Here is a 55992-nt window from a genome sequence, read left to right on the forward strand (position 1 = left end):
AAGAAGCACGCCGCCGCGCACCGCAAGCCGCTGAGTTGACGACCGCCGACGAGGAGGAAGGGGCCAAGCCGAAGCGGGCGACCGCCGGTGCACCGGTGCGCCGCCTGGTCACGCCCGAAGTGGCACGCCCGGCCAAACCCACCAAGAGCGAGGAAGACCGCCGCCGTGGCAAGCTGACACTGAATTCCGCGTTGTCCGACGAGGATGCGCGGGCCCGTTCGCTGTCGTCGATGCGTCGCCGCCAGGAGAAATTCAAGCGCGCGATGCACAATGAACCGCGCGAGAAGGTCATGCGCGAAGTGATCCTGCCCGAAACCATCACCATCCAGGAATTGGCGCAGCGCATGTCCGAGCGTGCTGTCGACCTGGTCAAGTACTTCATGAAGCAGGGCCAGATTCTGAAGCCGGGCGACGTCATCGACGCCGATACGGCCGAGCTGGTGGCCACCGAATTCGGCCACACGGTCCGCCGCGTCGCCGAGTCCGATATCGAGGAAGGCCTGTTCAACATCGCCGACCGTCCGGAAGACCTCGTGTCGCGTCCGCCGGTCGTCACCATCATGGGCCACGTCGACCACGGCAAGACGTCGCTGCTCGATGCGATCCGCAATGCCAATGTCGTTTCCGGCGAGGCCGGCGGTATCACCCAGCATATCGGCGCCTATCAGGTCGAGAAGAACGGTCAGAAGATCACCTTCATCGACACGCCCGGCCACGCCGCCTTCACGGCGATGCGCGCCCGTGGTGCCCAGGCCACCGACATCGCCATCCTGGTGGTGGCGGCCGACGACAGCGTGATGCCGCAGACGATCGAATCGATCAGCCATGCCAAGGCGGCCGGCGTTCCGATCATCGTGGCGATCAACAAGATCGACAAGCATGACGCCGATCCGCAGAAAGTGCGCTCGGAACTCTTGCGTCATGAAGTCTTCGTCGAATCGATGGGCGGTGAAGTGCTGGACGTCGAAGTGTCGGCGACCAAGGGCACCAATCTCGACAAGTTGCTCGAAGCGATCCTGCTGCAGGCCGAAATCCTCGACCTCAAGGCCAACCCCGACCGCACCGCCGAGGGTGTCGTCATCGAAGCGCAGCTCGACAAGGGCCGTGGTCCCGTCGCCACCGTGCTGGTGCAGACCGGTACCTTGATGCCGGGCGACATCCTTGTCGCCGGCAACGAATGGGGTCGCGTGCGCGCGCTGGTCAACGATCGCGGCGATCAGATCAAGGAAGCGCCGCCGGCAATGCCGGTCGAGGTGCTCGGCCTTCAGGGAACCCCGCAGGCCGGCGACCGCTTCGCCGTGGTCAACAACGAAGCCCGTGCCCGCGAGATCACCGAATATCGCCAGCGTCTGGCGCGCGAGAAGGCGGTGGCCAGGCATGCCGGCCAGCGCGGCTCGCTCGAACAGATGATGTCGCAGCTGCAGACGAGCGGGTTGAAGGAATTCCCGCTGGTCATCAAGGGCGACGTGCAGGGTTCGATCGAGGCGATCAATGCTGCCCTGGACAAACTCGGCACCGATGAAGTGCGTGCGCGCATCGTCCATTCCGGCGCCGGCGCCATCACCGAAAGCGACGTCTCGCTGGCGGAAACATCGGGCGCGGCGATCATCGGCTTCAACGTGCGCGCCAATGTGCAGGCGCGTGCCGCGGCCGCGGCCGCGGGCATCGAGATCCGCTACTACTCGATCATCTACAACCTGGTGGATGATGTGAAAGCGGCTCTGTCGGGCCTGCTGTCACCGGAGCGTCGCGAGACCTTCATCGGCAATGCCGAGATCCTCGAGATCTTCGACATCACCAAGGTCGGCAAGATCGCCGGCTGCCGTGTCACCGAAGGCAAGGTCGAACGTGGCGCGGGCGTACGCCTGATCCGCGACAACGTCGTCATCCACGAAGGCACGCTAAAGACCCTGAAGCGCTTCAAGGACGAGGTTTCGGAAGTCCCTGGCGGCCAGGAGTGCGGTATGGCCTTCCAGAACTACGAGGACATGCGCGTCGGCGATATCATCGAGTGCTTCCGCGTCGAGATGGTGACCCGCACACTCTGAGTTCGAGTGGCTCGTCGATACCGGGCGGTGGTCGAAAGACCGCCGCCTCAGTGCTATTGAGAATGACCGTTTGAGACATGCGGCCCGGTCCCATCCCGCGCCTCACGCTTTCAGGATTGAGAAAAATGCCCCGTTCCACGACATCAAGTCCATCCCAGCGCATGCTGCGTGTCGGCGAGCAGGTGCGCCATGCGCTCTCCGAAACCTTGCAGCGTGGCGAGATTATAGACCCGTTGATTGAAAACTCGGTTGTTTCGGTCTCCGAAGTGCGCATGTCGCCCGATCTCAAGATCGCCACCGCCTTTGTTTCTCCGCTCGGCGCCAAGGACGCCGACGCGGTGATCGAGGCGCTGAACAAGCATGCCAAGTTCGTGCGCGGCCGCGTCTCCGGCGCGCTCAGGCAGATGAAGTACATGCCGGAATTCCGCTTCCGGCTGGATACGTCCTTCGACAACTTCGCCAGGATCAACGATCTGCTGAAATCGCCTGAAGTGGCGCGCGATCTGGATAGCGACGACAATAAGGAAGAAGAATAATGGCGCGTCGCGGCAAGAAAAAGGGCCGGCCGGTCTCCGGCTGGGTGGTCCTGGACAAGCCGGTCGGCATGGGCTCGACCGAGGCCGTGTCCAAGATCAAATGGCTGTTCCAGGCCGAAAAGGCCGGCCATGCCGGTACGCTCGACCCTCTTGCCTCCGGCATGCTGCCGATCGCGCTCGGCGAAGCCACCAAGACCGTGCCCTACGTGCAGGACGGCGCCAAGGTCTATCGTTTCACCGTTGCCTGGGGCGATGAGCGTTCCACCGACGATCTTGAAGGGCCGGTGACGAAGAGCTCCGAGCTGCGTCCGGCGGAAGCCGAGGTGCGGGCGCTGCTGCCGAAATACACCGGCGTCATCATGCAGACGCCGCCGCAATTCTCGGCCATCAAGATTGCGGGCGAGCGCGCCTACGACCTCGCCCGCGAAGGCGGGACGGTCGACATACCCGCGCGCGAGATCGAGATCGGCCGGCTCGATATTGTCGAGCACAAGCCGGACCAGACGATTTTCGAAGTCGAATGCGGCAAGGGCACGTATGTGCGTTCGCTGGCCCGCGACATGGGCCGCGACCTCGGTTGCTTCGGCCATATCAGCGAACTGCGCCGGGTCGAGGTCGAGCCGTTCACGCCGGAGGATTTCGTCACCATCGCCGAACTCGAGGCCGCCCGCTTCGGCGCGCAAGGCGAGGACAAATCGGACCCAGAAGCAGATCCTGCTGACGCGGTGGAAGTGCCGATCGATTTTGACGCCATCGACGGGCTTCTCGTCGACACGTCAGCGGCGCTCGACTGTCTGCCGCAGATCGCCATCAGCGATGACGCGGCGACAAAGATCCGCCTCGGCAATCCGGTCATCATCCGTGGCCGTGACGCACCGGTGGAGGCGGAAGAGGCCTGCGCGACGTCACGCGGCAAGCTGGTCGCCATCGGCGCCATTGAGCAAGGCATGTTCAAGCCCAAGCGGGTCTTTGCCGGGTGATGCCACTCATCTAATGTCGGTATGACATTGCGGCAGGGGCTTCCATGGCAAAGGCTGACACGGTTAAAAAGCGCGCGCCGGTGAAGACGAGGCGGCCGCCTGTCGGCGCCTCGCCCGGCACGCTGATCGCCGATCCGGCCGCGCGGCGCTCCGAATTGCGGCTGACCCTGATCTCGCCGCAGAAGTTCAAGACGATCGACAATGCCAGCATCGACGATATCGAGGTCAATTGCCGGAAATGGCCCGTCATCTGGCTCGATTGCACCGGCCTCGCCAACATCCAGTTGATCGAGGACATCGGCCGCATCTTCAGCCTGCATCCGCTGGCGCTGGAGGATGTGGTCAATACCGGTCAGCGGCCGAAAGTCGACTTCTTCGAGGATCACGCCTTCGTCGTCATGCGCATGATCGACGATGTCACGTCGCATCGCTACGAACAGATAGCTCTCTTCCTCGGCGAGAACTTCGTCGTCACCTTCCAGGAACGCGAGGGCGATCCGTTTAATCCGGTGCGCAAGCGCATCGAGAGTTCGGCGCCCAACCGGTTGCGCACTCGCGGCGCCGACTATCTCGCCTACGCGCTGATCGACGCCATCGTCGACAGCTATTTTCCGCCGATCGAGGCTGCCGGCGATCTGGTCGACAGCATCGAGGACCAGATGTTGCATTCGACGCACAAGCACCAGATGCGGCAGCTGCACGAATTGCGGCGCGATGCCAACGTCCTGAAAGGCGTGCTGTGGCCCATGCGCGATGCGCTGGCGACGCTGATCCGTAACGACGTGGCCTATGTCGGAGCCGAGACCAAGGTTTTCCTCAACGACACGCTCGACCATTCGCTCAGGCTGATCGAACTGGTCGAGACCCAGCGCGACATGCTGACCGGCTTGATCGAAATGCACCTGTCGCTGAGCCAGGCCCGCACCAACGACGTCATCTCCTATCTCACCATTGTATCGGTCATCTTCATGCCACTCACCTTCCTGGTCGGCATCTGGGGCATGAATTTCGACCCCGCGAGCTCGCCATGGAACATGCCGGAGCTGAAGGCGTACTACGGGTATCCGTTGTCGCTGCTGTTCATGGCTGCCGTCGCTGTCGGGCTGATTGCATTCTTCAAATGGAAGAAATGGCTTTGACTGGGATTAAACCTGCCATTTGAGCGTCAAAAGCCGGCTTGTGAATTGGGCTGGTGTTTTTCGGGAAATTGCACTATATGCGCCGCAGCATAGCGCCTTGACGCTTTGCATGCACGGCCCCTGCTGGACGACATCCCGGCTGTGGGCGACCCGTTTCCTCAAACAGATAAGGAAAAACACGATGTCGATTACTGCCGAGCGCAAACAGGAATTGATGGGTGAATTCGCAACCGCCAAGGGCGATACCGGGTCTCCGGAAGTCCAGGTAGCCATCCTTTCCGAGCGCATCAAGAACCTGACCGACCATTTCAAGGACCACAAGAAGGATAACCATTCCCGCCGTGGTCTGCTCGCTCTCGTGTCCCAGCGCCGCAGCCTGCTTGATTATCTCAAGCGCAAGGACGACACCCGCTATCAGACACTGATCGAGAAGCTCGGTCTGCGCCGTTGACGAATTGACCGGCGGACTTTCCCAGGGAAGTCCGCCGGTCACGCATTCTGCCAGTCGTATCGGCTGGCCAGACCCGGTTTCGAGCGTGCAGAGGGCCACTCGAAACCGCCCATGGACGGTCATGGGGCAGGATTGCAGGACGCTCGTGCGCGCTCGTCGCGCTTAAATCATCCGAGCTTCCCGTTGTCTTGCCCGTGGCTGCCCGAGAAAGGAAGCCAGGGAAAGGGCATCCGCGCACCGTGAAACGGCGCGCCCCTTTCCGCTTATTAAGGACAAGACATGTTCAATCACCACAAAGTGGAAATCGAATGGGGCGGCCGTCCGCTCATCCTGGAAACCGGCAAGATCGCGCGCCAGGCCGACGGCGCGGTGCTCGCCACCTACGGCGAGACCAAGGTTCTCGCCACCGTCGTTTCGATGAAGGAGCCGAAGCCCGGCCTCGACTTCTTTCCGCTGACCGTCAACTACCAGGAAAAGACCTATGCCGCCGGCAAGATCCCGGGCGGCTATTTCAAGCGCGAAGGCCGTCCGAGCGAAAAGGAAACGCTGGTTTCCCGCCTCATCGACCGACCGATTCGCCCGCTCTTCGCCGCCGGTTACAAGAACGACACCCAGATCGTCGTCACCGTCGTCCAGCATGACCTCGAAAATGACCCGGACATCCTGTCGATCGTTGCCACCTCGGCCGCTCTGACGCTCTCCGGCGTTCCGTTCATGGGCCCGGTCGGCGGCGCCCGCGTCGGTTACATCAACGGCGAATATGTGCTGAACCCGCATGTCGACGAGATGCAGGAATCCAAGCTCGACCTCGTTGTCGCCGGCACCGCCGACGCCGTGCTGATGGTCGAGTCGGAAGCCAGGGAACTTGGCGAAGAGCTGATGCTCGGCGCCGTCATGTTCGGCCACAAGGGTTTCCAGCCGGTCATCGACGCCATCATCAAGCTGGCCGAAATTGCCGCCAAGGAGCCGCGCGACTTCACCGCGCCGGATTATTCCGCGCTTGAGGCCGCGATGCTGAAGATCGTCGGCGACGAGCTCAGCGATGCCTACAAGAACATCGACAAGCAGAAGCGTTATGCCGCCGTCGACGCTGTCAAGGCGAAGGTCAAGGCAGCGTTTGCCCCCGCCGAAGGCGAAGACGCCAAGTACACCTCCGAACAGATCGGCTCGGTGTTCAAGGAGCTCCAGGCCAAGGTCGTGCGCTGGAACATTCTCGACACCGGCTCGCGCATCGATGGCCGCGACCTCAAGACCGTGCGCAAGATCGTCTCCGAAGTCGGCGTCCTGCCGCGCACCCACGGCTCGGCGCTGTTCACCCGCGGCGAGACCCAGGCGCTGGTCGTTGCCACGCTCGGCACCGGCGAGGACGAGCAGTATGTCGATTCCTTGACCGGCATGTACAAGGAGAAATTCCTCCTTCACTACAACTTCCCTCCCTACTCAGTCGGTGAGACCGGCCGCATGGGGTCGCCCGGCCGCCGCGAAATCGGTCACGGCAAGCTCGCCTGGCGCGCCATCCGTCCGATGCTGCCGAGCGCTGACCAGTTCCCCTACACGCTGCGCGTCGTCTCGGAGATCACCGAGTCCAACGGTTCGTCGTCGATGGCTACCGTCTGCGGTACCTCGCTGGCGCTGATGGATGCCGGCGTGCCGCTGGCCAAGCCGGTCGCCGGCATCGCCATGGGCCTGATCAAGGAAGGCGAGCGCTTCGCCGTGCTCTCCGACATCCTTGGCGACGAGGATCACCTCGGCGACATGGACTTCAAGGTTGCCGGCACCGAAGGCGGCATCACCTCGCTGCAGATGGACATCAAGATCGATGGCATCACCGAAGAGATCATGAAGATCGCCCTCGGCCAGGCCAAGGACGGCCGCCTGCATATCCTCGGCGAAATGGCTCATGCTCTGACCGGCGCCCGCCCCGAACTCGGCGAGTTCGCGCCGCGCATCGAGGTCATGCACATCCCGACCGACAAGATCCGCGACGTTATCGGTTCGGGCGGCAAGGTCATCCGCGAGATCGTCGAGAAGACCGGCGCCAAGATCAACATCGAGGACGACGGCACGGTGAAGATCGCTTCCTCGAACGCCAAGGAGATCGAGGCGGCGAAGAAGTGGATTCACACCATCGTTGCCGAGCCGGAAGTCGGCGAAATCTACGAAGGCACGGTCGTCAAGACCGCCGACTTCGGCGCCTTCGTCAACTTCTTCGGTCCGCGTGACGGCCTCGTCCACATCTCGCAGCTTGCCAACGACCGGGTCGCCAAGACCTCGGACGTCGTGAAGGAAGGCGACAAGGTCTGGGTCAAGCTGATGGGCTTCGACGAGCGCGGCAAGGTCCGCCTGTCGATGAAAGTCGTCGACCAGGCCACCGGCAAGGAAATCGCGCGCGAGAAGAAGACAGAAGGCGAAGAAGACGCCGCCTGAGCGATCTGACGGCAAATGAGGCGGGCGCGGCTTGGGTCGCGCCCGTTTTTGTTTATGGAGCACGGCTATGTCCGCTGAAGCGCTGAAGACGCTTTTTCATCCGTTCGATGCCGAGGCTCTTTCCCCACCGCGCAAGGGCGAGCACATCCTCTTCATTGGCGCCGAACGCGGCCTGCGCTTGCCGCCGGCTTTCGAGGCCACGCTCAATCTCGTACAGGGCTTCCGTCCGTATTTCCGTGCGTTGCAGGCGGCGGGCTTCACGGTCACGCCGCAATCGACCGGCGACCGTTTTGATGCCTCGCTCGTGCTCGCCGGCCGCCATCGCGGTCAGAACGAACTGCGCATCGCCGAGGCTTTCGAGCGCGTGGCCGAGGGTGGGTTGATCGTCATTGCCGGTGGCAAGGAGGATGGCATCGCCAGCCTGCGCAAACGCGTCGGCGATCTTGCGCCGCTTGATGGCCACATGCCGAAATATCACGGCATCGCCTTCTGGCTGCGCCGCCCGGCCGACACGCAAGCTGCCGCCGCGCTTCGCGCCGCCAATCCCGCCTTGCTGGTTGGGGAGCGGTTCCACACCGCACCCGGCATGTTCTCCTTCGATCGTGTCGATGCCGGTTCAAAACTGCTGGTCGAGAACTTGCCCGGTGATCTGCGTGGCAGTGCCGCCGATTTCTGCGCCGGCTGGGGCTATGTGGCGGCGGAGATGGCTGCCCGCTCGCCGGGCTTGTCAGCCCTCGATCTTTACGAGGCCGATTTCGATGCGCTGGAGGCGGCCAGGGGCAATCTCGGCAATACCGTGGCGCAGGGCTTCTTCTGGATGGATCTGCTCGCCGAGCCTGTCGAGCGCCGTTACGACGTCATCGCCATGAACCCGCCCTTCCATCGCAGCCGTGCGGCGGAGCCGGAGATCGGTGCCGGCATGATCCGCGCGGCAGCCAAGGCCCTGAAGCCCGGTGGACGCCTGTTCATGGTCGCCAACCGGCAGCTTCCTTACGAGCCGGTGCTGTCGGCCGCCTTTGCCAGTCATGCGGAGCTTGCCCGCGACGGCATGTTCAAGGTGTTTGCCGCGCGCAGGTAATGCGGAGCTGCGGGTTATCAATGCAGGTTGGGGACGCGCCTCATGTCGTCGGCGACATGCCCGTCGCCAACGCTGATCTTGAGCGGTGCTGGCCGGCCGAACAGGTAGCCCTGCACCACCTCGCAGCCGGCGGCCCGCAGCAGCGTCGCCTGGCTTTCGGTCTCGACGCCTTCGGCGATGATGCTGACGCCGAGCGCCCGCGACAGCCCGACAATGGTCGACACGACCGCGCCGGAGCTGGCATCCGTATCGATGCGGCTGACGAAGGAACGGTCGATCTTCAGCTTGCCGAACGAGAAGTCGATCAGATAGCTGAGATTGGAATAGCCGGTGCCGAAATCATCGACGGCGACCGAAATGCCCATCTCGGCAAGTTCTTTCAAGATGATGGCCGCGCGGTCGCGGTCCTGCATCATCGCCGTCTCGGTGACTTCCAGTTCCAGCCGTGACGGCTTGATGCCGGTGGCCCGCATCGTGTCGCGCACAATGCCGACGAAGTCCTTGGTCATGAACTGGACCGGCGAGATGTTGACGGCGACGAAACAGTCGTCAGGCAGATGGCGGGCATCGCTGCAGGCCTTGCGCAGCACCCATTCGCCGATCGGGTTGATCATGCCGGTCTCCTCGGCGATCTGGATGAACTCCATCGGCGGGATCATGCCGCGTTCGGGGTGCTTCCAGCGGATCAACGCCTCGTAGCCGACGATGCGGCCGGTCGGGAGGTCGAGCTGCGGCTGATAGTGCAGGTCGAAATCGCCGCGTTCAAAGGCGCTATGCAGCTCGGATTCGACCCATTGGCGATGGTCGGCCACGCGTCCCATCTCGCTGTCGAAGACCGACCAGTTGCCAACCCCTCTGGCACGCGCATTCTGCAGCGCCAAGTTGGAGCGCCGCAGGATAAGGACCGGATCGATACCGTCCTTGGGCATCGCCACGATGCCGACCGACAGGCTCACCGATTGCTGGTGGCTGCCGAGTTCATACGGCTCCATCATCTCGTCGATGAGCCTCTCGACCATGCTTTCCAGGGTTCCCTGGATCAGATGGTCCGGGAGCAGCACCGCGAACTCGCCGGCCCCGATGCGGCCGATCAGGGCGCGCGCGGGCACGCAGTCGTGCAGCCGCCTGGTGAAGGCGCGGATCAGTTCATCGCCCTGGGTATAGCCGATAGCGTCGTTGATCTGCTTGAACCGGTCAATGTCGATGTCGATCAGGAACACCGGTTCCCCGGTGCGGCTTGTCGCGCATGCCGCCTCGGCGATCTTGCCGACCATGGCCGGGCGCGCCAGCAGTCCGGTCAGCTTGTCGAAATGGGTTTCGTTGAAGACGAAATCGGCCGATTCATCGATGCCGGCGAAGAAGGACATTGCCGCCACCGATGCCGCCAGCGCGCAAAGCGCGGCCATGACCGACACCATCATATCAGCCGATATGCCGGCAAACCCGTCGCCGAGACCGTGCTTCAGGCCCCAGATGCCGAGGACGAAACTGCCAATGCCCGAACTTGCTATCGTGAGCAGTCGGAACACGGGTGTTCGCTTCGGGTTGCTGATGCCAGGCATGAAAAGGTCCCCAGATGGGGAGCTCTATAGCGGAATCCTCTTAAAATGAGTTTCCGCGAATGAATCCAATTTTACTGGAGAGGATTATTTTCTTTACTGGCAAAGGACCCCACTTGGGGGACGCTTCAGTCGCGCCCGCCATCCGTCTGCTTCAACTCATCGAGTGTCGGCATTGAGACGATATGATAGCCGGAATCGACATAGTGGATTTCGCCGGTGACACCGGAAGCAAGGTCGGACAGGAGATAGAGCGAGGAGCCGCCGACCTCGTCGATCGTTACGGTCCGGCGCAATGGCGAGTTGCGCTGCTGGTAGGAGAACATGTGGCGCGCGTCAGAAATGCCGGCGCCGGCCAGTGTGCGCACCGGACCGGCCGAGATGCCGTTGACCCGGATGCCGCGTGGGCCGTAGTCGTTGGCGAGGTAGCGCACGCTGGCCTCGAGCCCAGCCTTGGCGACCCCCATGACATTGTAGTTCGGCATGACGCGGACCGAGCCGGCATAAGTCAGCGTGATCATCGAGCCGCCGGCAGTCATCAGCGGCGCGGCGTTGCGCGCCACTTCGGTGAAGGAATAGCAGGAGATCACCATGGTGCGGACGAAATTGTCCCGGCTGGTGTCGGCATAGAGGCCTTTCAATTCGTTCTTGTCTGAAAAGCCGATGGCATGGACGACGAAGTCCAGTCCGCCCCACGCGTTGCCGAGCGTCTCGAACGTGGCGGCGACCGAAGCGCTGTCCTCGACGTCGCAGGGAACGACCAGCGAAGCGCCGAGCTTGTCGGCGAGCGGCTTGACGCGGCGGCCGAAAGCCTCGCCCTGATAGGTGAAGGCGAGTTCCGCCCCATGTTCGGACAATTTCCGGGCGATGCCCCAAGCAATCGAATGATCGTTGGCGACACCCATGACAAGCCCACGCTTGCCCTTCATCAATCCGTCCATGGCCGGCAATCCTAATATAAAAAACTTGGCCTTATGCGGAATAGCGCTGGAAAACGAGCGTTGCGTTGGTGCCGCCGAAACCGAAGGAATTCGACAGAACGGTGTCGATCCCTGCGTTGTCTATGCGCTTGCGCACGATCGGCATGCCCTCGAATTCCGGATCGAGCGTCTCGATATGGGCGCTTTCGCCGATGAAGCCGCCTTGCATCATCAGGATCGAATAGATGGATTCCTGCACGCCTGCCGCGCCCAGCGAATGGCCGGTCAGCGACTTCGTCGACGTGATGAACGGCATCTTCTCGCCGAACACTTCACGGATCGCGCCCATTTCCTTGGAATCCCCGACCGGCGTCGAGGTGCCGTGAGTGTTGATGTAGTCGACCGGCGTGGAAACCGTCGCCAGCGCCTGGCGCATGCAGCGGACCGCGCCTTCGCCCGAGGGCGCGACCATGTCGAAACCGTCCGAGGTCGCGCCATAACCGACGATCTCTGCGTAGATCTTGGCGCCGCGCGCCTTGGCATGTTCCAGCTCTTCCAGCACCAGCACGCCGGCGCCGCCGGCAATGACGAAGCCGTCGCGATTGGCGTCATAGGCGCGCGATGCGGTCGAGGCCCTGTCGTTGAACTTCGACGACATGGCGCCCATGGCGTCGAACAGGTCCGACATCGTCCAGTCGAGATCCTCGTGGCCGCCGGCAAAGACCATGTCCTGCTTGCCCCACTGGATCAGCTCGTAACCATTGCCGATGCAATGCGCCGAGGTCGAGCAGGCCGAGGAGATCGAATAGTTGACGCCATGGATCTTGAACCACGTGGCCAGCGTCGCCGACGCGGTCGACGACATCGCCTTCGGCACCGCGAAGGGACCGATGCGCTTGGGGCTGCCGTTCTTGAGCGTGGTTTCGGCCGCCTCGACGATGGTGCGGGTGGAGGGGCCGCCCGAACCCATGACGATGCCGGTGCGCTCATTGGTGATGTCGCTCTCGCCGAGACCGGCATCCGCGATCGCCTGGTCCATGGCGACGTGATTCCAGGCCGCGCCCTGGCTCAGGAAGCGCATCGCGCGGCGGTCGATCATGGCGGAAGGGTCGAGCGTCGGCGCGCCCCAGACCTGGCAGCGGAAGCCATGCTCGGCAAAGGAATCGGAAAAGCTGATGCCGGATCTGGCGTCATGCAGCGAGGTCTGCACCTCGTTGGCATTGTTGCCGATCGACGACACGATGCCGAGGCCTGTGACTACGACACGTCTCATTCGCAACTCCTTCCAGGGATGCTGGCCAATGGGCGGGCCAGGGCTGCGGTCAAGCGACCGCCGACTGCTTTGACAGGCCGACCTTCAGGTCCGTCGCCGCATATATGGGCTCGCCATCCGCCTTCATCCAGCCATCAGCGATGCCGAGCACCAGCCGGCCGCGCATCACACGCTTGAAATCCACGCCATACTCGACCTTCTTGACCGACGGCGTGACCATGCCCTTGAACTTGACCTCTCCGGTCGACAGCGCCATTCCCCTGCCGGGTTCGCCAAGCCAGCCGAGATAAAAACCCGTCAATTGCCACAGGGCGTCCAGGCCGAGACACCCAGGCATGATCGGATTGCCGATGAAATGACAGGCAAAGAACCACAGGTCGGGCTTGATATCGAATTCCGCGCGGATGAAACCCTTATCGAAGGCGCCGCCGGTCTCGCTGACCTCGGTGATACGATCGAACATCAGCATCGGCGGGTAGGGCAGCTGGGCATTGCCCTCTCCGAACAGCTCGCCGCGGGCGCAGGCCAGCAATTCTTCGTAGTCGTAGCTGGATTTCGAACCCGCCATCAATTTCATCCCCATATCGTCCGGGCGGTAGCGCCCTTGTCGTTGGTGTCCTAACACAATCTGTTTCAGGCCGGAAACCGGCGTTTGCGCTTAACCCGCCAGTCAGCCCGGGTCAATGCGCGCTATTGATCGCATTCGGGCGACAGAATATATGTCAACAGGGGTCCGGTTTCGGCAGACATTCATCTTTTTGCCATTCTGGGCATGTCTTGAAGCGGGACTGTGAGTTTGGACGACCAGATGGACCGGGGCCGCCGGAAGGAAAATGTCGCTGTGGACAAGCGGGTACGTGAAGCCGGCCTGAGGCCGACGCGTCAGCGCATTGCGCTGGCCGACCTGCTTTTCGCCAAGGGCGATCGCCATCTGTCGGCTGAGGAACTGCACGAGGAGGCGCAGGCCGCCGGTGTGCCGGTATCGCTGGCGACCGTTTACAACGCGCTTCACCAGTTTACCCAGGCGGGGCTGCTGCGCATCCTCGCCGTCGAGGGTTCCAAGACCTACTTCGACACCAATACCTCCGACCACCACCATTTCTATATCGAAGGCGAAAACAGGATATTCGACATCGCCAACGGCCCGGTCACGGTCACCAACCTGCCGGACCCGCCCGAAGGCATGGAAATCGCCAATGTCGATATCGTGGTGAGGCTGCGTCCCAAGCGTCCGGAATGACCGGCGTGGCAGGAATAATCGGTCTGGCCAGGGTAATCAGCCAGGCCCAAATAATCGGTCTGGCCCGAATAATCGGTCTGGCCCGAATAATCGGTCTGGCCCGAATAATCGGTCTGGCCCGAATAATCGGTCTGGCCCGAATAATCGGTCTGGGATGAAGCCCCTCGATTGGATAGTCCGGCTCGAATGGGCTGTCGTGGCGGCGGTTGCGGTCGTCTTCTATGGTGCGACAGGCGTCTCCTGGTGGCTCTTAGCGTTGCTCATCCTGGCGCCGGACCTCTCGATGCTGGGTTATCTCGGTGGCCCGCGCATCGGCGCCATCGCCTACAACGCCTTGCACACCCTGATCGTACCGGTGCTTCTGCTGCTTGCCGGGCATCTCGCCGGCAGTGCGGTCGGCAGCGCCGTCGCACTGATCTGGATCGCCCATATCGCGATCGACCGTGCACTGGGTTACGGCTTGAAGCTGTCGACAGGATTTCAGGACACCCATCTTGGCCCCATCGGGCGCAAACGCGAGACGTTCAGTCCTTGACCCGCTCGCCCGGATAAGCGCCCCAGACGACCGACTGGGCAAGCCAGCCGGTGTGGCCGTCGAGCGTCATTTCGCACCACTGGCCGTCGCAGGACTTGATCATGCCCATCACGCCGGGTTCGACGATCGCCACCACCCTGGCATCCTTGTCGGGACCTTTCAGAAGATTGATCTGGCCGCCCTTGCCGCGCTGCCAGGGCGCGATGATCGCTGTGCGCCGGCCCGAAAGCAGCGACTGGTTGATCCATCCTTCCGAGCCGTCGGCGTCGCGCACCCGCCGCCACGTATCGAACTCCTGGATGATCTCCATCGGCAGGCCAGCCTTCATATACATCCAGTCGACGGAATAGTTGGCGCCGGGGCCGACGCGCGAGTTGACGCGGCCGGATTTCAGGCTGACGAATCGCGGCAGCGGCAGCCCGCTCGGTCCGAGCGTGATGGCGCTCTGGGCTGGGGCGGCCGCGCTCTGCGCGCCGGCAAGCGGAGAATAGAGGAGAGCGCCGAGAAATGCTGCGCTGAGGGCCAGGCGAAGCGACGCGAAACCAGACACTTTCGTTCCTTTCGGCGCCGGCCCGACGGCTGCGGCACCCCTTTTTCTTTGTCTTCGGCGGCACCGCTTGTTACATGGGTAAATCGGCTGCCGCGACCAGCTTTCAGTTTCGCCGGTCTTGGTTAAAGAGGTCTCAACGAGGGAAACAATGCCAGGCAAAAAGAAGCCTCTCGTGGTCATCACGCGAAAGCTGCCCGATCCGGTCGAGACCCGCATGCGCGAACTGTTCGACGCAAGGCTGAATGTCGAGGACAGGCCGATGACGCAGCCGGAACTGGTCGCCGCGGTCAAGGAAGCCGACGTGCTGGTACCGACCGTGACCGACCAGATCGATGCCGCACTGATCGCCCAGGCCGGCGACAACCTCAAGCTGATCGCCAATTTCGGCAATGGCGTCGACAAGATCGACGTGGCGGCGGCGGCCAAGAAAGGCATCACCGTCACCAACACGCCCAATGTGCTCACCGAAGATACCGCCGACATGACGATGGCGCTGATGCTGGCCGTACCGCGCCGGCTGGCGGAAGGCGCCAGCGTGCTTACCGGCGACAAGAAATGGGCCGGCTGGTCGCCGACCTGGATGCTTGGCCGGCGCATCTGGGGGAAACGGCTCGGCATTGTCGGCATGGGCCGCATTGGCACCGCCGTTGCCAAGCGGGCCAAGGCTTTCGGCTTGTCCATCCACTATCACAACCGGCATCGCGTGCTGCCGGCGGTCGAAGATGGACTGGAGGCGACCTATTGGGAGAGTCTCGACCAGATGCTCGCCCGCATGGACATCATCTCGGTCAATTGTCCGTCGACGCCGGCGACCTTCCATCTTCTGTCAGCACGGCGGCTGGCGTTGCTGCAGCCCACCGCCTACATCGTCAACACCGCCCGCGGCGACATCATCGACGAAGAAGCTCTGGTCAAGCTGATCCAGGACGGCAAGATCGCCGGCGCCGGCCTCGACGTTTACGAGCACGAGCCGGCCCTGAACGGCAAGCTCTTGAAGCTCGCCGCCAGGAACAAGGTCGTGCTTCTGCCGCATATGGGCTCGGCCACGCTCGAGGGCCGTATCGACATGGGCGAGAAGGTCATCATCAATATCCGCGCCTTCGTCGATGGCCATCGCCCGCCGGACCGCGTGCTGCCGCTCAGAACCTGAAAACCGTCCAGGCGTCGGCTCGCCGTTTATGAGATCGTTTTGCGCATGGTGATGGACGTCGGCCTGTCATAACCCTCATGCGCCGTTCGTTCGGTCTCGCGAAAGCCGAGCCGGGCAAAGGCGGCATGATTTGCGGTGAGCTCGATCCTCGTCTCGAGCTCGATGGCGGCTTTGCCGCGGCTGCGGGCCAGATCTTCGGCCGCTTGCATCAGCCGCCGGCCAATGCCTTGCCCTTGCCGGTCCGGGGCGACGGCGAGCTTGCCGATATAAAAACCGTCAACCCTTTCAAGAGCAAAAACGCAGCCCACGATTCTGTCGTCGCCGTCGAGCGCCAGAAAGCCCGTCTCCCGCAGGGCCTTGGCGCGTAGCGCATCGACTGTGAGCAGGTGAGCCGACGACGGCGGGTCGATGATGCCGTCCATGAAGGCGAAGGCACGCATGATGAGGGCAAGCACATCACCCCAGCGGCAGAAATCGGCCGGGATCTGCGTGATCGAAATACGGGATTGTTCCAAGATCAGCGTCTCTTGTAGCGGATCGTCTCGAAACGCGCGGCCAGCGCATCATAGAGCAGCAGCCGGCCGATCAGCGGCTCGCCTATGCCGGTCACCAGCTTGATCGCCTCCATCGCCTGCAGCGTGCCGATGATCCCCGTCAGTGCGCCGAGCACCCCGGCCTCCGCACAGGACGGCACCAGGCCCGGCGGCGGGGCTTCGGGAAACAGATCCCGATAGCTCGGGTTTGGCTTGCCGTCGCTGCCGTTTTCGAAAGGCTTCAGCACGGTCACCGAGCCGTCGAAACGTCCGACGGCTGCATGCACCAGCGGCTTCCCTTCGGCCGCGCAGGCATCGGCCACCACATAACGCGTCTCGAAATTATCGGACCCATCGACGACGATATCGTACTTGGCGACGAGGGCAGGGGCGTTCTCCGCGGTCAGCCGGAATGTGTGCGTTTCGACTGATATGTTGGGATTGATACGGGCGATTGCCGCCTCGGCGCTCTGGGTTTTCAGCATGCCGATCGTGTCGGTGCCATGGATGACCTGGCGTTGCAGGTTGGAGAGCGAAACTGTGTCGTCGTCGATCACGCCGAGCGTGCCGACGCCGGCCGCGGCGAGATATTCAAGCACCGGCGCACCGAGCCCGCCGGCGCCGATCACCAGGACCCGCGCCTGCTTGAGCTTCTGCTGGCCCGCGCCGCCGACCTCCGGCAGCACGATGTGACGGGCATAACGTTCGATCTCGTCGGCGGTGAGCGCAGTGGTCATATCAGGACCATATAGCGGCCGAAAAACCTTGTCAGGGGTCTTCGGTTGGCCCAACCGTGCCATGGTCGACCGTCAGGAACTGCGCGCGGCCATGCAGGCTGGAAAACAGCGCCGCATCGGTTCCCGTCATGAAAGCCTGGCAGTTCAGTTCCTCCAGGATCGAGAACAGTGCCGCGCGCCGTCCGGCATCGAGGTGCGCCGCGATCTCGTCGAGCAGCAGGATCGGCGTCAGGCCGGACATTTCGCCGGTCAGCCGGGCATGCGACAGCACGATACCGACCAGCAGTGCCTTCTGTTCGCCGGTCGAGCAAAGTTCGGCCGGCATGGCCTTGGGCCGGTGCCGGACCACGAGGTCCGAGCGGTGCGGGCCCTCGAGGGTGCGTCCGGCGGCACGGTCACGGTCTCGGCCATCGGCAAGCGCCCGTCGGAACCGCTCCTCGACATCGACCGCCGGTGCATTGGCAATCTCGGCCTCCAGGTCACCCGAAAGGCCGATATCGGCCTGCGGAAATGGCCCCGTGTCGGGCAACCTGCCGATCATGGCGGCCAGCAGCCGCACCATTTCGGCGCGCGCCGCGGCGATCGCCACGCCGGTCTCCGCCATCTGCGTCTCTATCGCTTCGAACCAGCCGGCATCGCGTGAGCCTTCCGTCAGCAAACGGTTACGGCCCCGCATCGCCTTCTCGTAGTCGAGCGCACGCTGGCCGTGTCCGGGATCGATCGCCAGCACCAGCCGGTCGAGAAAGCGCCGGCGATCCGCGGCCGGTCCGGTGAACAACGAATCCATCGCCGGCGTCAGCCACACGACCCGCAGCCACTCCAGCATGTCCTCGGCCCGGGCGGCGGCTCCGTTTATACGCACCCGCCTGCCGCTCTCCGCCGTGTCGCCTCCGGAAATGCCGGTGCCGATCTCGACCTCGCCGTAAGGTCCGTCGAGCCGCGCATGCAGGGCAAAGCCGCCATCGCCACCCTCACGGGCCACATCTGCGTAAGGCGCGCGGCGCAAGCCGCGCCCCGGGGTCAAAAAGGAGATCGCTTCGAGGAGATTGGTCTTGCCGGCACCATTGTCGCCGGAAAAGACCACGGCGCCCGGAGCAAAATCTATCGCCAGGCTCGCGTAGTTGCGAAAATTGGTAAGCGTAAGCTTACTTATGTGGGTTTGTGCCGGCAACCGCTATCCGCCTTGGAAGTCACCGCAACCAATATCCGCCGCCGGTCGTATCGTCAGGCGACGCCGGTCCGGCTATACTCGCATCGGCATCAGCACGTAAAGCGCGGTCTCGTCGGCCATGTCGTGGATCAGTGTCGGCGAACCGGCATCGGCCAGCATGAATTTGGCTTCCGTGCCGGTCAGCTGCGCGGCGACATCGAGCAGATATTTCGCGTTGAAGCCGATCTCGATCGGGTCGGACGAATAGTCTGCAGCCAGTTCTTCCGTGGCGCTGCCTGAATCCGGATTGTTGACGGCAAGCGTCACCTGGCCTTCGCTGATCGAGAGCTTCACCGCGCGGCCGCGTTCGGAGGAGATGGTCGAGACGCGGTCGACCGCGGCAGCGAAGCTCTGGCGGTCGAGGATCAGCTTCTTGTCGTTGCCGGTCGGAATGACGCGCTGATAGTCCGGGAAGGTGCCGTCGATCAGCTTCGAGGTCAGGACGACGCTGCCGATGGTGAAGCGGATCTTGGTGTCGGACAGTTCGGTGGTCACGGCGACATCCGGATCGTCGACCAGCTTCTGCAACTCACTCACCGTCTTGCGTGGAATGATGATGCCCGGCATGCCCTCCGAACCCGCCGGGGCGTCGATCTCGGCGCGCGCCAGGCGATGGCCGTCGGTTGCCACCGAGCGCAGCTTCAGCTTGCCACCGACTTCATGCGTGTGCAGGTAGATACCATTGAGATAGTAGCGCGTCTCCTCGGTGGAGATGGCGAACTGCGTCTTCTCGATCAGGCCCTTCAACGCCACCGCATCGAGACGGAAAATATGCGAGAAGGATCCCGCCGAAAGCTCGGGGAAGTCGGATTGCGGCAGGCACTGCAGGCGGAAGCTGGAGCGGCCCGACGTAACCGTCATGGCGTTGCCGTCCTCATCCGTCTTCAGCATCACCTCGGCGCCGTCTGAAAGCTTGCGCACGATGTCATAGAGCAAGTGCGCGGGGACGGTCGTCGCGCCGCCGCGCTCGACCTTGGCGGGCGTCGCTTCCGTCACCTCCAGGTCGAGGTCGGTGGCCTTCATTTCGAGGCTGGCGCCTTCGGCGCTGAGCAGCACGTTGGACAGGATCGGTATGGTGTTGCGCCGTTCGACCACGCGGTGGACGTGGTTAAGCGACTTCAGGAGATTTGACCGTTCCAGGATAACACGCATGACGAAACAGGCTCGCTTGAATGAATGAACGGGTCTCCGGCTACCGGCGCCCCGCAAAAGGTCTGAACAGGCTTCAGAATCTACGCAAACTGACAGGAAAAAACCAGTGAGCGCAAGCCCGCGCCACCGGTTCGGGCCGGTTACGCGGGCTTTCTGGGGATAAAGCTGGCCAACCCTGCAAGCGGGCCGTTCTGGCCGGTCAGGCCTGGTCGTTGATCAGCCTTCTCAGCAATTCCAGTTCCTGCGCCAGCGTGTTGTCATTGCCGGACAGGTCCTCGATCTTGCGCACGGCGTGCAGCACCGTCGTGTGGTCGCGGCCGCCGAAACGCCGCCCGATCTCCGGCAGCGAGCGCGGCGTCATCACCTTCGACAGGTACATGGCGACCTGCCGCGGCTTGACGATGGTGCGCGTGCGCCGGTTGGACAGCAATTCCGTCTTCGAGACGTTGTAGTGGCGCGCGACGATGCGCTGGATGTCCTCGATGCGGACCCGCTTCGGCTCGCCCGTGCGATAGATATGGCCGAGGATCTCGTCGATGCGGTCGATGGTGATCTGCGGCTCGAACGACTGGCGAAACAAGAGCTGGTTGAAGGCGCCTTCCAGTTCACGTCCGCTACCGGTCACGGTGCGGGCAACGTGGTTGAGGATCTCTTCGGAAATGTCGAGCGATGCATCGTCGATCCTGGCTGTGGCCAGGCGCAGTTTGAGCATGCCGAGCCGCATGGCGAAATCGGGTGCCGACATTTCGAGCGCGACGCCGCCATTGAGGCGCGAACGGACCCGCGGCTCGAGCGATTCCAGCTCCGACGGTGGCCGGTCGGCCGCGACGACGACCTGCTTGGCGCTGTCGAGCAGCATATTGATCAGATGGCAGAATTCATGCTGGATCGACTTGCCCTGCAGGAACTGCATGTCGTCGATGATCAGGAGGTCGATGTCGCGCAGCTGCTCCTTGAGCGTCAATGCGTTGTTGTCGCGGATCGCCGTGGCGAAGCGCCACATGAAATACTCGGCGGTGAGATAGACGACGCGCGACTTCGGGTTCTGCTTCAGCGATTCCGCGGCGATGGCTTGCAAGAGGTGCGTCTTGCCGAGCCCGACGGTGGCATGCAGGAAAAGCGGATTGAAGCGCACCGCGCTCGACTGAGATTCCGCCACGGCCTTGGCGGCGGCGAAGGCGACGCGGTTCGAGGGCCCTTCGATGAAGGAGCCGAACGTGTAACGCGGATCAAGCGGTGATCCCAGCACATTGTGGCGGAACTCGCTCTCGACCGGCACACCCGGACGCGGCACGGGAGACCGCTCCACCCTGCCTGGGCTGACCGTGCCGGCGGCCAGCGCCGTCTGCGTCTGCCGCGTCATCTTGCGCGCCGGCGCCAATTCCGGTTCAGGCTGGCTGCGCCCCTGACGGGTCGCGGTGCGCACGATGATCTCGATCTTGAGAAGCTCGGGATCCTCGTGCTTCCACAGCTCGGAAATGAGATCGTGATAGTGGCCGTTGATCCACGAGCGCAGGAACGCGGTGGGCACGGAGATGCGGACAATGCCCTTGGAAACTTCCGCGACCTTCATGCGGCCGAACCAGCTGGAATAGACTTCGGTTCCCAGGCGCGCCTTCAACTGGGCCTTGACCCGGTCGAACTTCTGTTCCGCGTCGCTGGAGACCGCCATCTCGTTTGCTCCGATCAAAGTTCCAGGAAATGGGAGGTCGCCCGTAAGCTCCCTTTCGATGCCGCTCTGCATGATCGAGTTCCTTGCCTTTCTGTACCTGTTTTTCGCTGGGGATGCGCCTCCTGCATCCTTTTCCAGCGACCGTGTCTTCGCTACGATGCCCGTTGCCGCCGCCGGCAATGAACGTCGCCCACCATCCAAGGGAACCGGTGCCGGCTCATGGAAGCCAGCCCGCGTTTGGGTATGTCAGGGCAATACAACACCGTCCGGCGAAAGAGCGCCGGCGCGCCGTCCTACCTGCCATGTCTAGTTACGCCAGTCCCCTACCGTATCGAAAAAGAGCAAACCATCCCCATCCGCGGACTTGATCCGCGTCGCAAATCCCGCCAATTTAAGCTGGCCCGCGTCAGACTGGTTAAGGGCCAGAGGCCCGTCCCTTTCGATAGATCGACATTACCGAAATCGCTGTGGATAGGGCAAGGCCACGTCTAACGGATTTTTAAGGAATCTGGTTACCTCGGGCGGGTTGGAGCGCCATGCCGCAGTGCTGTATTTTGACAAAGCCATTGTGATTCAAACCCTTTTCCGACGAATATGAAAAAGCCGGACCGGCGCGAAATTTTCTGAAATAATTCACTTGACAGCCAGTTGTCCTCCCGTCCCTTCGGCGCGTTGTGGACAAGCTGTGGATGACCGCCGCTAACTATTGGAAAAGTATCAATTATTTCTGGCGAACATGGTTTTTTAAGTCGACGCTTTTCAAGCGTTCCGATCATCAGTGGGCATGAATGTGCCGGCAAACCATTTCAAACTGTGGACTCTGCATTTGCAGTTGTTTCCGGCTATTCTTTTTAAGTACTTGCCGGCAAACGAAAAAACCCGGCGCGATCGGCCGGGTTCGAAGAAGATCGTCCTGAGAAGGCGATGTCAGGCCGACAGCACCTTGAGGCGCTGGGCGAGGCGCGACACCTTGCGGGACGCCGTGTTCTTGTGGATCACGCCCTTGGTCGCGGCGCGCATCAATTCCGGCTCGGCAGCCTTGAAGGCGGCCTGTGCGGCGGCCTTGTCGCCCGAGGCGAGTGCCTCCTCGACCTGGCGGACGTAGGTGCGGACGCGCGAGCGGCGGTTCTTGTTGATCGCCGCGCGGCGGGCGATCTTGCGCGTTGCCTTTTTGGCCGAGGATGTGTTGGCCATGATGCCTCTCTTCTGATCTGGTCGGCGCACGCGGCGTGCCGCAGGGCGCAAAAAACAAGCGGGCAGCCACGGGGCCACCTCGGTTGGTGCGGCTTATAGTTCAGCTTTTCCGGCGCGTCAACGCCGCCTGGCGTTCTTTTTGGCCGATGCCACGGGTTTCGGTCGCTGACCCCCGACGCCCTACCGGTTGGTGAAATTCGGCTTCCGCTTTTCGGTGAATGCCGCCATGCCTTCCTTCTGGTCTTCGAGCGCGAAAAGCGAATGGAACAGGCGGCGTTCGAAGCGCAATCCTTCGGCAAGCGTCGTCTCATAAGCCCGGTTGACGGCTTCCTTGGCCATCATCACCGACGGCAGCGAGAAATCGGCGATTTTGGCCGCCGCCTTGACGGCCTCCTCGACCAGCTCGCCGGCCGGAACGACCCGCGACACAAGGCCCGAACGTTCGGCCTCTGCGGCATCCATCATCCGTCCGGTCAGGCACATGTCCATCGCTTTCGATTTACCGACGAACCGGGTCAGGCGTTGCGACCCGCCCATGCCGGGAATGACACCGAGCGTGATCTCCGGCTGGCCGAATTTCGCCGTGTCGGCGGCAATGATGAAATCGCACATCATCGCCAGTTCGCACCCGCCACCGAGCGCATAGCCGGCCACCGCCGCTATGATCGGCTTTCGCGCCCGCGTGAACTCTTCCCAGCCGACGAAGAAGTCCTGGCTGTAGGCATCCACATAGGAGATTGCCTGCATCTCCTTGATGTCGGCACCCGCGGCAAAGGCCTTGTCGGAGCCGGTAACAACCATGGCGCCGATGCCAGGATCGGCACAGAAAACGTTCACGGCTGCGACGAGTTCGGCGAGGATCTGGGAATTCAACGCGTTGAGCGCCTTTGGCCGGTTCAGCGTGATCAGTCCGACCTTACCGCGCCTCTCGGTGATGATCGTCTCATAAGCCATTGGCTGTTCCTCCTTGCTCGACACCGGTCTAGCTCACGTCTGACAGGTCCGGCAATAGAAGGTCGAGCGACCGCTCTGCACGATACGTTCGACATGGCCGCCGCAGCCGGGCTTGGGGCAAGGCTCACCCTCGCGGTCGTAGACGGCGAAGGAATGCTGGAAATAACCCAGCGATCCATCGGTGTGCATATAGTCGCGCAGTGAAGACCCGCCGGCCGCGATGGCATCTGATATGACCGAGCGGATCGCCTCGGCGAGGCGTTCGGTTTGTTCCCTGGCCTTCTTGCCTGGCCTGGCGATGGTGCCCGCCTCACGTAGCGGTGACAGGCCGGCGCGCCAGAGCGCCTCGGAGACATATATATTGCCTAAGCCGGCGATCAGCCTTTGGTCGAGAAGCGCTGCCTTGAGCGGCGATCTGCGGCCTTTCAGCAACGAGGCAAGCAGAACGCCGTCCAGCGCATTGCCGGTGGGTTCGACGCCCAGTCCGGCGAGCATCGGATGCGTCTCCGGCGGCTCTTGCGCAAACAGCATGAAACCGAAGCGGCGCGGATCGTTGAAGATCACACGTGACCGCCCGCCGGCGGCGGAAACGACATGGAACACGACATGATCGTGTGCCGCGCTCTTCGAGCGCTCATGGTGGAACACGCCAGGTGTCTCGTCGTCGTCGCCGGTCTCGATGCGAAAGGAGCCGGACATGCCGAGATGGCAGATCAGCACCGGACCGCCCAGCATATGCATGGTCAGATATTTGGCCCGCCGTCCAAGCGCCGTGATCGTCCTGCCGGTCAGCCGCTCCGAAAACCGTTCGGGGAAGGGGAACCGCAGGTCGGGCCGTCTCATCTCGACCTCGGCCAGGTGGGCACCTTCCAGGACCGGCCGCAGACCGCGCCGGACCGTTTCGACTTCGGGTAATTCAGGCATGGCCGCCAATCGAGGCATAAAAGGATATGCCGTTGCGGCCGCGCGTCAGCGCGAGATGTTCGGCAACGGTCTCGCCGATATCGGCAAATGTCGCCCTAAGGCCTATGTCGCCGCCTTTGAGGCCGGGTCCAGTGCCGATGACCGGAATGCGCTCACGCGTATGATCGGTGCCGCGCCAGGTCGGATCGTTGCCGTGATCGGCGGTCAGGATGAGAAGGTCGCCCTGCTTCAGCTTCGCGAAGGCCTCCGGCAGTCTCCGGTCGAAGGCCTCGAGCGCGGCGGCATAACCGGCGACGTCGCGGCGATGGCCGAATTCGGTATCGAAATCGACGAAATTGGCGAAGACGAGGTCGCCGTCGGTGGCCTCGTCCATCGCGACCAGCGCCTGGTCGAACATGGCCATGTTGCCCGCGGCCTTGCGGACTTGCGAGATCCCGCGATGGGCGAAGATGTCGCCGATCTTGCCGACGGCGATGACGCGGCTGCCGCGCGCCGTCAGCCGGTCGAGCAATGTCGGCTCGGGTGGCGGCACGGCGTAGTCGTGGCGATTATAGGTTCGCTCGAACGTGGCTGATGTCTCGCCGACGAAGGGGCGCGCGATCACCCGTCCGATCCTCAGCGGGTCGACCAGCCGGCGCACCACCTGACACAATTCATAGAGCCGCTCCAGGCCGAAATGGACCTCATGCGCGGCGATCTGCAGGACGGAATCGACAGACGTGTAGCAAATCGGCTTGCCGGTGCGGATATGTTCCTCGCCGAACCGCTCGATGATCTCGGTCCCTGGCGCATGGCAATTGCCGAGAATGCCGGGCACCTTGCCCTCGCGGATGATCGCCTCGGTCAGGTCGGCCGGGAAGGCGGGAACCGTGTCGGGGAAATAACCCCAGTCGAAGCGCACCGGCAGGCCTGCGATCTCCCAGTGGCCGGAAGGTGTGTCCTTGCCGCTCGAAATCTCTTGCGCCGCGCCATGGAAGGCATTGGCGAGCAGGTCCGTCCCGAAATGCGTAAACCCCAGTCCTGTCGCGGTCTCGGCCGCCTCGCCAAGTCCCAGCGATGCCATATTGGGGACGAACAGCGGTCCCTGACGAAGCCCTTCGCGATCCGCGCGCCCTTCGGCGCAGGCTTCGGCGATGTGCGCCAGCGTGTTGGCGCCGGCATCTCCATAGCTTTCAGCGTCGGCCGCGCCGCCGATGCCGAAGGAATCCAGGACGAAGAGGAAAGCACGCGCCATCGGGTCATTTGTTGCCAGTGTGGACACCCAGACATAGGGTTCCGCAGCGGCCTTGGCAATTCCGAAACCAAACGGCAACGGCTTGGCGCGATAGTCATGTCGCCCAAAAGTGCGCAGCGGTTTTGGGGATAACGACATGGATAAGCTAGGAATCCATGTCGCCCAAAAGTGCGCAGCGGTTTTGGGGATAACGACATGACAGGCTAGGGATCCATGTCGCCCCAATGTGCCTGGCGGTCTTGGCAACGAGATTCACACAACGATCAGGTGTTGTGACGAGGGATCCATGGACGGAACAAGACGCGGGACGGTCCTGTCGACTGCGCTCAAGGCATCGACCGCCTTCATGGCGGTGAACGCGTTCTGGTGCGGACCGGCGTGGGCAGACTGGCGCGATGATATCGGCACATTTCGCATCGGCATCGTTGCCGAGCCCGGCGCCGGCAACACCGTTCCGGGGCTGGCGGTGTTGACGCAAGCCTTTACCAATGCGCTCGGCATGAAGGTCGAGTTCGTCGTTGCCCGCGATTATGCGGCACTGATCGAGGGACAGGCCAATGCCCGGATCGAATACGCCATCTATTCGGCGACCGCCTACGCCACGGCGCTGCAACGCTGCGGATGCATCGAGCCGCTCGTGGCTCCGGTCGATTCCGACGGTGTGGCCGGCATCCGCTCGGTACTGCTGACCAGGGATGGCAAACTGCGCGGCTTGGCCGATATGGGGGCCCACCGGGTCGCCATGCCGCCGCTGGACACCGTCGGCGGTTCGCTTTTGCCCTTGGCGGGGTTGGCTGCCGAACACGTCGAGATCGCCGAAGATGCACGGTTTCTTGTCCATGCCCCTTCGGCGTCGGCGGCCGAAACCATGCTCGTCGACGGCGAGGCCGACGCCATGTTCGGCTGGGTGAGGGCAGCGGCCGACGGCCAGCCGCGGCTGTCAGGGGGCACGCAGGCAAGGCTCGAGGCATCAGGCCTTTCGGCGTCGGCCCTTCAGGTTGTGTGGACGTCGGGTCTGCTGAGATACGGTCCCCATGCGGTGCGCAGCGATCTCGATCCGGAAGCCAAGCGTCGGCTGACCGTGTTCCTCACCAACCTCAAATCAACGACGCCGGATGTCTACGATCTTCTGGAATCGAAGCATGCCGGCGGCTTCATGCCCGTGGTTTCAAAAGATTATGCCACGGCGGAGGCCATCGTGCGCCTGGTGTCGGTCGATGGTGGGCGGCGATAAGGTCTTCAGCAGTCGCCGCAAGGAATCGTGACGCTCCTGCGGGGGCGCAGATAATAGGTTTCGCCCATCGGGATCGCCGTTGTGAGAGATTGGGTCATTCCAAGCTTCTGCTGGCTGTCCGTCGTCCAGCCGATGATCGGCAAATAGTTGAGATTGCTCTCGACGCGGATGAGGAAGGTGCCGGCGACCTTGAGCGTTGCCGGAACCGTGGTCGCGGTGCCGGCGGTGGCTCCGACGCCGTTCACACCGTTGACCACCTTGCGCGACCACACCACCAGCACCCTCGGCGTGGCATCGGTGGTGACCTGTATGGCCGTGATGGTGATGTCCGGCGTCGAGCGATTGTAGGGTTGAAGGGTTACGCTGCCGATCTTCATGATGGCATCGAGCTCCGCCTTGACGATACTCGGCTGTTGCGTCACGAGATCGGCGACCATGCTGCCGACACGGCTGACCTTCTTGCTTGTCTCTATGGCCTGCGAAGCCTCCAAGGTCATGAAATACATGACCAGCAGGATAGGCGCGATAAGCGCGAACTCGACCGCCGCGACGCCGCGGCGATCGGACCAGAACCGGACCGATTTGGCCCAGAGCCCTGCAATTCCCAGATGTGCCCCCGCACGCATCATACTCGTTGCCTTTTTTCTTGTTGGTGCTTGCGTGATAGTCTCAATTGTCGAACGGCTCGTTCTGCCAGGTCACTGAAGCGAAATGCAGGGTTTTGTTACCCCCCATCGACTGCGCCATCAGGTCGGTCATGATCGGCCATTTGTAAAAGACCCGCAGCATGTTCTTTGATTCCGCCGCACCCGCCGTGACGGTAAAGGGCACATCGGCGCCGCTGTTCGTCAGCTTGATGTCACCGCCCTGAATCCTGAAGCCGGCCAAAGCCGCGTCGGCGAACGCCGTATACTGGCGAAGATCGACGCTCAACTGATTGGGACAATCCTGGGAAACGATGATTTCCAGCTTGTCGCAGATCATGTTCTTCAAACTATCTCCGGCGATGTCGGCGGCCCTTAACTGGCCGGTGCGCAGCCGGCGTGCGACATCGTCCGTGATGTTGGCCATCACCTCCTGGCTGGCAAACGAGATGCAGCTTTCGAGGATGGCGAACACCAGGAGTGCGAACGGCATTGCAAGCAGCGCGAACTCCAGCGCCGTGCTGCCGCGCCGGTCGCGCACGAAGCGCCTGAAAGATCTGGTGCGCTCCATCTTGTGCTGACCTGTCGAGCTGAATTCCATGCTCATGCGATGTTCCTGCCATCCCTGGACGGTGCTGACAGGTCTACTAGCGCAAACCAATTGAGGTCCGGTTTGAATGATCGTTAAAGTCGGCGCGGGCGTTTTAACCAGGCGGTAACCTGGGCCATGGCGCACTCCGTGCAGCCTATTTGCTGAGGTTCATCTCGGCTTCGGACGATTTCTCCGCCTCGCTCTTGTAGGAGCTTTCGCAATAGGGTGTGCACGACATGGTCTGGACATCCGCGCGCCGGTAAATGCGAACCGACGAGGCTGCCTGGCGGACCACGGTAACCTGTGCGTCGACGATTGGGCTGCCGTCCGGGTCGAGAACGACGAGATTGGTGACACCGAAACCCTTGCCGGTGAGCACGATCGTCGAGGCATCCTGGACGGAAGCGTCGGCAATTGCCGGGTTGCCCACGACGATCGTATCGGCGGGGCGCGACAGTTTCACGATCTTGGCCTGATTCATGGTGACCTCGATGTCGGCGCCAGCCCTGGCGGGCGTAATCAAGCTGGCGGCGACAAGAAGCGCGGCAATCAGGATTGAGGATTTCGGCACGGCCATCAAGGCGCTCCACGCAAGCGGACTGTTCAACGGAACATGAACGAGATTGGTGAACCAACGGTTAAGTCGCTTGCCGCCGCCGGATGTAGCGGTCGGCATGGCTACCCGCATGGCCCGATGCGCGCAGGGCTCGCAAGCTTCCCCAAGCCCTTGCCTTTTACGGCGTTGACCCGCGAAACGGAATATTGGCCAGCGCTTAGTGTGGAGTTAACCACGCACTCGGTTCGAGCCGGGAAAGGAATCGGTAAGGCTGTTTATTAAGCCGATTGAAAGAGCTTCTCCCTAGATTGCCAGCATCCGATCAACCATCACAGAAGTTGACGGAAGTGCTGTAACACGTGGAGTAGGAGCTCTCGAATGTCTAATCTCATCGCACGTTTCGTGAAGGACGAATCCGGCGCGACCGCTATCGAATATGGTCTGATCGCCGCTCTCATCGCGCTTGCCATCATCACCGGCGCCGGCGCCCTCGGCAATGCAATCAATGCCAAGTTTACCACTATCGGTACCGCGATGAACACCGCAGGCAGCGGCAGCTAATCTGTCGTATTGCTGAACACCCAGACTGCATTCTGAACAAGGGCCGCCGCGTTGCGGCCCTTGTTCTATGCCGCTGCCAATACCAGTCGTCTTTTCGTTCCGGGCCTCATCAATCGTTAATCGAACATGCCTAGATTGAGCCCCGTGGAATCCGACAATAGGCATAGCCTCGATGCTTGAAGCCCTGATCTTCGTCGTCTTTCCGTTCTGCATGCTGTTTGCAGCGATCTCCGACATGCTGTCGATGACGATCGCCAATCGCGTGCCGGTGCTGCTTGTCGCCGTCTTCGCGCTGGTGGCGCCGCTGACGGGCATGGAATGGGCGGTTTACGGCTGGCATTTCGCCGCCGGCGCCATTGTCCTGGCCGTGACATTCGGTCTGTTCGCCTTGGGTGGCATGGGCGGTGGCGACGCCAAGCTGCTGGCCGCCACGGCCGTGTGGATGGGGCTCAACGTCCATCTCGTCGAATATCTTGTCGCTTCGACAATCATCGGCGGCCTTCTGACAATCGCGATCCTGTTTTACCGGAAATCGTCTCTGGCGATGTTCACCGGACGCAATCCATTCCTGCGTCATTTTGCGGAAGAATCAGCCGGTGTTCCCTACGGGATCGCGCTCGGCCTGGGAGGCCTGCTGACCTATCCCGATTCCCCCTTGATGGTGTGGGCGCTGGCAAGGCTGGCGAGCCGAATTCCTTAAATTTTCGTCGGCCGACATGCCTTGCACGTCGGCTTTGCGGAGCGGCCGCCCAGCATTTCCGCGCCTCACGGCGCGATCCATTCTAATTTATATAAACCTTAAATTAATCACGATCGTAAGCATTGCATTAACCTTGTTTTGACGATTGCCGCTGCAAAGTCCGGCTTGGCTAGGTTGGTTTGCCAGGGGCGAGGGTTCGGACAGATGCCAGCATCCCGATTGATTATTCTGAGCGTGGCGGTGGCCGCGGCGGGCGGTGCTGGCTATGTTGCGAAAAACATGGTCGCTCCGCCGCCTCAGGTCGTCGTCGATTCTGGCCCCCAGGCCCCCGCGGTGGCCCTGCAGGACGTGCTTGTGCTCTCGGGCGATGTCGCAATGGGCAACGCGCTCGAGAACAACATAAGCTGGCAATCCTGGCCTGCTGACGGCATCAACGCGAATTTCATCACCAAGGCCACAGCTCCCGATGCCCTGGAGAAGCTGAAAGGGTCGATTGCCCGTGTGCCGATGTATGCCGGCGAGCCCGTGCGGCGCTCCAAGCTGATCGGCGAGGGACAAAGCTTCATGTCGTCCATCCTGCCGTCCGGCATGCGGGCGGTCGCAACGACGATATCGGCGGACACTTCTGCCGGCGGCTTCATCCTTCCCAACGATTTCGTCGACGTCATCATGACCCGCAGGGCCGATGCCAACACCGGGGCCGGATTCAGCACCGAGACCATCCTGAAGAATATCCGCGTCCTGGCAATCGACCAGACCATCCAGGAAGACGAGGAAGGCAAGAAGACCAGGGTGGGCCAGACCGCCACGCTGGAGCTGACACCCAAACAGGCGGAGATCATCACCGTCGCCCAACAGATGGCGGATCGCCTGACGCTGGCGCTGCGGGCGATCACGGACACCCAGGAAAAGAATGTGGACGAGGCCGACTATCTCGTTTCCGGCAATGGCCGCCGGGGAACGGTGAGGCTGATCAAGTCGGGCGAAGTCTCCGAAGTAGGGGCAAGGAAATGAGGCTAAGCGCTAAACTGCCGGCAATCGTGGCCATGGCACTCGGCCTTTTGCTCGTCGGAGCGAATGTGCAGGGCGTCGAGGCGAAGAGCACGAAAGTGTCGGCCACGACAGCCACCCAGCGCGTCAAGCTTGGCCTCAACAAGTCGGTGGTCATAGACCTGCCGAGCGATGCCTACGACATTCTTGTCGCCAATCCCTCCGTTGCCGATGCGGTGACCCGCACCGCAAGGCGTATCTACCTCTTCGGCAAGGCGGTCGGCGAAACCAATATCTTCGTCTTTGGGCCGAACGGCGAACAGATCGCCAGCCTGGACCTGGCCGTCGAGCGCGACGTCGCCGGCCTGGAGGACTATATCAGGCGCTTCATTCCGACCTCGGCCGTCAAGGTGGAACTGCTCAACGACAACGTGGTTCTGACCGGCACCGTGGATACCCCCCTGGATGCTAAGCGCGCCGAACAGCTGGCAAATATGTTTGTGTCCGGCGGTGAAGCGACGACGGGACAATATTCGCAGACCGCCGCCGGCGGCTCGGCCCAGAGCGGTGTCGACATCAACAACCCGGACCAGGAGCGCCGCGTCAGCCAAATCGTCAATCTGCTGCAGATCATCGGAGACGATCAGGTCACGCTGAAGGTGACGGTCGCCGAAGTCAGCCGCTCCGTGATGAAGCAGCTCGGTGTCAACATGGTCGGCAGCGGCGGCAGCAACGGCATCAGCTATGGCGCGCTCAGTGACCCTTTCACTGGTCTCGGAAAGCCGTTGTCGAACGCGGGCCTAAGCATCGGCTCCTCCGCACTCCAGGCATATATAAACGCCATGGAGCAGTCGGGGGTCATGAAGACGTTGGCCGAACCGACCCTGACCGCCGTATCTGGTGAGAAGGCGACGTTCAGGGTCGGTGGCGAATACAACATGGTGACCAACGTCTCCGCGAATGTATCGCAAGACAACCAGACCGGCTTGAAGACCTATTCCGTCGATAAGATCGAGTACGGAATCGGATTGGAATTTCAGCCGGTGGTTTTATCGCCCGGCCGGATAAGCCTGAAAGTCAGGACCTCGGTTTCCGAGCCGACAACCGAGGGGTCCGTCTCGGCATCCACGGACAATCAAAGTATCGGCATGAATGCCCTGTCACTGCGCAAGCGCCTTGCCGATACGACCGTCGAACTGCCCTCGGGCGGCTCCATGATGATCGCCGGCCTGGTTCGCGACGATGTCAGGCAAGCCGTCAACGGCTTGCCTGGACTGACAAAGATTCCTGTGCTCGGCGCGCTCTTCCGCAGCAGGGATTTCGTGCGCAACGAGACCGAACTCGTCATCATCATCACGCCCTATCTGGTGAAACCCGTGGCACGCAACGATCTCGCCAAGCCGGACGACAATTTCAACCCTCCGAGCGACGGGGCGGGCATGTTCCTTGGGCGTGTCAATCGCGTCTACGGCACCATGCAGACCGACAGGCCCAATGGCCGCTATCACGGCGTTGTCGGCTTCATCTACAAGTGAACGGGAAAGCAGACATGTCTCAGTCAGCATTGAAGGCAAGGACCATGGCGATGCGCTCCGGCCGTTCTCGGATAAGCCTGCGGGTCCTTCCGATCATGGCGGTGGCGGTATCGGCTCTGCTGGCCGGTTGTGCTCACCGCGACAGCATTACCGTCGGCGCCATCCCCGACGACTATCGCACCAATCATCCAATCGTCATCGCGGAGAAGAACCAGAAGATCGATCTTCCTGTCGGCGCTGGCGACCGCGGCATGACCGGCTCGCAGCGCGACACGCTCCTGGGTTTCCTTGACGGCTATGACAAGAGTGCCGCTCCGGCATTGACGATCCAGATTCCAAGCGGATCGGCCAACGAGGTCGCCGCGACGGCGGCCGGCCGCGATTTCGCCCGGCTCGCGGTCGCCGCCGGCATCAAACGCGACCGGGTCGTCGTCGTCTCCTATCAGGCTGGATCGAGCGAGGCATCAGCCCCGGTTCGCGTCTCCTACATCGCGGTGAGGGCACAGACCGACAAATGCGGACGTTGGCCCGCCGACCTGGTGGAAACGTCGGAGAACAAGCACTACGCCGATTTCGGCTGCTCCTATCAGAACAATCTTGCCGCCCAGATGGCCAATCCAGGCGATCTTCTCGGGCCGCGCAAGTCTACCACTATTGATGCGGCAAATCGCAGCAAAGCCATCGGTGTCTACCAAGACAGGGGCATTTCGGATGAATTCCTCGGCAACTCGGAAGTGACTTACTAAGCCGCCCTCGGAAAGAAGCGACGCCACGATCAGGCAACGGAAAGAGCATGACCATGAGCAACCTTGCCTATGACGCCACCTTGGAGGGCGGTGATACCTCGCCGCAGGACGTCGCCGCGATGCAGGCGTTGCGGCCGGTTCCGCGTATTTCGATCCAGGCATTCTGCGAGACGGAGGGCGTTGCCAATCCGGTCCAGCGCGCCGGCGAGGACCGCCGCATGACCAAGGCGCACCTCAAGGTCCATATGGGCGGCGTTCCCACCGCCATCGAGTTCTACCAGTCGGCGCCGACACCGAACCTGATCCTGCTGGAATCGCGCAGCGAACCCAAGCAACTGCTGGAGCAACTCGCCCAGCTGTCGGAATACTGCGATCCATCCTCGAAAGTGGTGGTGATCGGTCACTACAATGATGTTGGCCTCTATCGCGAACTCATCCGCTCCGGCATCTCCGAATACGTCATCGCGCCGGTGTCGATGGCCGACGTCGTCAGCGTCGTGTCGTCGATCTTCGTCGATCCGGAAGCTGAACCGCTTGGCCGCTCGGTCGCCTTCGTCGGCGCCAAGGGCGGCGTCGGCTCTTCCACGATCGCCCACAATGTTGCCTGGGCAATGTCCTCCCTGTTCAAATCCGAGGTCGTTGTGGCCGACCTCGATCTCGCCTTCGGCACCGCCAACATCAATTTCGATCAGGACCCGGCCCAGGGCATCGCCGAGGCCGTGTTCTCGCCCGAGCGCGTCGACGAAGTCTATCTCGACCGGCTGCTGACCCAATGCGCCGAGCATCTGTCGCTGCTCGCGGCGCCCTCGACGCTGGAACGCGTCTACGACTTCGAGCCCGATGCCTTCGCGCAGCTTGTCGATACCGCGCAGCGCAGCGTGCCGATCCTTGTGCTCGACGTTCCCCATGTCTGGACGGGATGGGCCAAGAACACGCTGGTCAAGGCCGACGAGGTCGTCATCACGGCAACGCCGGAACTGGCCAATCTGCGCAACACCAAGAACCTGGTCGACATGTTGAAGCGGCTTCGCCCGAACGATCCGCCGCCGAAATTGATCATCAACCAGGCCGGCGTGCCCAAGCGGCCGGAGATATCACCATCCGATTTCGCCGAGCCGCTCGGCCTGACACCGATGTCGGTCATCGGCTTTGATCCCTTGCTGTTCGGCAATGCCGCAAACAACGGACGCATGCTGGGCGAGATGGATGCCAAGAACCCGGTTGTGGCCACCATCAACGAGATTGCTCATGTGCTGACCGGCCGCAGCGAAATCAGGGCGAAAAAGAAGGCTGGCCTGGGCAGTCTGCTTGGCAAGCTCTCGCGCAACAAGAAGTGATGCAATGGGGTCGGTAGTCGGTCATGTTCGGTAAAAGAGGCAACGACGACGGCAATCGGTTCACGCCGGAATTTCGCCAGCCGGCACCGGTCGCGCCAGCCGCCGCGGTCTCGGCGGACACCGCGGTTCTTGCCCGGCCCGCGGCCACGCCTCAGCCGAGCACGCCTGTCGCGCCACCGGCCAGGCGCGCGGTCGAGGCGCCGCCGATGGCGCCGGAACCGAGGAAAGGCCGCGAAAAGAGCGAAACCTACTACGATACCAAGAGCCAGGTTTTCTCCGCTCTCATCGATACGATCGACCTGTCGCAACTCGCCAAGCTCGATCCCGAAAGCGCCCGCGAGGAAATCCGCGACATCGTCAACGATATCATCGCGATCAAGAACTTCGCGATGTCGATCGCTGAGCAGGAAGAACTGCTCGAGGACATCTGCAATGACGTGCTCGGCTATGGGCCGCTCGAGCCGTTGCTCGCGCGCGACGACATCGCCGACATCATGGTCAACGGGTCCAAGAACGTCTACATCGAAGTCAACGGCAAGGTCGAACAGACCAACATCCGCTTCCGCGACAACCAGCAGCTGCTCAACATCTGCCAGCGCATCGTCAGCCAGGTCGGCCGCCGCGTCGACGAATCCAGCCCGATCTGCGACGCCCGTCTTCCCGACGGGTCGCGCGTCAACGTCATTGCGCCGCCGCTAGCCATCGACGGCACCGCGCTCACCATCCGCAAATTCAAGAAGGACAAGCTGACGCTCGACCAACTGGTCAAGTTCGGCGCCATCTCTCCGCAAGGGGCCGAAGTTCTCAAGATCATCGGCCGTGTCCGCTGCAACATCGTCATCTCGGGCGGCACCGGCTCCGGCAAGACGACATTGCTCAACTGCCTGACCAACTACATCGACCGTGATGAGCGCGTCATCACCTGCGAGGACTCGGCCGAACTGCAACTGCAGCAGCCGCATGTCGTGCGCCTGGAAACGCGTCCGCCCAACCTTGAGGGCGAGGGCGAGGTGACGATGCGCGACCTGGTCAAGAACTGCCTGCGCATGCGGCCCGAACGCATCATCGTCGGCGAAGTGCGCGGACCCGAGGTCTTCGACCTCCTGCAGGCGATGAATACCGGCCATGACGGCTCGATGGGAACGATCCACTCCAACAGCCCGCGCGAATGCCTGAACCGTATCGAGTCGATGATCGCCATGGGCGGCTATTCGCTGCCGCAGAAAACCGTGCGCGAAATCGTCGTCGGCTCCATCGACGTGATCATCCAGGCGGCGCGCCTGCGCGATGGATCGCGCCGCATCACCCACATCACCGAAGTGATCGGGATGGAGGGCGACGTCATCATCACGCAGGATATTGTCCTCTATAACATCAAGGGCGAGGACGCCAACGGCAGGCTGCTGGGTGAACACGTCTCGACCGGCATCGGCCGCCCCCATTTCTGGGAGCGGGCCCGATACTATGGCGAGGAGCAGCGTCTCGCCACAGCGCTCGAGGCTATGGAGAAACGTGCTGACTGACGCATCCGCGGGCGTGAAGGTTCTGGTCGATGTTTGGAATTGACGGCACCGTATTGGCGTTTGTAGTGCTCGCCGGCTTCAGCGCCGGCGCGGTCGCCTATGCATTTCTGTTCACCCAGATCAGCAATGAGAAACAGGCCGGAAAGCGACTTGAAACGATCAAGGCCGCCGAGACGGACCGTTCTGTTGTCAAGGCGACCCGTGACCGGGCGGCGGACGCCGCCAAGCGCCGCAAATCGGTGCAGGATTCACTGAAGGAACTCGACGAGAAGCAGAAGACCAAGGACACCGCCGTCAAGAAGCCGCCGCTGAAAGCCCAGCTTCGCCAGGCTGGGATGAAGGTGCCGATCGAGCGTTTCTATATCTATTCGGCCGTATTCGGCCTCGCACTGGCAATCGTCGCGTTCATGGCCGGAGCGCCGATGATTGTCTTGCCCGGTGTGCTGCTCGCCGGAGCGCTCGGCCTGCCGCGTTGGTTCGTCTCCTTTCGTCGTACCCGCCGCGTCAAGGCATTCCTCAACGAATTTCCAAACGCGCTCGACATCATCGTGCGGGCGGTCAAGTCCGGCCTGCCGCTGAACGACGCCATACGCCTGATCGCCAATGAATCGCCTGAACCCGTGAAGGCCGAGTTTCGCCGGATAGTCGATTCGCAGCAGATGGGCCTGTCGATCCCCGACGCGACCTTGCGCATGCCCGAAACCATGCCGTGCACCGAGGCGAGTTTCTTCGGCATCGTCATCCAGATCCAGTCGCAGGCCGGCGGCAATCTCTCCGAGGCGCTGGGTAACCTTTCGCGCGTGTTGCGCGACCGCAAGAAGATGAAGGCCAAGGTCGCGGCACTGTCGATGGAAGCGAAAGCATCCGCCGCCATCATCGGCGCCTTGCCTTTCATCGTCGCCTTTCTCGTCTATCTCTCCAGTCCCAACTATCTGATGCCGCTGTTCACGACCAGCGTCGGCCATTTGATACTCGGTTTCGCCGCCGTCTGGATGTCGATCGGCATCTTCGTGATGCGCAAGATGATGAACTTTGAAGTCTAGGGCCGCGGCATGACCGAACAAGCCATCAAATCACTGACGGATCCCAGCTTCCTGATTGCGCTGCTGGTCGCTATCGCCGTGTTCGCAACCGTCTTTACGCTGCTCCCGGCGTTTGGCGGAAACCAGCTCAAGGCGCGCATGAAATCGGTCGCGCTGGAGCGTGATGAGCTTCGCGCCAAGCAGCGCGCGCGGCTTGCGACCGAGGCCGATCGCCGCCGCAAAGGTCTGCGCGAGCAACAGTCGGTCGGCATGCGCAACATTGTCGACCGGCTCGATCTGCGGCGTGCGTTGGCCGACGAGGCCACCTTGCAAAAGCTCAAGGTTGCCGGCTTTCGCGGGCAGAATCCGCTAACGCGTTTTCTGTTCTTCCGCCTGGTGCTTCCTTTTGTCGGCTTCGCGCTCGGTCTGTTCTATATTTTCGTGCTCGGAGGATTGCCCGACAAGCCATTGGTGGTCCGGCTGTTCGTTTGCGTCCTGGTTGCCTATTGCGGCTTCTACGCGCCGGTCCTCTACGTCAACAATCGCGCGACCAAGCGCAAGCAGTCGATCCAGATGGCGTGGCCGGATGCGCTCGACCTGATGCTCATCTGCGTGGAGTCCGGCATGTCGGTGGAAGCCGCGCTGCGCAAGGTCGCCGACGAGATCGGCGCGCAGTCGGTGGCCCTGGCGGAAGAATTCATCCTGACCAACGCCGAGCTCTCCTATCTGCAGGAGCGCAAGCAGGCTTACGAGAACCTGGCCAGCCGCACGGGGCTGGAATCGGTCAAGTCTGTGTCGCAGGCCCTTGTCCAGGCCGAGCGCTACGGTACGCCGGTGGCGCACGCGCTGCGCGTGCTCGCCGCCGAAAGCCGCGACATGCGCATGAACGCCGCCGAGAAAAAGGCGGCCGCCCTGCCGCCCAAACTCACCGTGCCGATGATCTTGTTCTTCCTGCCGGTGCTGTTCGCCATCATCCTGGGGCCGGCGGGCATCCAGGTCAGCCAGCGCGGTATCTTCGGCGATCATCCCGGGGCGGCCGCGTCGACCAGCCAGTAAACCAACGCAGAATCCGTCTGCGGAGACAAAAAGCCGCGCTGCAATCGAGCGCGGCTTTTACGATTTGCGGTAAGCCCGCGGCGATCAGTTGGTGGCGGTTTTCGCCGGTTTCGCCTTGTCCTGGTCCTTGAGCTGGCTCCAGGCGTTCTGCTGGGCCAGCATCTGCCTGAGATAGGCGACGTTGGCCTGTGCCTGTTCGGGCGAAAGTTCCTGCGAGGCGATCTTCTCGGCTTCGTCGAAACGGCCCTGCAGGCCGACGACGAGCGCCAGGTTCTGGCGCACCCGGCTGTCGGCGTTCGACTGCTGGGCGGCCGACCGCATATAGGTCTCGGCGGTGCGCAGATCCCCTTCCAGCACATAGGACATGCCGAGATTGGAAAGGATCGAGGGCTCGTTCGGCTTGAGTTCGAGGGCCTTGCGGTAGAGTTGGCGCGCCTCGTCCTTCTGGCCGGTCTGATCGAGGATGGCCGCCTCCGCCGACACCAGCCTCCAGTCGGGATATTCCGGCGTCTGTGCGCGGCGCACCGCATCGAGCGCCGCCTCGAACTGGCCGTTGGCGGCCAGCGCCTTGCCATAGGCGGCGAGCACGTCGCGGTCCTTGGGATAGGCGATCGCCAGCTTGCGCATCACGGCGAGCGACTGGTCGGCATCCCCATCCATCTGCAGCGCCGCCGCGAAATTGGTGGCGATTCGCTTGTCGGTGGGGTTCCTCGCATAGGACTGGCCAAGAGCGGCCGTGGCGTTGTGCAATTCTCCCGCCGACATCGTCTCCAGCGGTTTGCTGCCGGTGCGTCCGATCGAGCCGGTGGTGAGCTTGTCGGTTGCGCATCCCGCGACACCTGCCGCGAGCGCCAGCATGAATGCCGTGGCGATGAGCCGCTTTCCCCGGATGTTTATCGTGCGGTTGGTCGGCATCGGCACCCTGGGCCTCCATTCATGCGCGTGGCCATTGCGTAGCCATCTTCCCTCCAGCAGAAATATTCTGTTAACCCTAACGGAGGGTTAAGAAACGCCGACTCGGGCGAGTTCGGCAGGAGAAACGTCTGATGTCCGTGGAACTGGTCGAGAACAAGCTGAAGAACCCGCTGCCGATCCATCTGGTCGCCAGGGACGGGCTGGACGCGGCCGGTCTGTCGCCGTCTATTGTCGCTTGGGCCAAGGCAAACGGCTTTTCCGGCGAGGCCGGCAGGACGCTGGTCGTGCCCGGCGAGAACGGCGTGCTCGGCGGCGCCGTGTTCGGTCTTGGCGACGGTGAGGGCGCGCTCGGTCTGGGCGCGTTGTCGAAAACCCTGCCGGAAGGCGACTGGCACTTCGCCTCGGCGCCGGCCGAGCCTGAACTCGCGGCGGTCGCGCTGGCGCTCGGCGGCTATGTCTTTACCCGCTATGGCAAGAAGCCGGGCAAGGCGCTGCGCTTCGAATTGCCGGCCGGCGTCAATGCGCAGCGCGTTCGCCGCATCGCCGACGGCGTTTTCCTGACGCGTGACCTCGTCAACACACCGACCAACGAGATGGGGCCGGACGATCTCGAGAGGGCAGTGCGGGTCCTGGCTGGGACCCACAAGGCCGAAGTCTCCGTCATCAAGGGCAACGACCTGCTCACACAGAATTTCCCTATGATCCACGCCGTCGGCCGTGCCTCGCCCGATGCGCCGCGCCTGATCGACATGACATGGGGGCAGCAAGGCGCGCCGAAGGTGACTTTGGTTGGCAAGGGTGTCTGCTTCGATACGGGCGGCCTCGATATCAAGCCTTCTTCGGGCATGCTCCTGATGAAGAAGGACATGGGTGGCGCGGCCAATGTGCTTGGCCTGGCTTCGATGATCATGGCGGCCGGGCTCAACGTACGGCTGCGGGTGCTGATCCCCGCGGTCGAGAATTCGATTGCCGGCAATGCCTTCCGCCCCGGTGACGTGCTGGCGAGCCGCAAGGGCATATCAGTCGAGATCGGAAATACGGACGCGGAAGGGAGGCTGGTGCTGGGCGACGCGCTGGCGCTTGCCGACGAAGAGGAACCACAGCTTCTGGTCGACATGGCGACCCTGACCGGAGCAGCCCGCGTCGCGCTAGGCCCCGACCTGCCGCCCTTCTACACCGATGACGACGCGCTTGCCGCGGAGCTGGCGGCCGCCTCCATCGCGGTCGAGGATCCGCTGTGGCGCATGCCGCTATGGCGGCCCTACGACGCGAAACTGTCGTCGAAGATCGCCGACATCAACAACGTCACCACGGACGGTTTCGCCGGCTCGATCACGGCCGCGCTGTTCCTCAAGCGCTTCGTCGAGAAGACGGCAAGCTGGGCGCATTTCGACATCTTCGCCTGGAACCCCGCCGATCGTCCGCACGGCCCCGCCGGTGGCGAGGCGCAAGGCATCCGGGCGTTGGAGCGGATCATGTCGACACGCTATGCCTGATGCGCAAGCAGAGCCGGCAAATTGCAGAAACTGAAACGGAACCGAAACAATTTGCCGTCATGCTGGCGCGATGTCGATTGCGATGCGCCCGAGCCAGGCCTTGCGACTGTGGCAGCAAGTGATGCTGTCGCAGGTGCGCGAGGACGCGCCTGATCTCACCATGCGCCAGACGGCGATCCTGTTCACCATCTATCTCGATCCGCCGCCGCATACGGTGCGTGGTCTTGCCGCCCGCCTCAGCGTCACCAAGCCGGTCATCACACGCGCGCTAGACACGATGGGCGCGCTGAAACTGGTGTCGCGCCATCGCGACGAGCTCGACAAGCGCAATGTCCTGATCAAGCGCACTGTCGAAGGCGCGCTCTTTGTCGAGCGCTTCGGCGATGGTATCGTTGCCAAGGCCCACGACCTGCCGATCTGAACAATTTTCCTATCTAACTGGATTGCCGATTTGACCGCCCACGACCCCCGCCTGCACGCCTTCCGCTCCGATCTCGCCGATGCCAGATTGAAAGGTGAGGTCGCTGCCGACCGTTTCGTAGCGGGTCGGCCGGCGCGGATTTCGGTCCCGGTGGCCGATATCCGCAAGGCGCCGACGCTGGATTCGGGCGTCAACACGCAAGCTCTGTTCGGCGACGATGTCCTGGTTTTCGAGGATAGAGAAGGCTGGGCCTGGATCCAGGCCGAGCGAGACGGTTATGTTGGCTATGTCGCCGACACCATGCTGGGCGAGCGGGACCATGCGCCCACCCATATCGTCTCGGTGCCGCGCACGTTCCTGTATCCCGGTCCCGATCTGCGCTTTCCGATTGCCGGGCAATTGTCGATGGGATCGACGGTAACCGTGACGGGTGCCGCCGAAACGCGCGGCACGCACTATGCACTGCTGCCCTCCGGTGAAGCCTTGATCGCTGGCCATCTGCGCCCGATCGGCGAAGTGGCCGGCGACTATGTGTCCGTGGCCGAGACGTTTCTCGGCACGCCCTATCTCTGGGGCGGTGTTTCCGGCTTCGGCATCGATTGCTCCGGCCTGGTGCAACTGGCCATGCGCATGGCCGGCGAGGATGTGCTGCGCGATTCCGACATGCAGGCCGTGTCGGTCGGCGAGCCGCTTCAGCCCGGCCCCGATTTTACGGGGCTGCGACGTGGAGACCTTGTGTTCTGGAAAGGCCATGTCGCCATCATGACCGACGCCGAGACCATGATCCACGCCAACGGCCACACCATGCTGGTGTCGCGCGAAGGTCTGAAGGAAGCCATCGCCCGCATCGGTTATCTCTATGGCGTGCCGATGGGGTTCCGGCGGCCGTAAGGCTTTCGATCCCCTTTTGTTCCGATTCTGCTTGGCGATTGCGCGCCGCCGCGCTACCTCTGGCGGGTGACCGAGCTGCCGCGCCTCGCAGACCAGAATGCCGCCGTCGTCTTGCCCGAGCCATTCGTAGAATGGTTCGGCGAGAAAGGCTGGTCGCCGCGCGCGCATCAGATCGAACTCCTGGCGAAGGCCCAGGCCGGGCAATCTGTGCTGTTGATCGCGCCGACCGGCGCCGGCAAGACGCTGGCCGGCTTCCTGCCGTCGCTGACCGAACTGGCCGTCAGGCCGAGGCGAAAACCAGGCCAGGCGCGGCGCGGTATCCACACGCTGTATATCTCGCCGCTGAAGGCGTTGGCCGTCGACATCGAGCGCAATCTCGGCAAGCCGGTCGAGCAGATCGGTCTGCCAGTCACCATCGAAACGCGCACCGGCGACACCCCCGCCCACAAGCGCCAGCGCCAGAAGCTTGCGCCGCCCGATATCCTGCTCACCACGCCGGAGCAACTGGCGCTGCTGATCGCGGCAGGCGATGCGAGGCGCTTCTTCGAGAATCTGCGCTATGTCGTGCTCGACGAATTGCATTCGCTGGTGACGTCCAAGCGCGGCCATCTGCTGGCGCTTGGGCTGGCGCGGCTGCGCAGCTTCGTCCCTGGCCTGCAGACGATCGGCCTGTCGGCGACGGTGGCTGAGCCGGGCGAATTGCGGCGCTGGCTGGTCAGCCAGAACCCGCCGGGTGATATGGCGGAATTGATCACTGTGACGGGCGGTGCGAAGCCCGAAATCTCGATCCTCGATTCCGAGGAGCGCGTGCCGTGGGCGGGGCACTCGGCGCGCTACGCCACGCCGGAAATCTACCGCGAGATCAAGCGCCACAAGACGACCCTGCTGTTCGTCAACACGCGCAGCCAGGCGGAGCTGCTGTTCCAGGAGTTGTGGCGCGTCAACGAGGACACCTTGCCGATCGCGCTTCACCATGGTTCGCTCGACGTCGCCCAGCGCCGGCGCGTGGAGAAGGCGATGGGCGAGAACGCGCTGCGCGCCATCGTCGCCACCTCGACGCTCGATCTCGGCATCGACTGGGGCGATGTCGATCTGGTCGTGCATGTCGGTGCGCCGAAGGGTGCCAGCCGGCTGGCGCAGCGCATCGGCCGTGCCAACCACCGCATGGATGAGCCGTCGAAGGCGATCCTGATTCCCGCCAACCGTTTCGAGGTGCTGGAATGCCGGGCAGCACTCGACGCCAATTATCTCGGCGCGCAGGATACGCCGCCGCTGGTCGATGGCGGGCTCGACGTGCTGGCGCAGCATGTGCTCGGCTGCGCTTGCGGCGCACCGTTCCGCGCCGATGACCTGTATGAAGAAGTGCGAACGGCGGCACCCTATTCAGGCCTCGATCGTCCGACATTCGATCGCGTCGTCGATTTCGTCGCCACCGGCGGTTACGCGCTGAAGAATTATGAGCGCTACGCCCGCATCCGCCTGAACAAGGATGGACTGTGGCGCGTATCCAATCCGCGCGTCGCCCAGCAATACAGGCTGAATGTCGGCACCATCATCGAGGTGCCCGCGCTCAACGTGCGTTACGTCAAGGCCGGCAGCAAAGGCTCGGCGTCGCATGGCGGCCGCGTGCTCGGCAAGATCGAGGAGGCGTTCCTCGAAACCTTGACGCATGGCGACACCTTCATGTTCGCCGGCAAGGTACTGCGCTTCGAAGGCATCCGCGAAAATGAATGCTTCGTCTCGAACGCGCCCGGCAGCGACGCCAAGGTGCCCTATTATGGCGGCGGCAAGTTTCCGCTCTCGACCTACCTTGCCGAGCAGGTCCGCATCATGCTGGACGATCCGCAGCGCTGGAAGAAGCTGCCGGAGCAAGTGGCCGACTGGCTGCGGTTCCAGTCGGACAAATCGATGCTGCCCAAGCGCGACGATTTGCTGATCGAGACCTTTCCGCGCGGCAACCGCCACTATCTGGTCGCCTATCCTTTCGAGGGCAGGCTGGCGCACCAGACGCTTGGCATGCTGCTCACCCGCCGCCTCGACAGGGCGGGCGCCAGGCCGCTCGGCTTTGTCGCCACCGACTATGCGCTCGCCATATGGTCGCTGGGCGACATGGGCGCCATGTTCAAAGCCAGGAAGCCTTCACTCGGCGCACTGTTCGATCAGGATATGCTGGGCGACGATCTCGAGGCCTGGCTGGCCGACAGCTGGCTTCTCAAGCGCACTTTCCGCAATTGCGCGCTGATCTCGGGCCTGATCGAAAAACGCCACCCCGGCCAGGAGAAGAGCGGCCGCCAGGTCACCGTTTCGACAGACCTGATCTACGATGTGCTGCGCAGCCATGAGCCGGACCACATCCTGCTTCAGGCGACGCGTGCCGATGCGGCGACCGGCCTGCTCGATGTCAGCAGACTTGCCGACATGCTCTCGCGCATCCAGGGTAGAATCATGCATAAGGCGCTCGAACAGATATCGCCGCTTGCCGTGCCGATCATGCTCGAGATCGGCAAGATGCCGGTGAACGGCGAGGCCGATGAAACGCTGCTGATGGATGCGGCGACGCTGGTCGAAGAGGCCATGGGGTCTGGGATGATTGACGAATGAACTTTTCGCTGGCGCGCGCGTCGCTGATCGCCGAGGCCGACTTTGTCGGCATCGCGGGTGAGCGCGCGGTCTGCGATCCGCGCGGCGTGCTCTATTTTCCCGAGCTCAGGCTGCTGACAGTATCGGACTTGCATCTGGAGAAGGGCTCGTCGCTGGCAAGGCGCGGCACGCTGATCCCACCCTACGATACCGGCGCGACCCTGCTGCGGCTGCAGGCGGTCATATCAGACTACCAGCCGTCGATCGTCATCAGCCTGGGTGACTCCTTTCACGACGGCGGCGGCGCCGAGCGCATGCATTCGAGCTTCCGCGAACGACTGGAAGCGCTGATGACGGGCCGTGACTGGTTCTGGGTCGCCGGCAATCACGACCCGGAAGCGCCCGCGGACCTGCCCGGCGAGACCGTGCGGGAACTGGCCATAGGCTCGCTGCTGTTCCGGCATGAGCCATCGAAAGTATGGGTCGAGGGCGAAATATCGGGCCACCTGCATCCCTGCGCCCGTATTGTGCAACAAGGCCGCTCGGTGCGGCGGCGCTGCTTTGCCGGCGACGGCGGCCGCATGATCATGCCTGCCTTCGGTGCCTATACCGGCTCGCTCAACGTGCTCGACCGCGCCTATGCCGGCCTGTTTCGCCTGGAGACGCTGATGGCCTATATGCTTGGCGCGGACCGCATCTTCGCGATTTCAGGCTCGATGCTGCGGCCGGGCTGAGATCGTCGGGAGCTCTTGGCGAGCTCAAGTTTTCTTAAGCGCAGCTTGAACGCGATCAAGCGCTTCTTCCGCGCCGTGGTATCCCTGCGCTGCCGAGCGTTTTAGCCATTGGACGGCAAGCACAGCATTTTCCTCAACTCCAACGCCTTTAAGATACATCAATCCCACGTTGAATTGGGCCCTGCCATTGTTCAGTTGCGCAGCCCTTTCGTACCAATGAAAGGCCAGCTTGGGGTTTTATCTACAATTTCGCCGGTCAGATAAGCGGCGCCGAGATTAATTTGCGCGTCAACGTTACCCTGCTCCGCTGCTCTGGTTAACCAAAGAGTTGCGTCCGCCCCACTTTGGGGCACTCCCTTCCCGACGGAATACACATATCCAAGATATTGCTGAGCTTCTGACAAACCCTGGATCGCCGCCCTGTGCCATAGCTCCGCCGCTTTGGTGTCATCCAGCGGAACGCCCTTACCCCAGGAATACAAAAGTCCAAGATTCAACTCGGCGACTGCCATGCCCTGATCCGCCGCCTTACCCCACCATTCCGCAGCTTTGGAATAGTCCAGTGGAACACCAAGTCCCCTAGAATACAGAAAACCGACATTGAATTGTCCAGTAACATCGCCTTTTTGGGCGAGAGCCGCCCATTCTTTGTACGCTTCTGTATAGTTCTTCGCTTCAAAGGCGGCGTCGGCTTCGACGCCGCCTGCCAAAGAATTGTGAGGTAAAAAAAACCAAGATCCAGGCAAAGCAAAACGCCCATGGGAACAGTGATGCTGAACTAGAGGCAGCAGTGGAGTTCGTCACTTGATCTCCTAATGTTAGTCCTGCGACGACGCTATCGAACGACAACAAAATCATTGAAGTCTCAACCCAAGTCAATGTTGGGATTCGCGGCTATCCGCCAACCAGCCGACACGCTTGGGCATTCTGTCACGTTTTTCATTTCCGGGTTCGGATCAAGATTATGCTTGGCCCAGCGTCTTACCCTCTATCGCCCGTAATAGAGCGTGACCGTGTGCTTCGCCTCGGCGAAGAACAGCCAGCGTTCGACCAGCATACCGGCGAACTGGGCGATCGCGGCGAGCGCCGACGACACCGCAGCAAACGGCCACGGCAAGGCGAAGGCGGGGATCAGCAGCAAGGTCGGCAAACCGAAGGCCAGCGCCTGCGTGACCCGGCGCAGTTTCGCGCTGTGCTTGCGCGCGATGCGGAAGCCCATTTCCTTGAGCAGGTAGTTTTCCTCGGTATGCGGCCATTCCAGGGATCGTACAGTGCCGCCGACGAGCCCGGTCGCGGTGTTGGCGTTGGTCTGGATTTCAAGCTGGTCGTTGTAGCGCCAGGTCGCCAGTTTCCAACCCCAGCCAAGCAAGGTGAGCAGTACGGAAGCTGCAAGCGGGATCGTCGAGCCGAGCGCAAAGCCTTGCAGCAGGGCGTTGACAAGCACACTGCCGCTCATCGCCGAGAAGATGAGATAACCGGGCAAGGTATAGGGGCTGTGCCACTGCGCAATCGGCTTCAGCGAGGCATAGATCATGCCGGTCATGCAGACGGTGGCTATGGCACCGAAGGTGGCCAGAACGCCTGCGGCCGCCACCCAGCCATCGAGGCGGCCAAGGAAGATCCAGCCGATCCCGAAAAGGCCTGCGGGAATGAAGGTAGCGACCGAGGCGACGCCTTCGCGTGACAGCCATGAACTGCGCCATTGCGAGAACGCCCGCCAGGCACGTTCGGGCCTGCCGAGATGGCCGGTCGACGACAACAGGCCCCCGGCGATCAGGCCGAGCGCCAGCCCCATGCCGACGAAGCCCGGCCAGAAATCGGGTGCGATGAAGCCGAGCGGGCCGAGCATGCCGAGCAGCGCGAGCAGCCCATAGCCGGCACCCGTGGCGGTGGTGAAGAAGACGACCGAAAAAGCTGGATGCATGGACGATCAGCTCGAAAGCATGCGGTCGACCCAGCCGAGGAAACCGCCCTCGGCCCGTACCGGCTCCAGCGCGGGAGCGGCCACCGATGCGGCGCGTTGTGTGTGTGCGCGCGGCGGCAGGTATTTGTTGGTCGGGCGATAGCCGAGTTCCGGCATCAGGTCGACACCGCCCCGCTCGGCCGCCAGTTGCGAAACGGGGGATTGGGGATCGCCGAGGTCGCCGAAATGCCGAGCGCTGGTCGGGCAGGCGGCGACGCAGGCCGGCACGCGGTCCCCTTCGGCCAGATTGTCGTTGTAGATGCGGTCGACGCAGAGCGTACATTTCTTCATCACGCCGATATCCGTGTCGAATTCGCGCGCGCCATAGGGGCAGGCCCAGCTGCACAATTTGCAGCCGATGCACTTGTCCTCGTCGATCAGTACGATGCCATCGGAGGCCCGCTTGTAGGAGGCGCCCGTCGGGCAGACGGTGACGCAGGCCGGCGTCTCGCAATGCAGGCAGGAGCGCGGGAAATTCACCGTGCGCCCCCCCATCTCGGTGATGTGCTCGTAACTGTGCACACGGTTGAACCAGACCCCGTCGACATGGCCGCCATAGGGGTCGATGTCGGTCAGCGGCGCCATGTGGCCGCCGGTATTCCACTCCTTGCAGGCGGTGACGCAGGCCTGGCAACCGACACAGGTGTCGAGGTCGATGACGAGGCCAAGTTTCTTGCCGCCTGGATTTGGAAGACAGGTCATTCGGCCGCCTCTCTTGCCTGCCGAAACCCGGCGCCGAAAGTGAGCTTGTCCGGCGAGGGCTCGAAGTGCGGTGGCTGGTGAAAACGCTCGAATTGCGGTTCGGTGAAGCCGGCCTCTTCAGCCGCGCATTTGACGATGCGGACGCGCAGATCGAACCACGCAGCTTGTCCCGTGACCGGATCGGAATTCGAATAGCGTTTGCCGCTGGCGTCAGCATAAATCTGGTCACCGATGATGTGGTTGAGCAGGAAGCCGCGATTGCTCTCGGCGGCATCGTCCTTCAGCCCCCAGCTGCCGCGCCTTTTGCCGATCGCGTTCCAGGTCCAGACCGTGCTCTCGTTCAACCCGTCGACCAGCTTGATCTGCCCCTTCACCTTGCCGTTGATGCTCTCGATCCACACCCAGTCGTCGTCGGCGAGGCCGAGGCCGGCTGCGGTCCGGTGATGTACGAACAGCCGGTTCTGGCTGGTGATCTGCCGCAACCACGCGTTTTGCGAACCCCAGGAATGGTACATGTGCATCGGCCGCTGCGTCAGCGCGTGCAGCGGATATTTTCCAAGGTCGACGGCCGCTTCCTCGAACGGCATGTACCAGAACGGCAGTGGATCCATGTAGGTCTCGACGCGCTCGCGCTGCGTCTGCGGCGGCACCACCCGACCATGGCCGCGCGCGGCGAGGCGGAAGCGTTGCATCGGTTCGGAATAGAGCTGGAAGACGATCGGCTCGGCCTTCGGGATGAAGCCCAGTTGCACCGCGAAATCGAGATAGGAGCGGTTGGCCATCTTGTAGTAGCGCTGGTCGTCGGCAAAGTCGTGGTGCCAGAAACCGCCATTGTCGATGTAGCGTTGCAACTGGTTGGGATTGACTTCGCCCTTGCCGATCGAGGTTTCATCCTTGCCGCGCCAGCCGGCGAGCGGGCCGATACCGGGCGTGCGTTCATGATTGACGATGTAGTCGGCGTAGTCGCGGTACGTCGCCGAGCCGCCGTCATCGACGAAGCCGGGCAAGCCAAGCCGCGCGCCGAGTTCGATCAGCACCGACTGGAACGGTCTGACGTCGCGGTCGGGCTCGACGACCGGATGGCGGATGGCGTCGCCCGGTCCGTCGGCATGGCTGATAGGCCGGTCGAGCAGGCTGATGCAGTCATGACGCTCGAGATAGGTGGTGTCGGGCAGGACGAGGTCGGCGAACGGCACGGTCTCGGAGTAGTAGGCGTCGGAATAGATGATGAAGGGGATCCTGTAGTTGCCCGCTTCATCATGGTCCGTGAGCATGGCCATGGTCTCGACCGTGTTCATCGAGGAATTCCAGGCCATGTTCGACATGTACATCATCAGCGTGTCGATCTTGTACGGATCACCGGCCCAGGCGTTGCGGATGACGGTGTGCATCAAACCGTGCGCTGCAAGCGGCGAATCCCAGGAGTAGGCCTTGTCGATGCGCAGCGGCGTGCCCGCATCGTCGACCAGCAGATCGTCGGGTCCGCAGACGAAACCGAGCGGCATGCCGTCGAGCGGCGTCATCGGCCTCACCTCCTTGCCGCAGGGCTTCGGGCCCGGCGGGGCGGATCTGGGGTAGGGCGGCTTGAAGCGGAAGCCGCCGGGAACATCCACCGTGCCCAACACAACCTGCAGCAGGTGAATGGCGCGACAGGTGTGAAAGCCGTTGGAATGGGCCGAGATGCCGCGCATCGCGTGCATCGAAACGGGGCGTCCCTTGATCGTCTCATGCCGGCGCCCCGCCCAGTCGGTCCACGCGACCGGCAATTCGATTGCCTGTTCGAAGGCGACGTGGGCCAGTTCGGCGGCGATCCGGCGGATCGTTCCGGCGGAGATGCCGCAACGCTCCGCGACCGCATCGGGCGCGTAGCTCTCGTCGAGATAGCGGTCCGCAATGAGCTGGAATACCGGCACGCAGCGGCGGCCATCGACATCGCAGCTGCCGGTCAGTGCCGGTTTGGCGTCGGTATAGGTGGCGTTCACCGGATGCTTCGCCACTCTGTCCCATGCCAGCGGATTGCCGTCGCTGTCGCGCACGAACAGCCCGTCATCGGCCGCGCCCGGCTCCTGGATAACCAGGACATGCGCGTTGGTGTAGCGGAGCAGATAATCGAGATCGACGCGGCCCGCCTTCAACAATTCGTGGATCAGCGCGAACACGAACAGGCCGTCGGTGCCGGGCCGGATGCCGATCCAGTCGTCGGCGATCGCATTGTAGCCGGTCCGGCACGGATTGATCGAGACCACCTTGGCGCCGCGCGCCTTGAGCTTGCCCAGCCCGATCTTGATCGGGTTGGAGTCATGGTCCTCGGCGACGCCGAACAGCATGAAGTATTTCGTGTTGTCCCAATCGGGTTCGCCGAACTCCCAGAACGAGCCGCCGATCGTGTAAAGGCCCCCGGCCGCCATGTTCACCGAACAAAAGCCGCCATGGGCGGCGAAGTTCGGCGTGCCGAACTGGCTAGCCCACCAGCCTGTCAAGGATTGCGACTGGTCACGCCCGGTGAAGAAGGCGAGTTTTTTAGGATCGGTGCGGCGGATACTCGACAGCCGCTCGGTGGCGATCGAGAAGGCTTCCTCCCACTCGATCTCGCGGAACTCGCCCGAGCCGCGCGGACCGGTGCGCAGCAATGGCTTCTTCAGCCTGGCCGGGCTGTAGTGCTGCATGATGCCGGAGCTGCCCTTGCCGCAGATTACGCCGCGATTGACCGGATGATCCTTGTTGCCGTTTATGTAGCGGACCTTGCCGTCCTTGAGATGCACGTCGATGCCGCAGCGGCAGGCGCACATGTAGCAGGTCGTCTTGGCGATGCTGTCGGAAACGTCAGGCGAGGTGTCGACGCCATCGCCCTCATCGGGCGCCCGCGTGTCGGCAAGCTGGCGTTGCGAAGGGGCTGAATTGGCGCCGCGCGGCGGTCCTTGCATCATGATCCCGTGCTGCTCGCGCGGCCGGCGGATTTGGCTCGCGTCTTCGGCCCGGGGCCGCGCATGTAATGCTCTTCCGGGTGGTATCGATCACCGGCCAACCGCCGTCGGATGCCGCGGGTCCAATGCGCAACCAGGGATCTGAACCGCCCGATCATTTTATCCTTCGCGATCCACTGGCGAATTTTTTCTAACTTCTTCCTAAAAAGTAGAATAAAGCTATCGATCCGTCTAATCAGTTGTTCTTGTAAATTCGATCGATATTGGTTCTTAATGCGCGCATGACCCTGGATCAGTTGCGCATTTTCGTCGCCGTCGCCGAGCGCGGCCACATGACCAAGGCAGCCAAGCTCCTGGGCATCTCCCAATCGGCCGCGTCGGCGGCCATTCGCGCGCTGGAAGAGCAGCACGGCGTCCATCTGTTCAACCGCGTCGGCCGCAACATCGAGCTGGCCCAGACCGGCCACCGGTTCCTGCCCGAGGCCAAGGCCGTGCTGGAGCGCGCCGCCGCCGCCCGCAACGTGCTGGAACATGTTTCGCAGACGGTCGCCGGCAGCCTCTCCATCGCCGCCAGCCTGACCATCGCCAGCTACTGGCTGCCGCGCCGGCTGGCCTCCTTCCACGAGGCGCATCCAGCCGTCAGGCTTAGCGTCACCATCGGCAACACAAGGCAGGTCGAGGCCAGCGTGCTCGATGGAACCGCCGATCTCGGCCTGGTCGAAGGGCGCACCGAATCCGACATATTGCGCCGCGCCAAGGTCGATACCGACCGGTTGATGCTGGTCGTTGCCAGCTCCCATCCCAAGATCGTCGAAATCGCGCCGGGCCGCCCCGACATCACCGGCCTGCGCTGGATCATCCGCGAGGGCGGCTCCGGCACGCGCGAGGTGCTGGAGGATCTGGCGCGCCGCGAGGGGATTTCGCTCGCTGACCTCAGGATATTCCTGGTGCTGCCCAGCAACGAGGCGGTTCGTCAGGCCGTCGAAGCCGGCGCCGGCGCGACCATCATTTCGGAGCTCGTCGTCGGGCGCGCGGTCGCCGAGGGGAGCCTGAGAGCCGTGCCGATCGAATTGCCGAAGCGCGACTTCGCCATGATCACTCATCGCGACCGTCAGGCAAGCCTGGCCCAGATGGCGCTTAAGGCGCATCTGGCCGCGGAGATGAACGGGTCAGGGTAGGATCAGCCGAACTTCCGCTGCGCGTCGAGCGCCAGGCCAAGCCCGACCGATCCGAACATATCGCCGTCGATGACGGAAGCCTGCGGCACCAGCGACAGGATTTCCCGCCTTGCCAGCGGAATCGCCGTCGATCCGCCGGTCAGGAATACCGCGGTGATGTCGGACGGCTTGACTCCGGCGTCGCGGATGGTCTGCGCCACCGTCTCGGTGACCCGCTCGATATCCCGCGCGATCGTGGCCTCTAGCCCCTCGCGCGTGATCCCGGCGGCGAACGCCACGTCCGGCAGCTTCACCGCCACGTCCGCCGATGACCTGTCGGTCAGCTCTATCTTGGCTTTCTCGACCAGTGCCGCCAGAGCGTGCCCGTAGCGGTGCTCGACGATGTGGATGAAACGGTCCACCAGGTCGGCGCGCACGGCCTCGTAGCGGATCTGGCGCAGATGCGTCATCGCCTTGGCGGTGTAGACCAGGTTGATCCGCTGCCATGTGGCGAGATCGATGAAGTAGCTGGCCGGCAGATTGCGTTTGCCGTCCTTGGTCGCGGAGAGGTAGCCGAGCTGCGGCATGACATGGGCGATGCTCAGCAACCGGTCGAAATCGGTACCGCCGATATGGATGCCGCGGCTGGCCAGGATGTCGTCCTTGCGGTCGGTCGATCGCGAGCGCTCCGGCGAGACCCGCACGATTGAGAAATCCGAGGTGCCGCCGCCCATGTCGATGATCAGCGCCAATTCCTCGCGCGTCACCTTCTGCTCGTAGTCGAGCGCCGCGGCGATCGGCTCGAACTGGAAAGCGATATGCTTGAAGCCCTGGGCGCGGGCAGCCTTCTCGAGTTCGCCTTGCGCCTCCGCGTCGGCTTGCGCATCGTCATCGACGAACTGCACCGGGCGGCCGAGCACCACGCTCTCCACCACGCCGCCGGCGTCCGCCTCCAGCCGCGTCCTCAGATGACCGATGAACAGGCCGATAATGTCGATGAAGCCGATCTGGCGCGCCTTGATACGCGTCTTCTCGTGGGCGAGCGAACTGCCGAGCACGCTCTTCAAAGAGCGCATCAGGCGGCCTTCGATGCTGTCGGTGTAATCGCCGATCGCGCGACGGCCGAAATAGGTATGGCCGTCCTCGAAGTTGAAGAACACGGCGCTTGGCAAAGTGGGTTGTTCGCCCTCCAGCGCGACCAGCCGTGCCTTGCCGTTCCGGATCACGCCCACCGTGGAATTGGACGTGCCGAAGTCGATGCCGCCGAATGCCTGATGCATTGCAGCCTCCTGTCATTGTTTCACGGCGGCAAAACAGCGCGACGCATCGCGTTGTCATCCCGGACCGCTCTTGCCAATTGTATGTGCGTGTTTGCCCCTGGGCTGGGAGGCGGCGGTTTATCGCATGGCGGGGAAAAGGGGAACCCCTCTTTTCCCGCAGCATCAATCTTTGCGGAACACCAGCCGGCCGAGCCAGCCCGTCACCATGGCCAGCGATATGGCGAACACGCCGTAGAGGAACGAATAGTCGTGGGCGACGCGGAAGATCGATTGTTCGAAGCCTGATTTGCGGATTTCGAGTTGTGCCGAACTCTCCTTCACGAAGAGGCCGCTCTTGAATAGGAACGCGCGCGCCTTGTGCGTGCCGACCGACACATTAGGCGCCAGCCTGACGGTGGCGCGAAACAAGTTCTGCGACAGGAATTGCACGCCGCCGACATTCTCGCTGTAGAGGCCGGCGGCGGCCTTGCGCTCGCGCAGCGCCGCTGTGAACTCCTCGATCGTCGCCGGACTGTCACCGGCATCGGCGGGCTGCATGTAAAGGTTGGAGGCGCCGAGCGACAGTTGCTTGTAGCCATTGGGTTCGGTGATGTCCTGCAACGGCCGCGTCGTCGCCACAGAATAAGACACCGGCACGTTCTCGAAGGTCTCGGAATCCAGATTGACCCAGACGCCCAGCACCCGGTCCTTGCGGCGCACCACCACCGGTTTTGGTGGCCCTTCGAGCACGACGATGACGTCGTAACGGCCCTGGCGTGCCACCAGCGGATCGGGATTTTCCAGCGAACCGAAAATGGTCAGGTCGGCGCCGGAAAAACCGGCGGTGATCGACACCGCGTCGGTGGAGAGGCCGATCTGGATGCCTTCCGTCAGCGGCGTTTGCGCCTTCGCCGGCGCGGCGGCGGTCAGGGACAGGAAAGCGACAGTTGCGAGCGCTTTCAGGCCATTCATCAGTTGAGGCCCGCGCCGGACAGCGAATAAAGGTTGGGTGGCGTGACGAACAGATCGGTAGCGAGCCGGATCGCCACCGCCAGCACCAGCAGCGCCAGCAGGGCTCTCAATTGCTCGCCGCGCAGCCGCTGGCCGGCCTTGGCGCCATATTGTGCCCCGGCCACGCCGCCGGCCATCAAGAGGAAGGCCAGCATCACATCGACGGTCTGGTTGGTGGTGGCGTGAACCAGCGTCGTGTAGGCGGAGGTGAAGATGATCTGGAACAGCGAGGTGCCGATGACGACGTTGGTCGGCACTTTCAACAGATAGATCAGCGCCGGCACCATGATGAAGCCGCCGCCGACGCCCATGATCGACGACAGGAAGCCGATGCCGGCGCCAAGCCCGAGCACCGGAATGACGCTGACGAACAGTTTCGACGCGCGGAAGCGCATCTTCAGCGGCAGGCGGTGGATCCAGTTGTGCTGGCCGGATTTCTTCAGCACCGGTGCCGCCCCGCTGCGCGTGGCGCGCAGCGCGTTGATGCTTTCGACCAGCATCAGCCCGCCGACGGTGCCGAGCAGCACGACGTAGAGCAGCGAGATGAACAGGTCGAGCTGGCCGAGCCTGCGCAGGAAGCCGAACACGTAGATGCCGGCGGTGGACCCGACGATGCCGCCGGCCAGGAGCACGCCGCCGAGCTTGAAGTCGAGTGTGCCTCGCTTCATGTGCGAAAGGACGCCGGAGACGGAAGAAGCGATGACCTGGTTGGCGCCCGTGGCGACCGCGATCGCCGGGGGGATGTTGTAGAAGATCAAGAGCGGTGTGATGAGGAAGCCGCCACCCACCCCGAACATGCCCGACAGGAAGCCCACCGCGGCGCCCATGGCCAGCAGCACGAAGACGTTGACGGAAATTTCCGCGATCGGGAGATAGATGCCCACCCGTCAGTCTCGATCAGTTTGCCTGTCGGCGAATAAAGCCGTTGCGGACAGTATCGCATCGAAAAGCCAATTTTCTCTTGCGACGACGCGGCAGCGGGGTCAAATCCCGCCACCGCGCCGAAACAAAAAGACAACTCAATCAGTTAACAGGCAAATATATGGCAAGGGCGTCGTGGAAACGACGCTTCTGCCGTTATTTGCGCGCCAGCAATGCCTTGACCAGTTTCTCGTCGACCGCGCCGGTCGCCGGCAGCTTGTTGGCGGTCTGGAAAGCGATGATCGCGTTCTTGGTCTTCCCGCCCATCACGCCGTCGGCACCGCCGGCGTCATAGCCGTTCTTGTTGAGGATGAGCTGGATGTTCTTGACAGCCTTCTTCATGTCGATGCCGGCGGTCGTCTGCGGCGTGCCTTCCTGCCAGGATTCAGGAATGTCCACCGAATTGGCCGCCGCGTTGAGCGGCTTGGCCTTCCACAGTTCGGTCGCTGCGCGCGCCCGCTCGAGTTGCTCGGGCCGCAGCGCATTGGCGATCTGGTCGCGCTTGGCCGCGGCATCCTTGTCACCGGTCTTGGCGACCAGCGCGAACCATTTGTAGGACTCCTCCAGGTTCTGCTTCATGCCGACGCCCTTGGCGGCGAGGATGCCGAGATTGAACTGGCTGTCTTTGACGCCGAGGTCGGCGGCCTCCTGGAACCAGTGCGCGGCCGATTCATTGTCGGTCGCGCCGTCGGCGGCCATGGCGAACAGCACCGCCAGATTGTGCATGGCGCTGGCGTTGCCCTGCGCGGCGGCGAGCTGGTACCAGGTCTTCGACTTCTTGATGTCGCGCGCGACGCCGATGCCCTTTTCGTAGAAATTGCCGATGCGGTATTCGGCCGGCGCGAAGCCGAGTTCCGCCGACTTCTCATACCATCTGGCGGCCACAGCCATGTCTTCCTTGACGCCGCGCGACTCGGCGTAGCGCGAGCCGACCTCGAACAGTGCCTTGGCGTCGCCACCGGCGGCGGCGTCACGCAAGGCCGCCGGGCCGGCATCTGCCGGGATGTCGAACTTGGTCGTGGCTGT

At 62.8% G+C, this 55992-nt stretch carries 53 protein-coding genes; 26 read left to right on the top strand and 27 right to left on the bottom strand.

Features of this window, described 5'->3' with window-relative positions; translation table 11 throughout:
• From infB to O7A61_RS10895, 7 genes are all read left to right on the top strand, one after another.
• Nucleotides 1-2048: translation initiation factor IF-2 (gene infB, locus O7A61_RS10865; protein ID WP_337129779.1), on the top strand; the 2048-nt coding region annotated here is incomplete at its 5' end.
• 125 nt (nt 2049-2173) lie between these two features.
• The gene (rbfA, locus tag O7A61_RS10870) at nt 2174-2584 is read left to right on the top strand and encodes a 30S ribosome-binding factor RbfA (RefSeq protein WP_027142034.1); all 411 of its coding nucleotides are present in this window, start codon (nt 2174-2176) and stop codon (nt 2582-2584) included.
• A complete protein-coding gene (gene truB / locus O7A61_RS10875; RefSeq protein WP_337129780.1) occupies nt 2584-3564 on the top strand; it encodes a tRNA pseudouridine(55) synthase TruB in 981 nt (326 codons plus the stop codon). Before rbfA ends, truB begins: the two co-directional genes overlap by 1 nt.
• A gap of 44 nt (nt 3565-3608) precedes the next feature.
• Nucleotides 3609-4703 carry a magnesium/cobalt transporter CorA gene (corA, locus tag O7A61_RS10880; protein ID WP_337129781.1) on the top strand — a complete coding sequence of 365 codons (1095 nt, stop codon included), beginning with the start codon at nt 3609-3611 and terminating at the stop codon, nt 4701-4703.
• 109 nt (nt 4704-4812) lie between these two features.
• Nucleotides 4813-5154 (top strand): 30S ribosomal protein S15, encoded by a 342-nt coding sequence (gene rpsO, locus O7A61_RS10885; RefSeq protein WP_280940095.1) that lies wholly within the window; start codon nt 4813-4815, stop codon nt 5152-5154.
• Nucleotides 5155-5433: 279 nt separating this feature from the next.
• Nucleotides 5434-7581 carry a polyribonucleotide nucleotidyltransferase gene (pnp, locus tag O7A61_RS10890; RefSeq protein ID WP_337129782.1) on the top strand — a complete coding sequence of 716 codons (2148 nt, stop codon included), beginning with the start codon at nt 5434-5436 and terminating at the stop codon, nt 7579-7581.
• Between the two features lie 67 nt (nt 7582-7648).
• A complete protein-coding gene (locus O7A61_RS10895) occupies nt 7649-8659 on the top strand; it encodes a class I SAM-dependent methyltransferase (RefSeq protein WP_337129783.1) in 1011 nt (336 codons plus the stop codon).
• A gap of 17 nt (nt 8660-8676) precedes the next feature.
• Here O7A61_RS10895 and O7A61_RS10900 read toward each other — a convergent pair whose 3' ends face one another.
• The 4 genes from O7A61_RS10900 to fabA form a co-directional block, all read right to left on the bottom strand.
• Nucleotides 8677-10221: a putative bifunctional diguanylate cyclase/phosphodiesterase gene (locus tag O7A61_RS10900; protein WP_337129784.1), complete on the bottom strand. Its 1545-nt coding sequence runs from the start codon at nt 10219-10221 to the stop codon at nt 8677-8679.
• Nucleotides 10222-10346: 125 nt separating this feature from the next.
• Nucleotides 10347-11159 carry an enoyl-ACP reductase FabI gene (gene fabI, locus O7A61_RS10905; protein ID WP_337129785.1) on the bottom strand — a complete coding sequence of 271 codons (813 nt, stop codon included), beginning with the start codon at nt 11157-11159 and terminating at the stop codon, nt 10347-10349.
• A gap of 31 nt (nt 11160-11190) precedes the next feature.
• The gene (gene fabB / locus O7A61_RS10910; protein ID WP_027142025.1) at nt 11191-12411 is read right to left on the bottom strand and encodes a beta-ketoacyl-ACP synthase I; all 1221 of its coding nucleotides are present in this window, start codon (nt 12409-12411) and stop codon (nt 11191-11193) included.
• Nucleotides 12412-12460: 49 nt separating this feature from the next.
• The gene (fabA, locus tag O7A61_RS10915; RefSeq protein WP_027142024.1) at nt 12461-12979 is read right to left on the bottom strand and encodes a 3-hydroxyacyl-[acyl-carrier-protein] dehydratase FabA; all 519 of its coding nucleotides are present in this window, start codon (nt 12977-12979) and stop codon (nt 12461-12463) included.
• A 240-nt stretch (nt 12980-13219) separates the two neighbouring features.
• On the opposite strand from fabA, the gene irrA reads away from it, so the two are divergent.
• Together irrA and O7A61_RS10925 are read left to right on the top strand one after the other, a co-directional pair.
• Nucleotides 13220-13651 carry an iron response transcriptional regulator IrrA gene (irrA, locus tag O7A61_RS10920; RefSeq protein WP_337129815.1) on the top strand — a complete coding sequence of 144 codons (432 nt, stop codon included), beginning with the start codon at nt 13220-13222 and terminating at the stop codon, nt 13649-13651.
• 154 nt (nt 13652-13805) lie between these two features.
• Nucleotides 13806-14186 carry a DUF4260 family protein gene (locus tag O7A61_RS10925; RefSeq protein ID WP_337129786.1) on the top strand — a complete coding sequence of 127 codons (381 nt, stop codon included), beginning with the start codon at nt 13806-13808 and terminating at the stop codon, nt 14184-14186.
• Here O7A61_RS10925 and O7A61_RS10930 read toward each other — a convergent pair.
• Complete coding sequence (locus O7A61_RS10930; RefSeq protein ID WP_027142021.1) at nt 14176-14736, bottom strand: SH3 domain-containing protein; 561 nt, start codon at nt 14734-14736, stop codon at nt 14176-14178. The two genes, O7A61_RS10925 and O7A61_RS10930, sit on opposite strands and share 11 nt — an antisense overlap.
• A 148-nt stretch (nt 14737-14884) precedes the next feature.
• Between O7A61_RS10930 and O7A61_RS10935 the strand changes: the two genes are divergently transcribed.
• Nucleotides 14885-15886 carry a 2-hydroxyacid dehydrogenase gene (locus tag O7A61_RS10935; protein ID WP_140507642.1) on the top strand — a complete coding sequence of 334 codons (1002 nt, stop codon included), beginning with the start codon at nt 14885-14887 and terminating at the stop codon, nt 15884-15886.
• A gap of 26 nt (nt 15887-15912) precedes the next feature.
• Here the strand turns inward: O7A61_RS10935 and O7A61_RS10940 are convergent, their stop codons facing one another.
• The 9 genes from O7A61_RS10940 to O7A61_RS10980 form a co-directional block, all read right to left on the bottom strand.
• A complete protein-coding gene (locus O7A61_RS10940) occupies nt 15913-16401 on the bottom strand; it encodes a GNAT family N-acetyltransferase (protein WP_337129787.1) in 489 nt (162 codons plus the stop codon).
• A 2-nt stretch (nt 16402-16403) separates the two neighbouring features.
• Nucleotides 16404-17156 (bottom strand): molybdopterin-synthase adenylyltransferase MoeB, encoded by a 753-nt coding sequence (locus O7A61_RS10945; protein WP_337129788.1) that lies wholly within the window; start codon nt 17154-17156, stop codon nt 16404-16406.
• A gap of 31 nt (nt 17157-17187) precedes the next feature.
• Nucleotides 17188-18327 carry a DNA replication/repair protein RecF gene (gene recF / locus O7A61_RS10950; RefSeq protein ID WP_337129789.1) on the bottom strand — a complete coding sequence of 380 codons (1140 nt, stop codon included), beginning with the start codon at nt 18325-18327 and terminating at the stop codon, nt 17188-17190.
• Nucleotides 18328-18399: 72 nt separating this feature from the next.
• Nucleotides 18400-19518, bottom strand: a complete 1119-nt coding sequence (gene dnaN / locus O7A61_RS10955; RefSeq protein ID WP_027142016.1) for a DNA polymerase III subunit beta — start codon at nt 19516-19518, stop codon at nt 18400-18402.
• Between the two features lie 199 nt (nt 19519-19717).
• Entirely contained in the window at nt 19718-21262 is a 1545-nt protein-coding gene (gene dnaA / locus O7A61_RS10960) for a chromosomal replication initiator protein DnaA (RefSeq protein ID WP_337129790.1), read from the bottom strand.
• Nucleotides 21263-22117: 855 nt separating this feature from the next.
• The gene (gene rpsT / locus O7A61_RS10965; RefSeq protein ID WP_027026587.1) at nt 22118-22384 is read right to left on the bottom strand and encodes a 30S ribosomal protein S20; all 267 of its coding nucleotides are present in this window, start codon (nt 22382-22384) and stop codon (nt 22118-22120) included.
• A gap of 180 nt (nt 22385-22564) precedes the next feature.
• Complete coding sequence (locus tag O7A61_RS10970) at nt 22565-23338, bottom strand: enoyl-CoA hydratase (RefSeq protein WP_337129791.1); 774 nt, start codon at nt 23336-23338, stop codon at nt 22565-22567.
• Between the two features lie 33 nt (nt 23339-23371).
• On the bottom strand, nt 23372-24262 hold the full coding sequence (mutM, locus tag O7A61_RS10975) for a bifunctional DNA-formamidopyrimidine glycosylase/DNA-(apurinic or apyrimidinic site) lyase (protein ID WP_337129792.1): 891 nt from the start codon (nt 24260-24262) through the stop codon (nt 23372-23374).
• Nucleotides 24255-25496: a phosphopentomutase gene (locus O7A61_RS10980; protein ID WP_337129816.1), complete on the bottom strand. Its 1242-nt coding sequence runs from the start codon at nt 25494-25496 to the stop codon at nt 24255-24257. Before O7A61_RS10980 ends, mutM begins: the two co-directional genes overlap by 8 nt.
• A 313-nt stretch (nt 25497-25809) precedes the next feature.
• On the opposite strand from O7A61_RS10980, the gene O7A61_RS10985 reads away from it, so the two are divergent.
• The gene (locus tag O7A61_RS10985) at nt 25810-26730 is read left to right on the top strand and encodes a phosphate/phosphite/phosphonate ABC transporter substrate-binding protein (RefSeq protein ID WP_337129818.1); all 921 of its coding nucleotides are present in this window, start codon (nt 25810-25812) and stop codon (nt 26728-26730) included.
• 5 nt (nt 26731-26735) lie between these two features.
• Here O7A61_RS10985 and O7A61_RS10990 read toward each other — a convergent pair whose 3' ends face one another.
• The 3 genes from O7A61_RS10990 to O7A61_RS11000 form a co-directional block, all read right to left on the bottom strand.
• A complete protein-coding gene (locus tag O7A61_RS10990; RefSeq protein ID WP_337129793.1) occupies nt 26736-27359 on the bottom strand; it encodes a TadE/TadG family type IV pilus assembly protein in 624 nt (207 codons plus the stop codon).
• Between the two features lie 40 nt (nt 27360-27399).
• The gene (locus tag O7A61_RS10995) at nt 27400-27981 is read right to left on the bottom strand and encodes a TadE/TadG family type IV pilus assembly protein (protein ID WP_027142009.1); all 582 of its coding nucleotides are present in this window, start codon (nt 27979-27981) and stop codon (nt 27400-27402) included.
• 139 nt (nt 27982-28120) lie between these two features.
• Complete coding sequence (locus tag O7A61_RS11000; RefSeq protein ID WP_027142008.1) at nt 28121-28543, bottom strand: pilus assembly protein N-terminal domain-containing protein; 423 nt, start codon at nt 28541-28543, stop codon at nt 28121-28123.
• Nucleotides 28544-28900: 357 nt separating this feature from the next.
• On the opposite strand from O7A61_RS11000, the gene O7A61_RS11005 reads away from it, so the two are divergent.
• The 9 genes from O7A61_RS11005 (at nt 28901) to O7A61_RS11045 (ending at nt 37992) form a co-directional block, all read left to right on the top strand.
• The gene (locus tag O7A61_RS11005) at nt 28901-29083 is read left to right on the top strand and encodes a Flp family type IVb pilin (protein ID WP_140507625.1); all 183 of its coding nucleotides are present in this window, start codon (nt 28901-28903) and stop codon (nt 29081-29083) included.
• A gap of 172 nt (nt 29084-29255) precedes the next feature.
• A complete protein-coding gene (locus O7A61_RS11010) occupies nt 29256-29783 on the top strand; it encodes an A24 family peptidase (protein WP_337129795.1) in 528 nt (175 codons plus the stop codon).
• A 204-nt stretch (nt 29784-29987) separates the two neighbouring features.
• Nucleotides 29988-30797, top strand: a complete 810-nt coding sequence (gene cpaB, locus O7A61_RS11015) for a Flp pilus assembly protein CpaB (protein WP_337106221.1) — start codon at nt 29988-29990, stop codon at nt 30795-30797.
• Nucleotides 30794-32308: a type II and III secretion system protein family protein gene (locus O7A61_RS11020; RefSeq protein ID WP_337129796.1), complete on the top strand. Its 1515-nt coding sequence runs from the start codon at nt 30794-30796 to the stop codon at nt 32306-32308. Before cpaB ends, O7A61_RS11020 begins: the two co-directional genes overlap by 4 nt.
• A 14-nt stretch (nt 32309-32322) precedes the next feature.
• Nucleotides 32323-33054, top strand: a complete 732-nt coding sequence (locus tag O7A61_RS11025; protein WP_337129797.1) for a CpaD family pilus assembly protein — start codon at nt 32323-32325, stop codon at nt 33052-33054.
• 47 nt (nt 33055-33101) lie between these two features.
• Nucleotides 33102-34391 (top strand): AAA family ATPase, encoded by a 1290-nt coding sequence (locus tag O7A61_RS11030; protein ID WP_337129798.1) that lies wholly within the window; start codon nt 33102-33104, stop codon nt 34389-34391.
• 23 nt (nt 34392-34414) lie between these two features.
• Nucleotides 34415-35914: a CpaF family protein gene (locus tag O7A61_RS11035; protein ID WP_337129799.1), complete on the top strand. Its 1500-nt coding sequence runs from the start codon at nt 34415-34417 to the stop codon at nt 35912-35914.
• Between the two features lie 29 nt (nt 35915-35943).
• The gene (locus tag O7A61_RS11040) at nt 35944-36957 is read left to right on the top strand and encodes a type II secretion system F family protein (RefSeq protein WP_337129800.1); all 1014 of its coding nucleotides are present in this window, start codon (nt 35944-35946) and stop codon (nt 36955-36957) included.
• Nucleotides 36958-36966: 9 nt separating this feature from the next.
• On the top strand, nt 36967-37992 hold the full coding sequence (locus O7A61_RS11045) for a type II secretion system F family protein (RefSeq protein ID WP_337129801.1): 1026 nt from the start codon (nt 36967-36969) through the stop codon (nt 37990-37992).
• Nucleotides 37993-38076: 84 nt separating this feature from the next.
• Here the strand turns inward: O7A61_RS11045 and O7A61_RS11050 are convergent, their stop codons facing one another.
• Entirely contained in the window at nt 38077-38907 is an 831-nt protein-coding gene (locus O7A61_RS11050) for a tetratricopeptide repeat protein (protein ID WP_337129819.1), read from the bottom strand.
• Between the two features lie 131 nt (nt 38908-39038).
• Here O7A61_RS11050 and O7A61_RS11055 point away from each other — a divergent pair, with 131 nt between their 5' ends.
• The 5 genes from O7A61_RS11055 (at nt 39039) to pdeM (ending at nt 45029) form a co-directional block, all read left to right on the top strand.
• A complete protein-coding gene (locus tag O7A61_RS11055) occupies nt 39039-40403 on the top strand; it encodes a leucyl aminopeptidase family protein (protein WP_337129802.1) in 1365 nt (454 codons plus the stop codon).
• Nucleotides 40404-40473: 70 nt separating this feature from the next.
• Nucleotides 40474-40824, top strand: a complete 351-nt coding sequence (locus O7A61_RS11060; protein ID WP_337129803.1) for a MarR family winged helix-turn-helix transcriptional regulator — start codon at nt 40474-40476, stop codon at nt 40822-40824.
• A gap of 30 nt (nt 40825-40854) precedes the next feature.
• A complete protein-coding gene (locus tag O7A61_RS11065) occupies nt 40855-41715 on the top strand; it encodes a C40 family peptidase (RefSeq protein ID WP_337129804.1) in 861 nt (286 codons plus the stop codon).
• A gap of 66 nt (nt 41716-41781) precedes the next feature.
• Entirely contained in the window at nt 41782-44316 is a 2535-nt protein-coding gene (locus O7A61_RS11070; protein ID WP_337129805.1) for a ligase-associated DNA damage response DEXH box helicase, read from the top strand.
• The gene (pdeM, locus tag O7A61_RS11075; RefSeq protein WP_337129806.1) at nt 44313-45029 is read left to right on the top strand and encodes a ligase-associated DNA damage response endonuclease PdeM; all 717 of its coding nucleotides are present in this window, start codon (nt 44313-44315) and stop codon (nt 45027-45029) included. Before O7A61_RS11070 ends, pdeM begins: the two co-directional genes overlap by 4 nt.
• Before the next feature lie 24 nt (nt 45030-45053).
• Here pdeM and O7A61_RS32585 read toward each other — a convergent pair whose 3' ends face one another.
• The 5 genes from O7A61_RS32585 to O7A61_RS11095 form a co-directional block, all read right to left on the bottom strand.
• Entirely contained in the window at nt 45054-45257 is a 204-nt protein-coding gene (locus O7A61_RS32585; protein ID WP_442921063.1) for a hypothetical protein, read from the bottom strand.
• Nucleotides 45221-45775, bottom strand: coding sequence for a tetratricopeptide repeat protein (locus O7A61_RS11080; RefSeq protein ID WP_337129807.1), 555 nt, complete (start codon nt 45773-45775; stop codon nt 45221-45223). The genes O7A61_RS32585 and O7A61_RS11080 overlap by 37 nt, the downstream gene beginning before the upstream one ends.
• Before the next feature lie 242 nt (nt 45776-46017).
• Nucleotides 46018-46953 carry a dimethyl sulfoxide reductase anchor subunit family protein gene (locus tag O7A61_RS11085; RefSeq protein WP_337129808.1) on the bottom strand — a complete coding sequence of 312 codons (936 nt, stop codon included), beginning with the start codon at nt 46951-46953 and terminating at the stop codon, nt 46018-46020.
• 6 nt (nt 46954-46959) lie between these two features.
• Nucleotides 46960-47694, bottom strand: a complete 735-nt coding sequence (locus O7A61_RS11090) for a 4Fe-4S dicluster domain-containing protein (RefSeq protein ID WP_337129809.1) — start codon at nt 47692-47694, stop codon at nt 46960-46962.
• Complete coding sequence (locus O7A61_RS11095) at nt 47691-50621, bottom strand: molybdopterin oxidoreductase family protein (protein WP_337129810.1); 2931 nt, start codon at nt 50619-50621, stop codon at nt 47691-47693. The genes O7A61_RS11090 and O7A61_RS11095 overlap by 4 nt, the downstream gene beginning before the upstream one ends.
• Nucleotides 50622-50899: 278 nt before the next feature.
• On the opposite strand from O7A61_RS11095, the gene O7A61_RS11100 reads away from it, so the two are divergent.
• Nucleotides 50900-51796 (top strand): LysR substrate-binding domain-containing protein, encoded by an 897-nt coding sequence (locus O7A61_RS11100; RefSeq protein WP_337129811.1) that lies wholly within the window; start codon nt 50900-50902, stop codon nt 51794-51796.
• Nucleotides 51797-51798: 2 nt separating this feature from the next.
• Here O7A61_RS11100 and O7A61_RS11105 read toward each other — a convergent pair whose 3' ends face one another.
• The 4 genes from O7A61_RS11105 to O7A61_RS11120 all read right to left on the bottom strand — a co-directional run.
• A complete protein-coding gene (locus tag O7A61_RS11105) occupies nt 51799-53055 on the bottom strand; it encodes an Hsp70 family protein (protein WP_337129812.1) in 1257 nt (418 codons plus the stop codon).
• A gap of 162 nt (nt 53056-53217) precedes the next feature.
• A complete protein-coding gene (locus O7A61_RS11110) occupies nt 53218-54006 on the bottom strand; it encodes a TIGR02186 family protein (protein WP_337129813.1) in 789 nt (262 codons plus the stop codon).
• Nucleotides 54006-54929, bottom strand: a complete 924-nt coding sequence (locus tag O7A61_RS11115; protein ID WP_027141986.1) for a sulfite exporter TauE/SafE family protein — start codon at nt 54927-54929, stop codon at nt 54006-54008. The genes O7A61_RS11110 and O7A61_RS11115 overlap by 1 nt, the downstream gene beginning before the upstream one ends.
• Nucleotides 54930-55122: 193 nt before the next feature.
• Nucleotides 55123-55992: SEL1-like repeat protein (locus O7A61_RS11120; RefSeq protein WP_337129814.1), on the bottom strand; the 870-nt coding region annotated here is incomplete at its 5' end.

This window comes from Mesorhizobium sp. Cs1321R2N1 (assembly GCF_037179725.1).
In the GTDB taxonomy this organism is placed as follows: Bacteria; Pseudomonadota; Alphaproteobacteria; order Rhizobiales; family Rhizobiaceae; genus Mesorhizobium; species Mesorhizobium salmacidum.

Coding starts and splice junctions, on each gene's coding strand:
- rbfA (WP_027142034.1), top strand. CDS start 2,174: ATGCCCCGTTCCACGACATCAAGTCCATCCCAGCGCATGCTGCGTGTC.
- truB (WP_337129780.1), top strand. CDS start 2,584: ATGGCGCGTCGCGGCAAGAAAAAGGGCCGGCCGGTCTCCGGCTGGGTG.
- corA (WP_337129781.1), top strand. CDS start 3,609: ATGGCAAAGGCTGACACGGTTAAAAAGCGCGCGCCGGTGAAGACGAGG.
- rpsO (WP_280940095.1), top strand. CDS start 4,813: ATGCACGGCCCCTGCTGGACGACATCCCGGCTGTGGGCGACCCGTTTC.
- pnp (WP_337129782.1), top strand. CDS start 5,434: ATGTTCAATCACCACAAAGTGGAAATCGAATGGGGCGGCCGTCCGCTC.
- O7A61_RS10895 (WP_337129783.1), top strand. CDS start 7,649: ATGTCCGCTGAAGCGCTGAAGACGCTTTTTCATCCGTTCGATGCCGAG.
- O7A61_RS10900 (WP_337129784.1), bottom strand. CDS start 10,221: ATGCCTGGCATCAGCAACCCGAAGCGAACACCCGTGTTCCGACTGCTC.
- fabI (WP_337129785.1), bottom strand. CDS start 11,159: ATGGACGGATTGATGAAGGGCAAGCGTGGGCTTGTCATGGGTGTCGCC.
- fabB (WP_027142025.1), bottom strand. CDS start 12,411: ATGAGACGTGTCGTAGTCACAGGCCTCGGCATCGTGTCGTCGATCGGC.
- fabA (WP_027142024.1), bottom strand. CDS start 12,979: ATGGCGGGTTCGAAATCCAGCTACGACTACGAAGAATTGCTGGCCTGC.
- irrA (WP_337129815.1), top strand. CDS start 13,220: ATGGACCGGGGCCGCCGGAAGGAAAATGTCGCTGTGGACAAGCGGGTA.
- O7A61_RS10925 (WP_337129786.1), top strand. CDS start 13,806: ATGAAGCCCCTCGATTGGATAGTCCGGCTCGAATGGGCTGTCGTGGCG.
- O7A61_RS10935 (WP_140507642.1), top strand. CDS start 14,885: ATGCCAGGCAAAAAGAAGCCTCTCGTGGTCATCACGCGAAAGCTGCCC.
- O7A61_RS10945 (WP_337129788.1), bottom strand. CDS start 17,156: ATGACCACTGCGCTCACCGCCGACGAGATCGAACGTTATGCCCGTCAC.
- dnaN (WP_027142016.1), bottom strand. CDS start 19,518: ATGCGTGTTATCCTGGAACGGTCAAATCTCCTGAAGTCGCTTAACCAC.
- dnaA (WP_337129790.1), bottom strand. CDS start 21,262: ATGCAGAGCGGCATCGAAAGGGAGCTTACGGGCGACCTCCCATTTCCT.
- rpsT (WP_027026587.1), bottom strand. CDS start 22,384: ATGGCCAACACATCCTCGGCCAAAAAGGCAACGCGCAAGATCGCCCGC.
- O7A61_RS10970 (WP_337129791.1), bottom strand. CDS start 23,338: ATGGCTTATGAGACGATCATCACCGAGAGGCGCGGTAAGGTCGGACTG.
- mutM (WP_337129792.1), bottom strand. CDS start 24,262: ATGCCTGAATTACCCGAAGTCGAAACGGTCCGGCGCGGTCTGCGGCCG.
- O7A61_RS10980 (WP_337129816.1), bottom strand. CDS start 25,496: ATGGCGCGTGCTTTCCTCTTCGTCCTGGATTCCTTCGGCATCGGCGGC.
- O7A61_RS10990 (WP_337129793.1), bottom strand. CDS start 27,359: ATGATGCGTGCGGGGGCACATCTGGGAATTGCAGGGCTCTGGGCCAAA.
- O7A61_RS10995 (WP_027142009.1), bottom strand. CDS start 27,981: ATGAGCATGGAATTCAGCTCGACAGGTCAGCACAAGATGGAGCGCACC.
- O7A61_RS11000 (WP_027142008.1), bottom strand. CDS start 28,543: ATGGCCGTGCCGAAATCCTCAATCCTGATTGCCGCGCTTCTTGTCGCC.
- O7A61_RS11005 (WP_140507625.1), top strand. CDS start 28,901: ATGTCTAATCTCATCGCACGTTTCGTGAAGGACGAATCCGGCGCGACC.
- O7A61_RS11010 (WP_337129795.1), top strand. CDS start 29,256: ATGCTTGAAGCCCTGATCTTCGTCGTCTTTCCGTTCTGCATGCTGTTT.
- cpaB (WP_337106221.1), top strand. CDS start 29,988: ATGCCAGCATCCCGATTGATTATTCTGAGCGTGGCGGTGGCCGCGGCG.
- O7A61_RS11020 (WP_337129796.1), top strand. CDS start 30,794: ATGAGGCTAAGCGCTAAACTGCCGGCAATCGTGGCCATGGCACTCGGC.
- O7A61_RS11025 (WP_337129797.1), top strand. CDS start 32,323: ATGTCTCAGTCAGCATTGAAGGCAAGGACCATGGCGATGCGCTCCGGC.
- O7A61_RS11030 (WP_337129798.1), top strand. CDS start 33,102: ATGACCATGAGCAACCTTGCCTATGACGCCACCTTGGAGGGCGGTGAT.
- O7A61_RS11035 (WP_337129799.1), top strand. CDS start 34,415: ATGTTCGGTAAAAGAGGCAACGACGACGGCAATCGGTTCACGCCGGAA.
- O7A61_RS11040 (WP_337129800.1), top strand. CDS start 35,944: ATGTTTGGAATTGACGGCACCGTATTGGCGTTTGTAGTGCTCGCCGGC.
- O7A61_RS11045 (WP_337129801.1), top strand. CDS start 36,967: ATGACCGAACAAGCCATCAAATCACTGACGGATCCCAGCTTCCTGATT.
- O7A61_RS11050 (WP_337129819.1), bottom strand. CDS start 38,907: ATGCCGACCAACCGCACGATAAACATCCGGGGAAAGCGGCTCATCGCC.
- O7A61_RS11055 (WP_337129802.1), top strand. CDS start 39,039: ATGTCCGTGGAACTGGTCGAGAACAAGCTGAAGAACCCGCTGCCGATC.
- O7A61_RS11060 (WP_337129803.1), top strand. CDS start 40,474: ATGTCGATTGCGATGCGCCCGAGCCAGGCCTTGCGACTGTGGCAGCAA.
- pdeM (WP_337129806.1), top strand. CDS start 44,313: ATGAACTTTTCGCTGGCGCGCGCGTCGCTGATCGCCGAGGCCGACTTT.
- O7A61_RS11085 (WP_337129808.1), bottom strand. CDS start 46,953: ATGCATCCAGCTTTTTCGGTCGTCTTCTTCACCACCGCCACGGGTGCC.
- O7A61_RS11090 (WP_337129809.1), bottom strand. CDS start 47,694: ATGACCTGTCTTCCAAATCCAGGCGGCAAGAAACTTGGCCTCGTCATC.
- O7A61_RS11095 (WP_337129810.1), bottom strand. CDS start 50,621: ATGATGCAAGGACCGCCGCGCGGCGCCAATTCAGCCCCTTCGCAACGC.
- O7A61_RS11100 (WP_337129811.1), top strand. CDS start 50,900: ATGACCCTGGATCAGTTGCGCATTTTCGTCGCCGTCGCCGAGCGCGGC.
- O7A61_RS11105 (WP_337129812.1), bottom strand. CDS start 53,055: ATGCATCAGGCATTCGGCGGCATCGACTTCGGCACGTCCAATTCCACG.
- O7A61_RS11110 (WP_337129813.1), bottom strand. CDS start 54,006: ATGAATGGCCTGAAAGCGCTCGCAACTGTCGCTTTCCTGTCCCTGACC.